Raw genomic sequence first — 57671 nt, 5'->3', positions numbered from 1 at the left:
GTGGTGCGGGATCGCGGGATCGCCATATTAGCAATCGATAGATGGAAATGCATTCTTGTGGAAAGGGCGTGCGTTGCCGGTGTCGGATTGGCGCGAATTGACGGCGCATCGCTCAATAACGTCGGGCTTTATTTGCGCTGCGCGAACAATGAGCGCCGTCTTCGGCGACCCGGGCCGCGATCGCCTTTCCGCCCGGCGGCGGCGCGGCCGGCCGGCCGACTGTGCCGCCCGAAGGCCTTCGCGCCGTACCGGGACGGCATGCGCCGCGCTCGCGATAATGCGTTCCTTTCATCGTTCACGGAGCGGAGCGCATGTCTTTGATCGATTTCAAATCCGTGGCGGCGGCACAGGCCGTCGCGTGGAAATCCACGATCGTCGGCGAGGTCGGGCCGGCCAGGATCAAGGTGCTGCGCATGGACGCGCAGGCTTACGAAGCGGAAGTGCACGACTACAACGAGGGGCTGCTGGTGCTCGACGGCCGGATGATGCTCGAGGTCGGGGGCGAGACGATCGTCGTCGAGGCCGGGCAGATGTACCTGGCGCTTGCCGGCACGCTTCACGCGGTGCTGCCGGGCAGCCACGGCACGCTCGCGATCATCGACGTGTAAGGTTGCGCCGCAGCATGCAGGCGGATCGTCGAGGGCCGGCAGGCAAGGCAGAGCGCGGATTGGCCGTGGTTATTCAAACGCGTGTTATACGGGCCATGTATTTGTCTGAGCAAATAAATTGAAGGCTGTTTGAAAATCTGTCAAATCCCCTGCACACACTAGGATTGCGCGGTTTCTGCCGTTTGGAACTCTGCATCCATTTACTTGTAGGTATCGTCCGATCATAGTCTCGACAAACGACGCATCACGATAACGAATCAAGCGTACGGATGGAGACCAATTGATGAGACGCCTATCCGCGGGGCCAGTCGGACTGCCGTTTCCCGTTTTTTCGCTGAATGCAGGCGCGATGCAGGTCGCGTGCCTGCGTTGTCATATCGCCGTGTAGCGGCGAACCACTTCCCGTTTCGATTGTTCTCACGGCGCTGTGCCGCATGACGGCGCCGCGGGAGAGCGCTTGTCTGCCGCCGCGGCGCGTGCCGCATTTGCCTGACCGGCATCGCGGCGGCCATGCGCGCACCGTCATGCGCCGCGCGTTCGTGCGGCGGCGCGATACCAACCGGCGGGCCATGCAGCCTGTCCGGACGAGACTTGTCGTACCTGAATAGGAGGGGTTGATGATTTGCATTCCTGAATGGCGGAAAGCGATCCTGTCGTGCGCGGTAATCGCTTTGCCGTTCGTCGCCGGTTGCGGCGGCGGCGACGATCCGGGGCCGATCAACGTGCCGCAGTGCTCGGGGAGCGCGTGCGGGCCGAGCGGCTCCATCACGACGCCGCCCGTCGTCACGAAGCTGTGCCCGGACGCGCTCGATTACACGACGACCTATACGGGCGGCGCAGGCAGCGGCGAGTATGTGAAGGTGAAGTTCGACTCGACGAAGATGACCTACCAGATGCAGTTCATCGAATCGTCGGTGCCGACATCGGCCGGGCAGGTCAACAACACGCGCGCAGGCATGACGATCAGCGGCGCGTTCCATCATCCGACCAATCTCCCGACCGCCGAGCAGAACCGCTGCGCGGCCGTGCTCGACAGCGGCGTGACGAGCGACGGTGCGTATGCGGTGACGATCAACCGTGCGGATCCGCCGATGCTGTTCATCGGCAATGGGGTGGTGGGGGGCGGGATTCCGGGGGCGACGATCGGGTTCGCGGGCCTCAACCTCGGGGGCATGGCGATCGGCTATGTGCCGTCGCGCACGTTTGATTTCTATCCGTTCATCGGCTTCATCGCAACGGAAACCGACTTTTCGAAGGTGGCGGGCAATTACAACGAGGTCGGCATCCATCTGTCACCGCTTGGCGGAGCGGGGCAGAGCCCGGCCGGACCGGTCGGCTGGGAACCGGATGTCGTCAACTGGAACCAGACGTTCAACGCGGACGGCACGTGTACGATCACGCAAGGCAGCGACTACTCGTGCCAGACGACTGGAGCCCCCTGGACGCTGCGCAAGAATGCGGACGGGTCGGCCGACAACGTGTTCGTGAGCAACGGGTTGCCGAACGCGTTTGGCGTCCTCTCGTATCCGATGGCGGGGCAGGCGACGTCGCTCATCCTCCTCGCGTCGAGTCAGGCCAAAGGCATCATGATCGTTGGCAAGCTGAACGGCGTACGGATACCGGTCGTGATTCGTGTCGGCTATACGAATGTCGATGCGGCCAATCCGCTCATGTCGGTCGCCGACGCTGAAGTCGGGATCTCGATGCTGTCGTCGGCCACCGCGATTGGCGCGAATTCCCTGAAGGGCGGTTACATCGGCGCGACCAGCGCATCCGCATGCGGCATCGTGACGTCTCCCGGCGTGACGCCCTTCAGCGCGACGCCGGCGGGCCCGAGCTTCAATCCACACGTACCGCACCCGGACCTGCCTGGTGAGTTCATCAATAACACCTTCAATTCGATAGCGGGCAGTTGCAACGACGGTACTGCTGTCTCGACGATGGCCGCCAACTACACGTCGACGCTGTTCCAGGGCAGTACCGCGGCGTTCATCGATCCGCAGACCTCGGGGGTGACCTCGCAGTTCGGGCTCGACTATACGCAGGCGACGCCCGGCAAGATCAAGGTCACGGCCACGCAGGACTTCAACGCGAAGGGCCCGAGCGGCAACGTGGCGATCTTCAAGAAGGGCGATACGGGCTGGCTCGTGACGGCCGGCAACGTCTACGCGATGGTCGTCAACAACAGCCAGGTCAACCCGTTCTTCACGGTCGGCGCGTTTGTCCAGTAACCCTGCATTGAACACGTAACACCGGCGGCGCATGCGTCGCCGCCGGCGAATCGAATTTCAAGAGGATTCCTATGAATTTGAAGCAATGGATGGCCGCGGCGTCGCTCGCGCCCGTGCTGGCCGCGTGTGGCGGAGACGGCGACCCGCCGCCCGCGCCGGTGGTCCGGCTGTGCCCGCAGACGATCGACTACAACACGGTGTTCATCGGCGGCTCGGGGTCGGGCGAACTCGTGAAGGTGCAGCTCGACACGACCAAGATGACGTACCGGATGACCTATCTCGCTTCGCCGGTACCGAGCACCACCGGCACCGTGCAGCCGACCCGCGACACGGCACCCGCGAATGTGGTCGACGGCACGCTGGCCGACGAAACGGGCCTGCCGACCGTGAAGCTGAACCAGTGCACGTTCCGGATGCAGAACGCGAGCCTCGACCCAAGCCGGCCCGCGCGGCTGTTCCTCGGCGAAGGCGTGCTGGGCGGCGCGATTCCCGGCGCGACGATCCAGTTCAACGGCGTGATCGGCGTGGGCAAGATTCCGCAGACGACGTTCCCGTACTACCCGTTCATCAGCTTCTCGTCGGTGGAAACCGACCTGAAGAGGATCGCCGGCAAGTACAGCCAGCTCGGTTATCACCAGGTGCCGTCACAAAGCTTCCAGCCGGTGGCGCTCGACCAGCAGGTGACGATCAACGCGGACGGCAGCTACGTCGAGACCGACAACTTCGGCAAGAAGAACGGCGGGCAGCCGCTTGCGTCGAGCGCAACCGTGAACCAGCCGTTCACGCTGCGTCCGGACGCACCGGCGTTCCAGTCGCTCAACTACCTGCCGCAGATTCCGGCGACGCTCGCGGCGGTCGATCCGGCGAAGGCCGGCAAGGGGATCCTGATCGTCGGCAAGCTGCGCAACCAGCTCGTGCCGATCTTCATCCGCACCGGTGCGGCGAATGCGGACCTGACGCAGGGCTCGCCGAGTGCGGACGACGAATCGGGCATCTCGATCCTGAGCCCGCAAACGGCGATCGCGCAAGGCTCGCAGAACGGCGAGTACACGGGCGTCGACAGCGCGTTCAACTACCGCGCGACCGCACTCATCGGTGCGCAGGCCACGCTGCTCGATCCGTTCAATGCGTCGCAGGCCGCGCTCACCCGCGCGCTGAACCTCGATTTCACGCAGAAGGTGCCGGGCGTCGTCACGACCGTGCATGCGGATGCGGCGTCGGGGCCCGCGACCGGCAAGTTCGTGTTCACCGGCGGCGTGTTCGGGTTCCTCGACATGAACGATACGAGCAATCCGTACTTCACGGTCGGCGCATTCGTGCAGTAACGCACGCCTGGATGGAGACACGGCGGCGCCGCGCGAAGGTGCGCGGCGCCCGGACAGAATGAGAAGGAGACTTCATGAAGAAGCTGATTGTCGCGGGTGTCGTCGCAGGCGTATCGACGCTCGCATCGGCCCAGCAGGCGGGCGACAACGTCGCGACGCTGGGCTGGCTGCACATCATGCCGCAGGATTCGACCAACGGGCTCACGACGAATCTCGCCAGCATGCCGATCAACGGGCCGCTGCGCCTGCCCGGGTCGTTCACGTCACCGGGCACGAGCCTGACCGTCAACAACGCCGATACGGTCGGCCTGACGCTCACGCACTTCTTCACCGACCACATCGCGGTGACGTCGGTGCTTGGTGTGCCGCCCGAGTTCACGCTGACCGGGCACGGCACGATCAAGCCGCCCGGCCCGGCCGGTGCGCTCGGCAGCGTCAACATGGATGATCCGGCGAACCAGCCGGCCGTAAAGAACGCACGGCAGTGGAGCCCCACGATCATTCTGCAGTACTACTTCAACTCGTCGACGGCGCGGTTCCGGCCGTTCGTCGGGATCGGCGTGGCCTACAGCTGGTTCAGCAACATCGAATTGAACGGCAACTTCGCGAGAGACATCAACCAGAACCTCGGCAGTGTGCTCGCGGCCGGCGCCGGCAAGCCGGGGCCGACTTCGGTCGAGGGCAAGGCGTCGTCGTCGTTCACGCCGGTCTACAACGTCGGCGCGAGCTATGCAATCGACAAGCACTGGGGGGTGACGGCGACGCTGACCTACATGCCGCTGAAGACCTACTCGTCGCTCGTGATCAAGGCGGCCGACGGTTCGACGCTCGCCACCACGCGCACACGGCTGAAGGCCGATCCGCTGATCACGTTCGTCGGGATTTCCTACAAGTTCTGAGCCGTCCGGCGCGCATGACGCGCGCCGGCGGCTTCCTGCGACCGGCTGGCCGGACCATTCCGGCCGGGCGGTCGCGTTCCTGGCGGCATGCCGCCATTTGTGAAGAGAGGGGGCAGTTCAAATGAGCATTCGCAAAATCGTATCGCTTGTTGCTGCAGTGGCTTTCACCGCGGTTTCGGCCGCGCCTGCTTTCGCAGTGACCGTTTCGCGGGCCGATGGTCAGCCGATGAACCCGAACGGCGAGCCGTTCTCGGCGACGGGGCTGACGGCCCTTTCCAAGGGGGCGATCAGCGCGAATTGCAACGCGACGTTCAACGGCACGATCACGTCGACGGGCATCGTCAACATCACGTCGACGACGTTCTCGGGCGGCGCGACGTGCGGCCTGATCAGCGGCAGCGCGAGCAGCGCGTCGCCGTGGACGGGGCAGGCCGACAGCACGACGCAACTGTCGATCAACAACGTGAAGGTGAACGTCACGCTGCTCGGCACCTGTGGGCCGAGCAAGGTCGTCACGACGTGGAGCGATCCGAACTCGTCGCTGACGTTCAACAACTCCACGCTGACGCCGGACTGCACGGTGGGCGGCACGGTCGCGACGTCGCCGAAGTTCCACGTGCAGTAAGCGCCGCGGATCGAAGCGGGTACCCGCCGTGCACGAGGGCCGTGCGGTAGGTGCGGCGGGTATTTGCAGTTTCGATGGGTTCGTGCCGTCGTGCGTATCGGCGCGGCGGCCGGATTCGTTCGGCAGAGCGGTCGCGTTTCTCGTGGAAGGCCGCCAAATATCAAGAGAGAGGGTCGTACAGATGAACATTCGTCAGATCGCATCGCTTGTTGCTGCGGTGGTATTGACCGCGGTTTCGGCCGCGCCTGCATTGGCAGTGACCGTTTCGCGCGTGGACGGCCAGCCGATGAATCCGAACGGCGAGCCGTTTTCCGCGACGGGGATCACGGCGCTCGGTAAAAAGTCGATCAACGCAAATTGCACCGTGATATTCAATGGGACGATTACGCCGGCGGGTATCGTCAATATCACGTCGGCCCAGCTCAACGGAGGCGGCTGGTGCCAACTGATCAGCAGTTCAGCGAGCGGCGTTTCGCCGTGGACAGGGCAGATGGATAGCGCGACACAGCTCTCGATCAACAATGCACAGGCGACCTTCGCGGTGCTTGGCCCCTGCGGGCCGAGCAAGCTCGTGGCGACATGGAACGATTCGAATTCGTCATTGACGTTCAACGATAACGACTGGGCGCCGGATTGCAGGCTGCTTGGCACGTTCACGGCGTCGCCGAAGCTCCACGTGCAGTAAGTGTCGCGGAGCGACGCGGGATGCTCGCCGCGCGCGAGGGCCGTGCGGTAGGTGCGGCGGGTATTTGCAGATTCGACGGTTTCGTGCCGTCGTGCGTATCGGCGCGGCGGCCTGATTCATTCGGCAGAGCGGTCACGTTTCTCGTGGAAGGCCGCCATACATCAAGAGAGAGGGCCGTACAGATGAAAATTCGACAGATCGCATCGCTTGTTGGTGCAGTGGTATTCATGGCAATTTCCGCCGCGCCCGCGTTTGCGGCGACCGTTTCGCGCGCGGATGGGCAATCGATGAATCCGAACGGCGAACCGTTCTCCGCGTCGGGTGTGATGCGCGTTGGCAAAGGGTCGATCTGGGCAGCCTGCACCGCGACGTTTAACGGCACGATGTCGTCGACTGGCATCGTCAACATTACGTCAACGCAGTTCACCGGGGCCCCGTTATGCTCGTATTTCGTCAGCACCGCGAGTAGCGCGTCACCATGGGCGGGGCAGGTGGATAGCACGACGCAACTGTCGATCAATAACGCGCAAATGACCGTCTCGGTGCTCGGATCTTGTGGGCCGGGCCGTATAGCGGCGACATGGAGGGATTCTGACTCGTCGCTGATATTCAATGAGGCTCTGCTGCCGCGAGACTGCGTGTTTGCCGGGATGCTCACGACGTCACCGAAATTCCACGTTCAGTAGGCGTCGCGAAGCGGAGTGATCTCCACGCGCGGGGCCGTGCGCGTCAAGTGAGGCACGCGCCCCGCTCTTCGTTGCACTCGTGTCGTCGCGCGTATCGGTGCGACGGCCGGCTGACCGCCCGTGTCGCGATCCGATCCGGGCGGACAGGCAGGACTGGCGCGGCGCGCCGCGCTGTCCGATTCGATTGAAACAACACAATTCCAATTGGCCAGAACTATCCCGGAAGACCCATGCTTACCGATCCAGCAAAGTATGGTGATGCCCGCGGCGCGACGCCTGACCGGCTGCGCACGGCCGCGTGGTTGCAGTACCTGATCGATCATCTCGACGCTGCCGCTTGCGCAACGATGGCGGCCGATGCCGGCGACACGACCGTCGCCGTGTCGCATGCGATACGGATGCGGACAGGCGTGAATCTGTCTCATGACGCAGCGGCCGTTCTTCACGGGCTCGCACCGTGGATCGCATCGGACGGCGGCGCCTGTGCATGCGACCTGACCGACCCGCGCGGTGCATGCTCGCATGTGCCTTCGATGCAGCAACTCGCCGAAGCCGAACGCAGTTGCCCCGGTTCGCGCGTGGTGTTCGACACCGCGCACGGTGTGATCGATGCATGTGCATTCGACGACCCCGATGTCGGCTGGGCCGCGCTCGAGCGGATTGCCCGTGGTGTCGAATGCAGCGAGGGCGATGCCGGCGCATGCACCGCACATGAAAGGGGCGCGCCGGACGACCCGCCGCCTGCGAACAACCTGAGAGAGAGGCTCGCCGTCGTCGCGGCGGCGAGTGGAGAAACGTCGGCCATGCCTGGCGCCGTCATCGACGCGATTGTGCTGCGCGTGTGCGGGCCGCGCGACGATGCATCGCGCATCGACGAGATGGCCGCGCTCGTGATGTTCTCGGCCGTGCTCGCCGCCGGCAATGGGGCCTCCATCGCCGCGTATGGAGGTCAGCACAATCTCGTTGCGCAGGCGATCCGCACGCATCGTGCCGATCTCGCGTCGGTGGACGGGCTGCTCGCGGCGTTATCTGTGTGCAGGCTGGATCAACTCGTCGGCGCGGGCAGCTTTTGGGCTTACTACCTGCTGGCGGGCATCGTGATCGCAGCACCGGACGACGCCGTGCGAGAAATCGGTCGCCGTTTTCATGGTGACGAGTGGCAGGCGTGGCTCGATCATGTGCTCGCGTGGCCGGCGGTCAGCCGCTTCGGGCCGAAGGAGGACGTCGCATTCGATCACCTGCGTGGCGCAATGAGCCTGACGTCGCGATGGAACCCGATCGTCCGCGGGAAGCGGATGCGGAAGCGGGACGTCGTAGTACCCTGATTCGGCGAACACTGGGACAAGGCCGGTTGACGCCCGGCTTTGCCGAATCCTCTCCCGAATCGATCAGAGAGGATTCCAAATGACTCGCGCACGCGCATCCTGCGTATCCTGTTCGCGTTCACATGCCGGACCCCGTTCGCACGCGCGAACGGGCATCAGGAGGCGGCGCGCCGAGCCGTCATGCCGTCAGCGTCTACACTGGCCGCACGCCAAACGCCAAACGCCAAACGCCAAACGCCAAACGCCAAACGCCAAACGCCAAACGCCAAACGCCAAACGCCAAACCACCCAGCCTGCCCGTGCCCCACGATTCCGGTGCCATCGCCCGAACGCAGTATGATGCCGCAGACGATGCCGGCGATCGCTTCGATGTCACCGCCCGCCCGCATCACCATAGATCTGCCAAGCTTGTTGTAAGCCGGATACAAACAGCCGCCGTGTGAGAGCGCGGCCGCGAACCTGCATCCGGACCCTCTTCATCGAAACGGTCAGTCAGATGTCAAAGCAAAGCAAGAAGATCCTCCTCCTGAGCGTCAGCGCCGGCGCCGGCCATACCCGAGCGGCCGAAGCGATCCGCGCGTTCGCCGATCACCATCCCGCCGGCATCGAAGCCACCCACCTGGACGTGATGGATTTCGTGTCCACCGGCTTCCGCAAGCTGTACACCGATCTCTACATCAAACTCGTCAGCAGCCAGCCGGCGCTGTGGGGCTACCTGTACCAGAAGACGGACGAAGTCGATCCCGCCGCGCCGTCGCAGAAGATCCGGCGCGCGATCGAGCGGCTCAATTGCCGGAAGCTGCTCGCCGAGATCGAACGGCAGCGCCCGGATGCGATCATCTGCACGCACTTCCTGCCGGCCGAACTGCTGTCGCGCGAGATCCGCAAGGCACGCGTCGACACGCCGGTGTGGGTGCAGGTCACCGATTTCGACCTGCACAGCATGTGGGTCGTGCCGAACATGCGCGGCTACTTCGCGGCCAACGACGAGATCGCGTGGCGCATGCATGCCCGCGGCATGGCGCCTGAAACGGTGCACGTCAGCGGCATCCCGATCATGCCGGCGTTCGGCCAGCCGCTCGATCGCGCGGCCTGCGCGGCCGAGTTCGGCCTCGATCCCGCGCGGCCAACGTTCCTGATGATGTCCGGCGGCGCGGGCCTCGGCGGGCTCGACGTGCTGGCGACGCGGCTGCTCGAGATGGATGCCGACTTCCAGCTGATTGCGCTGGCCGGCAAGAACAAGGCGATGCTCGCGTCGTTGCAGAAATTGGCCGTGCAGCATCCGGGCCGGTTGTTTCCGCAGGGCTTCACGCAGCAGGTCGAGCGCCTGATGGCCTGCGCCGACCTCGTCATCACGAAGCCGGGCGGCCTGACGACGTCCGAATGCCTCGCGATGCAGTTGCCGATGATCGTCAACTCACCGATTCCGGGCCAGGAAGAGCGCAATGCGGATTTCCTGCTCGAACAGGGTGTCGCGCTGAAGGCGATCGACGACGACGCGCTCGTCTACCGGATCCGCGCGTTGCTGCAGACGCCGGAGCGTCTCGCCGACATGCGCCGCCGTCTCGCGCCGCTCGGCCGGCCGCTCGCCGGCCGCTTCGTGCTCGATCGCGTGCTGGGCCTGGAGCCCGCCGCATGAGCGTCGCGCGTTTTGTGCCGACGCGCCATACGTTGTTCGTCGTCGCGTGGGTCGTGCTGCTCGCGTATTTCTTCGCGAACGTGGAGATCCAGATCGAAGGCAGCGCTGGCTGGGCGGCCAACCTGCCGACGTGGCGCATCGAGCATCACTGGCTGCTCGACATCTTCTGGGGCGGGCGGCCGATGACCGGCTACCACGCGTGGGTGTTTCCGTTCGTCGCGCTATTCTTCCACCTGCCGCCCATCTTCAACGCGCGGTGGTCGTGGCGCATCGAAGCGCGGATCATCGCGTGCATCATGGTGTTCTGGCTGACCGAGGATTTCCTGTGGTTCGTGCTGAATCCGGCGTACGGGTTGGCCCGCTTCAATCCGGCCAACGTGCCGTGGCATATCCACTGGCTCGGCGTGGCGCCGACCGACTACTGGACCATGAGCGCGGCCGCGATCGTGCTGTTCATCCTGTCCCGTGAGCGCAAGCGCGCATTCTATTGAACCGACATGAAAATCGCCTTCATTGCCGCGATCGCCGTCACGCTTGCCGGGCTCGTGCAGCCGGCCCAGGCGGACCCGGCCTCCGAGGTGTCCGCCCGGCCGATCAAATGGGCGCAGGGCGTGACCGATGCGCATGTGAACAACCTGCACCGCATCACGCCGACGCTGTACCGCAGCGCCCAGCTGTCGCGCGCGGATGTGCCGGAGTTGCAGAAGCTCGGCATTCGCAAGGTCATCAGCTTCCGTTCGTTTCACGCGGACGACACGATTCTGGCCGGCACGCAGATCAAGATGCAGCGCATCCGGATCAACACATGGGACATCCGCGACGAAGACATGGTCGCGGCGCTGAAGGCGCTGCGTACGGCCGACCAGGACGGCCCGGTGCTGATCCACTGCCAGCACGGCGCCGATCGTACCGGCCTCGTGTCGGCGTTGTACCGGATGGTGTACCAGGGCTGGACGCGCGAGCAGGCGCTCGACGAGCTGCAGCACGGCGGCTACGGGTTCCATCCGATCTGGCAGAACATCACGAACTACCTGAAGCGCGTGGACGTCGAGCGGTTGCGGCAAGAGGTCAACAACGGCTGAGCCGGAAAGGAAAAACGCCGCCGACGGGAACCGTCGGCGGCGTTTCTTTTTGGGCGACCGGGCAGCACGCCCGCCGTCGTCAGACCGTCTCCGGATTGCCCCGGAATGTCAGCGCAACCCGGGGCGGTCTGATCCGCGCCCCTCTGGTACGGAGCTGATTAACTCCAATATGTTGTGGCTGCTCAGTGAATTTTTCCGATAAGACGCAAAATAAAGGAATTAAGTTCCTTGAGCGGAAGTGCCGTTAATTCTATAATTTTGGGTGTTAACCGGCACAGAATGGAAACGGGACACACTATGCTGGATTTAAGCTTCAGCAAGCCGAGTGAGGTCGTCAAGCGACTCTGCGAGCGCTTGCGCACCGAGCGTTTGGCTCTGGGCATGACGCAAGCCGATCTGGCCGGGCGTGCCGGCATTGCAACCAACACCGTGTCCAACCTGGAAGCCGGGCGCAATGTGGGCTTCGAGGCCGTGGTCCGGGTGGCGATGGCGCTTGGCCGAATCAAGGAGCTCGAAGGCCTGTTCCAGCCAAAGCTGGACAGCATCGAGGACATTCTGCGCTACGAGAAAACAGCCAAGCGCCTCCGCACAAGGAGGAAGTCCGGCAATGCCTGAACAAGTGAACGTCTTCTACGAGGGCTGGGGGGAGCGATGGCATTGGGGCACGCTGGTCTCTACGACCGCCCTGAGCAGTCGCCCGATGATCGCATTCGAGTACAGCAATGAAGCCAGGCAAAGGGGCTTGGAACTGTCCTCGTACACGCTGCCGCTGGATGGTCCCAACTTGCGGCGAGATTTCCCGGACTTCCAATTGCAACTGCCGGGGCCCGTCTATGACGCCTTGCCGGACGGGTGGGGCATGCTGCTGATGGACCGCATGTTCAGGAGCCGTGGACTCACCACGGCGCGCATCGGTCCCCTGGCGCGGTTGGCCTACATCGGTGGCAATGCGATGGGGGCCATGACGTTCGAGCCCGTGGCGCCTGAAGGAGCGGCACCGGATGTCCACATCCCGCTGGAACAGCTCGCCGTTGACGTGCAGAAGGTGTTCCATGGAGAAGGTGGTGCGTTCCTGCAGACATTGCTGCTGGTGGGCGGCTCGCCCCAAGGTGCAAGGCCCAAGGCCCTGGTCTATCGCGATCCCCAAACCGGCGGGTTGACCACGGCCATCACGCCGGGCTTCGACGCCTGGCTGGTCAAGTTCCCGGCCAATGAAGAACATTCCGAGGTGTGCGCCATCGAGATGGTCTACGCCGAATGTCTGCGCAGGTGCGGAATCGACACCCCGGACACGCAGCACTTCAGCTTGCCGAATGGGCTGGCGGCATTTGCCAGCAAGCGCTTTGATCGCCACGAAGGATTGCGGGTCCCCATGCAGAGCCTCGCCGCTTTTACGGGTGCGGATTACCGGACGCCGGGGGCGTTGGACTACGTCAACTTCTTGCGGGCGACGCAGATGTGCACGAACGATGTACGGCAAATGGCGGTGGCCTTCGAGCGTGCAGTCTTCAACGTCGCGTTCAACAACCGCGACGACCATCCGAAGAACTTCGCCTACCTCATGGCGCCGGATGGTCAGTGGAGTCTGGCGCCGGCTTACGACGTGACCTTCTGCGAGGGGCCTGGTGGATATCACCAGATGGACGTGATGGGTGAGGCACTGGAGATTTCCCGCACGCACATGCTTCGGCTTGCCGAGGAGGCTGAGGTGCCCCAGGCCGTTGCCGGCATGACGATTGACGGCATTTGCGAGGTGGCCAGCCAGTTTGCAGACATTGCCGACAGCATGTACGCGTCGGTCATTACTCGAGACACCTTGCGCATGATCCAGGGTCGCATCGACCAGAACGTAGCGCTGCTACGCCAAGGACACACCGGCCGCTCTCGCCGGTGAGGATGGATCGGCATGCGAACGGTTCAGAAGTCCTCCGGCCGTTCGCCCGGTAGCGCGTATCCCGGTAGCCTCATTTCAAAACGCGTGCGCCCGCGAACGCATCCGGCCGATACGATCACATGGCGGCAAGTCGGGAGCGCGCTTCCGCGCAAGTCACCGTAAAAAACGCCGCTGACAATCACTGTCGGCGGCGTTTTGTCAGTACACCGAAGAGCGGGCAGCGCGCCCGCCGTCGTCAGACCGTCTCCGGCTGCCGCACCGCCTTCGCGACATTGCGCGCCAGCGCTCCATTCGCGACGAAATAAGGCACGTCGACGCGCGCGAGCGGCTGCTTGCCACGAATCTTGTCGGCGATCTTCTCGGCGATCATGATAGTCGGCGCATTGAGGTTGCCGGTCGTGATGATCGGCATGATCGACGCATCGACCACACGCAGCCCCTCCAGCCCGTGCACGCGGCCTTCTTCATCGACCACCGCCATGTCGTCGTAACCCATCTTGCACGAGCACGACGGATGGAACGCCGTCTCCGCGCGGGCCCGCACGAACGCGTCGAGTTCCTTGTCGCTCTTGCAGTCGGCGCCCGGGTTCAGCTCGCGGCCGCGATAGCGGTCGAGCGCGGGCTGTCGCATGATTTCGCGTGTCGCGCGGATCGCATCGCGGAACTCGCGCCAGTCGAGCGCTTCGGCCATGTAGTTGAACAGGATGCTCGGATGGTCGTTCGGATCGCGCGAGCGCAGCTTCACGCGGCCGCGGCTCGGCGAGCGCATCGAGCCCACGTGCGCCTGGAAGCCGTGCATCTCGATCGCGTTCGAGCCGTTGTAGTTGATCGCCACCGGCAGGAAGTGATACTGGATGTTCGGCCACAGATCGTCGTCGCGCGTGCGGATGAAACCGCCCGCCTCGAAGTGGTTGCTCGCGCCGAGGCCCGTGCCGTTCAACATCCATTCGAGGCCGATCTTCGGCTGGTTCCACCACTTGAGCGCCGGATACAGCGATACCGGCTCCTTGCACTCATACTGGATGTACATCTCCAGGTGATCCTGCAGGTTCTGTCCGACGCCGGGCAGGTCGAGCACGACGGGGATGTCGAGTTCCTTCAGCCACGCGCCGGGGCCGACGCCTGAGCGCTGCAGCAGTTGCGGCGACGCGATCGCACCGCTGCACACGAGCACTTCGCGGCGCGCATGCGCGCTCGCGCGCTCGCTGCCGCGCAGGTACGTGACGCCCGATGCGCGCTTGCCGTCGAACAGGATGCGATCGGCGAGCGCGTGCGTGACGATCTCGAGGTTTGGCCGTGCACGTGCCTGGTCGAGATAACCGCGTGCGGTGCTCGCGCGGCGGCCCTTCGGCGTGACGGTGCGGTCCATCGGGCCGAAGCCTTCCTGCTGATAGCCGTTCAGGTCGTCGGTGCGCGGATAACCGGCCTGCACGCCCGCGTCGACCATCGCCTCGAACAGCGGGTTCACGCCCGGCTTGCTGGTCGTGACCGACACGGGGCCGTTGCCGCCGTGATAGTCGTTCGGGCCGACGTCGCGCGTCTCGGCTTTCTTGAAGTACGGCAGGCAGTCGAGATACGTCCAGTTCTCGAGGCCCTTGTGCGTCGACCAGTTGTCGTAGTCGAGCGCGTTGCCGCGGATGTAGCACATCCCGTTGATCAGCGACGAGCCGCCGAGCCCCTTGCCGCGCCCGCATTCCATCCGGCGGTTGTCCATGTGCGGCTCGGGGTCGGTTTCGTATGCCCAGTTGTAGCGGCGGCCCTGCAGCGGATAGGCCAGCGCCGCCGGCATCTGCGTGCGGAAGTCGAAGCGGTAGTCGGGGCCGCCCGCTTCGAGCAGCAGCACCGTGACGTCCGGATCTTCCGTCAGGCGCGTTGCGAGCACGTTGCCCGCGGAACCTGCGCCGCAGATGATGTAGTCGTATTCGCGTGTCGTCATGACGGTCAGTCTCCTTTCGTGATTCTCAAAACACCGGGTTGTAGCGGCCGAGTTCGACCTGCACCGACTTGATTCGAGTGTAGTGCTCGAGCGTCGTGATGCCGTTCTCGCGTCCGACACCGGATTGCTTGTATCCGCCAACCGGCATCTCGGCCGGCGATTCGCCCCACGTGTTGATCCAGCAGATGCCGGCTTCGAGGCGATGGATCGTGCGGTGCGCGCGCGACAGGTTCTCGGTCACGACACCGGCTGCCAGGCCGTAGTGCGTGTCGTTCGCGCGGGCGATCACTTCGTCCTCCGATTCGAAATCGACGATGCTCATCACCGGCCCGAAGATTTCCTCGCGGACGATCTTCATGTCGTCGCGGCAATCGCCGAACACGGTCGGCGCGACGTACTGGCCGCTGGCGAAGTGGCCGTCGGTCAGGCGCGTGCCGCCCGCGAGCAGCTTCGCGCCCTCGGCCTTGCCGCTTTCGATGAAGCCGAGCACCTTGTCGAGTTGCGCTGCCGACACAAGCGGGCCGAAGTTGGTATCGGCATCGGTCGGCTTGCCGACGCGGATGCGCTTCACGCGTTCGAGCACCTTTTGCGTGAACGCGTCCTTGATCGAGCGGTGCACGAACACGCGCGTGCCGTTCGTGCAGACCTGGCCCGAGCTGAAGAAGTTGGCGGTCACTGCGATGTCGGCCGCACGGTCGAGATCCGCATCGTCGAACACGATCAGCGGCGACTTGCCGCCGAGCTCCATCGTCACTTCCTTCAGCGACGACGCGCCGGCCAGCGACATCACCTTCTTGCCTGTCTCGACGCCGCCCGTGAACGACACCTTCGCGATGTCCGGATGGCCCGTGAGCAGCGCGCCGACGGAGCCGTCGCCCTGCACGACGTTGAACACGCCGGCCGGCACGCCGGCCTCCGTATAGATTTCCGCGAGCTTCAGCGCGGTCAGCGGCGTGACTTCGCTCGGCTTGAACACCATCGCGTTGCCGGCCGCGAGCGCGGGCGCCGTCTTCCAGCAGGCGATCTGGATCGGGTAGTTCCACGCGCCGATGCCCGCGCACACGCCGAGCGGCTCGCGGCGCGTGTAGACGAACGATTCCGCGCGCAGCGGCACCTGCAGCCCTTCGATCGCGGTCGCGAGGCCCGCGTAGTACTCGATCACGTCCGCGCCGGTGACGATGTCGACCGCGAGCGTCTCGCCGATCGGCTTGCCCGTGTCGCGCGTTTCGAGTGCTGCGAGCTCGTCGTTGCGCTCGCGCAGCAGGTCGACCGCGCGGCGCAGGATGCGCGAGCGCTGCATCGCGGTCATCGCGGCCCATTCGCGCTGACCTTCCTGCGCGGACGCAACGGCACGGTCGACGTCGGCCGCGCTGGCCTGCTGCACCTGTGCGAGCAGTTCGCCGGTGGCGGGATCGAAGGTGTCGAAAGTCTTGCCGCTCGTGGCGTCGACGTAACCGCCGCCGATGTAGAGGCGCTGCAAACCGAATACGGACATGAGGATCTCCTTGAGGGCGACTGCGTTGCGCGTCAGTCGGACGCGAGCAGCAGGTCGATGTAATCGTGGGCGAGCTTCAATGCAGCCCGGGTGTCGATCGGGCCGCCGGCGAGTGCGCCGCGCAGCCACAGGCCGTCGATCAGCGCGGCGAGGCCGCTGGCGGCTTCGCGCGCCTTCGCGAGCGGCAACGCCTTCGCGAATTCGGCGCACAGGTTCGAATGGAGGCGCCGCGTGTTGACGTGCTGCAGGCGCTTGAGCATCGGGTCGTGCATGCTCTGCGACCAGAACGCGAGCCACGTCTTCATCACGGGCGCGCTGACCTGCGTGTCGTCGAAGTTCGCGGCGACGATCGCGCGCAGCCGGGCACGCGGATCCTTGCGCGCCGCCACGCGGCGGCGCGTGGTGGCCGACCACAGGTCGCGCAGCACGTGCCGCATCGTCGCTTCGAGCAGGCCGTCCTTGTCGCCGAAGTAGTGGCTGACGATGCCCGTCGAGATGTTCGCGCGCTGTGCGACCGATGCAAGCGTCGTGCCGGGCAGGCCCGCTTCGTCGATCGAACGCAGCGTGGCGTCGATCAACTGTGCGCGGCGAATCTCCCGCATTCCGACTTTCGGCATCGCGACTCCCTTCGCCCGGACGGGCCGTCCCTGGAAGTCGAGAGCTTAGCGGTTTTTTATTGATCGTTCAATCAACAAAAAATCGGGGTCTGACGGTGGCGGTGTGTGCCGGGCAGGCGAGAGGGGGGGGGCGACTGCGCGTTGTGCAGGTGCGGAAAAATAATCGAAAGATGATTAAAAAATCTGGATTTTGTTTAAAACACTTTCTGAGGTGGGCGATCAATCCGGTTAATCGTTGCGGGTATCGAAGCGATTACGAAATGAAAGAGTATTGAGCAGTGTGATACTCGGTGAAGTATGGAAGTCGGCCGGAGAAACGACGTCACGATTCATTCATGAAAATCCGTTTGAAATAAGCGAATGAAACGAATCAACGCATTGATTTTAAATGAATATATGAAGATTAAACGGGGATCGATCGTCGCTTGGCAAACGATTGCGGCCGCGCTCTGAAGAGTTCGGCTTACCATAAAAAATGCGGGAATAATTTGAATCGACCGTATTTCCGGGAAGAGTAGAGGCTATCGTTGGAATGACTTGAGTCAGTAATATTGTCCGTATTAGTATGGCGCCGCACTACGAGGAATGAATCGATGCCGCCGGTATTGCCGCGGTGCATTGGCCAACAGCGCGATTCGGATTGCGCGCGATAACCGGCGCAGTCATTGCGCACCTGCAGCATGCCGCGACGTCGAGACGCCGCATCCACCGGAGAACGACGATGCTGACCGAAAAACACGTGGTCCCGTTGCCGAATGGTCTGAAGGTCTACGTCGAACGGAACGTGTTCGACCCGGCGTTCGACACGGCAATGCTCGTCAACGGCGCGCTCGCGACGACCGCGTCGTTCGGGCAGACCGTCCAGTATCTCGGCGAGCGGATGAACACGATCTGCTTCGACCTGCCGTACGCGGGGCAGTCGCGCCAACACAACCCGGGTTGCTTCATCCTGACGAAGGACGACGAAGCCGCGATCCTGCAGCACCTGGTCGAGCGCTTCGCGCCGGCTTACCTCGTGTCGGTGTCGTGGGGCGGCGTCGCGTCGCTGTTCGCACTCGCACGCGGCTGCCCGAGCGTGCGGCGCGCGGCGATCTGCTCGTTCTCGCCGTTCCTGAACGATGCGATGGTCGACTACGTGACGCGCGCCCGCGACCATATCGCGGCCGGCGAGAACCTGAAGGCCGCGCAGCTGCTGAACGACACCGTCGGCCGCTACCTGCCGCGCATCATGAAGCTGTACAACTACCGGTATCTCACGCGCCTGCCGCGCGACGAGCAGGACCAGGTCGCGTTCCACGTCGACCAGATCCTGTCGCTGCAGCCGGAGCGCTATTTCAGCGAGTTCTCGAACATCGGCTGCGAGCTGCTGTTCCTGAACGGCGAGCGTGACGACTACACGACGCCCGCCGACGTGCGCCAGCTCGGCGCGCACGTGCCGCGCGCGCGGTTCGCGACGGTGCCGGATGCCGGCCACTTCCTCGATATCGAAGGCCGCGCGCAGCGTGAATACACGCGGTCGGCGCTGCTCGACTTTTTCTGCGGCGAGTCGTCGCTCGCCGCCGGCATCGCGCACGCCGCCTCGCAGGCGTGCATGCCCGCGCCGATGCACGCGTTGTCGTCGTGACGTCGCACGCCGTGCGTCCGGCGCATCGGGCACATCCGGCGCATCCGAATTCCCATCCCAACGAGGCAGGCCAGCCGTGAATATCGTACAGACCATCGCCATCGTCGTTCCGTGGGCCGCGTGGCTCGCCTACTGGATCGCCACTTCGCAAGGCGTGAAGACGACCGTGCGCAAGGAGGCTTCGCGCTCGCGCACGCTGCAGTCGATTCCGCTGATCGTCGGCGGCGCGCTGATCATCCTGCCCGATCCGTCGTGGCAAGCGCTCGTGCCCGACTGGCAGCGCTTCGGCCTGCAGGCGCAGTGCGGGCTCGCGGTGCTGGCCGCCGGCCTGCTGTTCTCGGTATGGGCGCGGCTGCATCTGGGCACGAACTGGAGCGTGTCGGTCACGCTGAAGGAAGACCACGAACTCGTGCGCACGGGGCCGTACGCGCTCGTGCGCCACCCGATCTATACGGGCTGCCTGATCGCGCTCGTCGGCGCCGCGCTGATTGGCGGCGAATGGCGCGGCGCGATCGGCGTGCTGCTTGTGTTCGCGTCGCTCGCGTACAAGGTGCGCGTCGAGGAAAGCTGGCTGACCGGGTATTTCGGGCCGGCGTACGCGCAGTACCGCCGCGAGGTCGCGGCGCTGATTCCCGGCTTCTACTGAACCCCGCGAGGCGCGCAATGGCGAAGATGATCGTGACCGCGATCGGCTCGGCGGGCGACGTGCATCCGCTGCTCGGCGTCGCGCGCACGCTCGCGGCGCGCGGTCACGACGTCGTGTTCTGCACGCATGCGCCGTTCGAGGCGGCCGTGCGCCATTGCGGGTTCGAATTCGTGCCGATCGGCACCGCGGCCGACTACGAGGCCGCGATGGCGAACCCCGCGCTGTGGGATTCGCGCACGTCGTTCCGCACGCTGTGGCAGGTGATCGCGCCGACGCTGCGCCCGCATTACGACGCGCTGCGCGCGCGGGCCGACGGCGATACGGTGCTGGTCGGCACGCTGTGGGCGTTCTCCGCGCGCTTCATGCAGGAGTTGCACGGCACGCCGTACGTGTCGGTGCAGGTGTCGCCGTCGACGCTGCTGTCCGCGCATGCGCCGCCGACCCACCCGCGCCTGACGATTCCCGCGCGTTGGCCGCTGCCCGTGAAGGCGGCGCTGATGACGCTGATCGAGCGTCAGGTGCTCGATCGCACATGCGGCCCCGCGCTCAACGCGGTGCGCCGCGATCTCGGGCTCGCGCCGGCGCGGCGCGTGCTGGGCCGCTGGCTGCATTCGACTGACGGCGTGCTGTGCCTGTTTCCCGGCTGGTTCGCGCCGCCGCAGCCTGACTGGCCGTCGAATCATCTGCAAAGCGGTTTTCCGCTGTTCAACGATATTGCGACACCTGACGATGATGTGGCACTCGATGCGTTTCTCGCGGCCGGTGAGCCCCCGGTCGTGTTCACGGCCGGTTCGACACGCGTCGATCACGCGGCATACGCGCGCGCGGTGGCGGACGCGCTGCGCGCGACCGGCGCGCGCGGGATCCTGCTGACGCCGCACGATGCGGCGCCGGACGGCGACCGCTTGCTCGTGCGCCGCTTCGTGCCGATGCGCACGCTGCTGCCGCGCTGCCGCGCGCTCGTGCATCACGGCGGGATCGGCACGGCGGCGCTCGCGTTCGAAGCCGGGATCGCGCAGGTGGTTACACCGTTCGCGCACGACCAGTTCGACAACGCGCAACGGGTCGCCGTGAGCGGCTGCGGCGTGCGGGTCGACGGCCCGATCGACGGTGCGCGCCTCGGCGCGGCGCTTGCGCGCGTGCTCGGCGAACCCGCGTTTGCGGCGCACGCGGCGCGTACACGCGCACGGCTGGCGGCCGAACGCGACGGCTGCGACGCCGCCGCCGATTTCATCGAACGGTTCGCGCCTCCGCGCGGGCGGGCAGCTGCGCGGCCCGAAGTCGCGGTGGCCGGCGCATGAGCACCGCGTCGCCGCTTCACGACGGGCCCGTCACGCCGTCCGCGTTCGACGTGCCGGCCCCCGCGCCGGCCGCGCAGCCGGTGCGCGGCATCCGGCTCGCGCTGCTGACGTTCGCGCTGTCGCTCGCGACCTTCATCGAGGTGCTCGACTCCACCGTGACGAACGTCGCGGTACCGGCGATCTCCGGCAGTCTCGGCGTATCGAACAGCCAGGGCACGTGGGTGATCAGCTCGTATTCGGTCGCGGCCGCGATCGCGGTGCCGCTGACGGGCTGGCTCGCGCGCCGCGTCGGCGAATTGCGGCTGTTCGTCGGCGCAGTGCTGCTGTTCACGCTGACGTCGCTGCTGTGCGGCCTCGCGCGCGACCTGCACGTGCTCGTGATCTGCCGCGCGCTGCAGGGGCTGTGTTCGGGGCCGATGGTGCCGCTGTCGCAGACCATCCTGCTGCGCACGTTCCCGCCGAACAAACGCACGATCGCGCTCGCGTTGTGGGCGATGACGGTGCTGCTCGCGCCGATCTTCGGGCCGGTGGTGGGCGGCTGGATCGTCGACAACTTCTCGTGGCCGTGGATTTTCCTGATCAACCTGCCGATCGGGCTGTTCTCGTTCGCGGTCTGCACCGCGATGCTGCGCCCCGACGCGCAACGCGGCACGGCCGGCCCGATCGACGTGCCGGGCATCGTGCTGCTCGTGATCGGCGTCGGCTCGCTGCAGGCGATGCTCGATCTCGGCCACGATCGCGGCTGGTTCGGTTCGCCGCTGATCGTCACGCTGGCGGTGGTCGCGGGGCTCGCGATCGTGTCGCTGCTGATCTGGGAGGCGGGCGAAGCGCATCCCGTCGTCGACCTGAGCCTGTTTCGTGATCGCACGTTCTCGTTCTGCGTGCTGATCATCTCGCTCGGGATGATGAGCTTCTCGGTGGTCGGCGTCGTGTTCCCGCTGTGGATGCAGGCGGTGATGGGCTACAACGCGTTTCACGCGGGGCTCGCGACGGCGTCGCTCGGCGTGCTCGCGCTGGTGTTCTCGATCCTCGTCGGGCTGCATGCGCACCGCTTCGACGCGCGCGTGCTCGCGACCTTCGGTTTCCTCGTGTTCGCGGCCGTGCTCGCGTGGGATGCGCATTTCACGCTGAAGATGACGTTTGCGCAGATCGCCGCGCCGGGGTTGATCCAGGGGATCGGGCTGCCGTGCTTCTTCATTCCGCTGACGGCCGCGACGCTGTCGCGCATTCCGGACGACCGGCTCGCCGCCGCGTCGAGCCTGTCGAACTTCCTGCGCACGCTGTCGGCCGCGTTTGGCACCGCGATGAGCGTGACGCTGTGGGACAACCGCGCGACCTATCACTACGACGTCGTGTCGCAATCCGTCACGCACGCGTCGGCGAACACGCAGCGCTTCGTGCACACGCTGAACGCGATGGGCGTGGACGGCGTGCGCGAGCTGACGACGCTGCACCAGGTCGTGATGCAGCAGGCGTACATGATGGCGACCAACGACATGTTCTGGATGGCGAGCATGACGTGTCTCGCACTCGCGGCAATGATGTGGCTGACGCGGCCGAAGCGTGGCGCGGCGGCGTCGTTCGGGCATTGAGGAGAGGAACATGACGACACTCGGCGCACTCGTGATCCTGTATCACCCGAGCGATGCACAGCTCGACGCGCTTGGCGCCTGGCGGCACGCGTGCGACGCGCTGCTCGTCGTCGACAACACGCCGCAGCCCGATGCGCGAGCCCGCGAGCTGTGCGCGCGCGAGGGCATCGCGCTGCTGCATCACGGCAATCGCGGCGGCATTGCGGGCGCGTACAACGCAGGCCTCGCGGCGCTGTTTCGCGACCGCATCGATGCCGTCGCGCTGTTCGACCAGGATTCGTCCGTGCCCGCCGCGTTTTTTTCCGCGATGCGCGATGTCTGCGCAGGGCTCGCGGGGCGCGCGTTCCTGGCCGGCCCGCGCATTTTCGACGAGAACGCGCGCAGTTTCCTGCCGGAACTCTCGACCAACGGGATCGGGCTGCGTCGCCTGCGCATCGAGCCGGGTGCGCCGCTGCAGCGCTGCGCGTTCCTGATCTCGTCGGGCTGCGTCGTGTCGCGCGACGCCTTCGACGTGCTTGGCCGCTTCGACGAGACGCTGTTCATCGATCACGTCGACACCGAGTACAGCTTCCGCGCGCTCGCGCGCAACGTGCCGCTCTATGTCGTGCCGTCGCTGGTGTTGCCGCACCGGATCGGCGCGAAGCAGCGTCATGCGCTCGGCCCTTTCGAAATGACGTCGATGAATCACTCGTGGCAACGGCGCTACTACAGCGCGCGCAATGCGGTGCAGCTCGGGATGCAGTACGGGCTGCGCTTTCCGGTGGCGATCGTGCCGAACCTGCTGACCGTGTGGCAGGTCGTGCAGATCGCGCTCGTCGAACGCGACAAGCGCGCGAAGCTCGCCGGCATCCTGTACGGCATCGCGGACGGCCTGTTCGGCCGGCTCGGCCCGCTCGAACACACGCGGCCGCGTCTGGCCGCGCGTGCACAGCGCGTTCAGCAGCGCATTCAGCAGGGATGAGGGGCGCGATGGGGCGTGTGAAACAAGCAGCGGGTCTGGCGCGTAGCGTGAAGGGCGGTGCGTTGATCGGTGCTGCGGCGATGTCGCTGGCGTTGGGCGGATGCGTGCCGACGGGCTTCCTGCCGTCACTGTCGTTGCGCGCGCCGGCCGACGATGCGCTCGTGCATACGGCCGGCCCCGGCGTGAACGGTGCGTGGCCCGCGCCCGACTGGGTGAAGCAGTTGCAGGATCCGCAGCTCGATGCGCTGGTCGCCGAGGCATCGCAGAACAACCCCGACCTGCAGGTCGCGCAGGCGCGGCTGCGGATCGCGCAGGCCCAGCTTCAGCAGTTCGATTCGTTGACGGGGCTGACGGGCACGGCCGGCGCAACGGTCAGCCGTTCGCGGATGCCGAAGCCGGGCGACGACGTCGCGAACGTGTCGGTCGGCGGCTATCGCGTGCCGGTCGAGATTTTTGGTGATCCGAACGTATCGCCGTCGTCGGTGTTCGTCGGGCTCAACTACCAGCTCGACCTGTGGGGCAAGAACCGCGCCGCGACGAAGAGCCTGATGTCGCTGCGTGAAGCGGCGCGGGTCGAGGCCGAGCAGGTGCGGCTCACGCTGGCGGTCGCGATCGTCACCGTGTACTGCCAGCTCGACCAGGCGTATGCGACGCAGGACCTGCTGCAGCAGAAACTGCAGGTCAGCCAGCGCGTGACGACCGTGCTGCGCGAGCGTACCGCGCGCGGGCTCGACAACGCGTACGACGCGAGCGATGCATCGATCAAGCGCAGCAAGCTGCTCGCGCAGATCGCGCTGAACGAAGAGCAGATCAAGCTCGCGCAACTGCAGCTCGGCGTGCTGTCGGGTCGCGGCCCGGAGCGCGGGCTCGCGCTGCAGCGGCCGCGCGTCGGCGCATTTGCCGGCGGCGCGCTGCCCGCGCGGTTGCCGGCCGGTCTCCTGGGCCGCCGGCCCGACGTCGTCGCCGCACGGTTGCGCGTCGAAGCCGCGTTCGCGAATGCCGATTCGACGCGCGCGCAGTTCTATCCGGACGTGAACCTCGTCGCGCTCGGCGGCGTGTTCGCGCTGACGCCCGCGTCGCTGTTCTCGCGCGACGCGCTCGCCGGCTCCGTCGGCCCGGCGATCTCGCTGCCGATTTTCGATCGCGGCCGGCTGAAGGCGAAGCTCGGCGCGGATGTCGCACAGGCCGATGTCGCGATCGGGCTGTACAACAAGACCGTCGACGACGCGCTCGGTCAGGTCGCGCAGTTCGTCACGTCGCTGCAGACGTCGCAGACGCTCGTCGCGCAGCAACAGGACGCGGTCGCGGCCGCGCAAAAGATCGTGCAGATCGCGACCGACCGTCACCGGCGCGGCGTGCTGATGCAGAAGGACGTGGATGTCGCGGATCTCACGCTGATCGACGAGCGCGCGCAGATGATCGCGCTGCTCGGCCGGCAGCGCACGCTGCGGGTCGGGCTGATCGGCGCGTTGGGCGGCGGGTTCGATGCGGGCGCGACGGTCGCACAGGCGCAGGGCGTGCATCGGCCGCGTAGCGGGGCGGCGAAGCGAGGCGCTTCGAGCGCTGCACCCGCAGCGCCCGCCGTGGCGGCTGCGACCGTCACGACCACATCGACCACACCGCCCGCCGCCGCGACCGCGAGCCGATCGGCGGCGGGAGCCTCTACCGATGCGCGTGCGCAAAGCGCAGCCGTCCCGCAGGCCGTCGCCGCATCGAATGCGGGGGCCGCACGACGCGACGACATGGCACGCACGCCGGCCGTTGGCGCGACGCTTCGCGGCACCCCCGTTGCCGCGCGCACGGCGGCGGCGAACCCGGCGCCGGGCGCGTCGGTCATGCCGCCGATCCCCCTGTTCCAGCACGATCGTCTGATCGTTACGCAAAGCGACTGATGCACCACGACAACCTTCATACCGCCGCGCCGCCGGCCGCACTGAACGACCCGGCACTCGACGCGCGCCGCGCGACGCGCCGCAAGCGCTTCATCGTGTTCTTCGCGGTCGTGCTGGTGGCCGCGCTGGCATGGATCGCATACTGGCTGCTGAGCGATCGCTATTACGAAGACACCGACGACGCGTACGTTGCCGGCAGCATCGTCCAGGTTGCCGCGCAGATCCCGGGGTCGGTGACCGACGTCGTGGTCGCCGATACGCAGGCCGTGCGCGCCGGCCAGACGCTCGTGAAGCTCGACGACACCGAGGCGTCCGTCGCGTTCGCGCAGGCGAAGGCGCAGCTCGCGCAGGCCGTGCGGCAGTTCGCGAACGCAAAGATCTCGAACACGATGTACGTCGAGGCCGTGAACGCGCGGCGCGCCGACCTGTCGCTCGCACAGCGCGCGTTTGCCGCGCGCTCGGGCGCATCGGTGGAGATCGTCGCACCCGAGGAACTCGCACGTGCACGGGCGGCGGTCGCCGGTGCGCAGGCGAATCTCGCGGCCGCGCAGGCGCAGCTCGACGCGGCGCGCGCGCTCGGCAGCAAGCTGCCCGTCGACGAAAGCCCGGCCGTCGTGCAGGCAGCCGCGCAGTTCAAGCTCGCGTACCGCAACCTGAAGCGCACGACGATCGTCGCCCCCGTCGACGGCACGATCGGGCAGCGTTCGGTACAGGTCGGCCAGCAGGTCGGGCCCGGCGTGCCGTTGATGTCGATCGTGCAGCTCAACCAGCTGTGGATCGAGGCGAATTTCAAGGAAGGGCAGATCCGCCACATGCGCATCGGGCAGCCGGTCGAGGTCGTGTCGGATCTCTACGGTTCGCGCGTGACCTATCGCGGCCGCGTGCAGGGCTTCTCGGCGGGCACGGGCAGCGCGTTCTCGATGCTGCCGTCGCAGAACGCGGCCGGCAACTGGATCAAGGTCGTGCAGCGTGTGCCGGTCGTGATCGCGCTCGAGCCGCGCGAGCTCGCCGCGCATCCGCTGCGCGTCGGGCTGTCTATGCGTGCAACGGTCGACACGCGCGACCGCAACGGCCACGCGCTCGACAGCGAGCCGCCGACGCCGGCCGTCAGCACGCGCGTGCACGACGGGGTAGCGAGTGAGGCGGAAGCGGCGGCTGCTGCGATCATCCGCGAGAACGCCGGCGGCTGACCGCCCGCCGGTGCGCGATGTGCCGAATGCGTCGGCCGGGCCAAGGCCGAAAGATTCGAAAAAGGCATGCGCCGCGCCCGAAAATATCGTGCCCGATACCGGCGCAACGTCGCGTTGCACCGGGCTATGCTGTTGCGCAATCGGAACAGCAACGCGAATCGGAGGGACGTGTGTTCGACCTGTCAGGCAAGGTGGCCGTCATCACCGGAGGGGCGAGCGGGATCGGGCTCGGCATTGCGCACGGGATGGCCGAGGCCGGCGCGCGCGTCGTGCTCGTCGGCCGCGATGCCGGCAAGGGCGACGCGGCGCTCGCGTCGCTGCCGGGCGGCAGCGAACGCGGCACGTTCATCCAGGCGGACATCACGCAACGGGACGAATGCGTGCACGCCGTCGAGCAGGGCGAGCGGCATTTCGGCCGGCTGGACATTCTCGTGAACAACGCCGGGATGAACATCCGCAAGCAAGGGCATGAACTGACCGCCGACGAGTGGTATCGGATCATCGATACGAACCTGAGCGGCGCGCATTTCTGCGCGCAGGCCATTCACCCTGCATTCCGGCGCGCGGGCGGCGGCAAGATCGTCAATATCGGCTCGATGCTGTCGCTGTTCGGCACGACCTACGGCGCGGCCTACGCGGCGAGCAAGGGCGGGATCGTTCAGCTGGGCAAGGCGTGGGCCGTCGAATGGGCGCCGGACAACATCCAGGTCAATACGCTGCTGCCCGGCTGGATTGAAACCGAACTGATCGACGAAGCCAAGCGGCTGTTTCCGGATCTCGAACGCAGCGTGCTGGAACGCACGCCGTTGCGTCGCTGGGGCAAGCCGCGGGATCTGGCCGGTATTGCCGTCGCGCTGTGCGCGCCCGAGTGCGATTTCGTGACGGGCGCCGTCATTCCGGTAGACGGCGGCTATTCGGTGCAGGGATGACGGCCGCCTGAAGCCTTCCTGCGGCTCACCCGCCCGACTTTCGCATTTCCGCCATCGATGTCGGCCCCGTTCAAACGCGTGTCGCGTTTGAGACATCGGCGCCCCTGCCTCCCGGACTACTCTCGAACAGCACGTTGCGCGTGCGCCGCATTAGCCGGCGCGCCGCCGCGCCATCCAACGAGACATGGAGACAATACGATGAGCAGCAATCGAGGTGTCGTCTATCTTGGGCCGGGCCAGGTCGAAGTCCAGAAAATCGATTATCCGAAGATGGTCGATCCAAGCGGCCGCGCGATCGGCCACGGTGTGATCCTGAAAGTGGTCAGCACGAACATCTGCGGTTCCGACCAGCACATGGTGCGTGGCCGCACGACCGCGCCGGTCGGCCTCGTGCTCGGTCACGAGATCACGGGCGAGGTGGTCGAGATCGGCCGCGACGTCGAGACGCTGAAACTCGGCGATCTCGTGTCGGTGCCGTTCAACGTCGCTTGCGGCCGCTGTGCGATGTGCAAGGACACGCACACGGGCGTGTGCCTGAACGTGAACCCGTCGCGTGCCGGCGGCGCGTACGGCTACGTCGACATGGGCGGCTGGATCGGCGGCCAGGCCGAGTATGTGCTCGTGCCGTATGCCGATTTCAACCTGCTGAAATTCCCCGACCGCGATCAGGCGATGGCGAAGATCCGCGATCTGACCTGCCTGTCCGACATCCTGCCGACCGGCTATCACGGCGCGGTGAGCGCCGGCGTGAAGCCGGGCTCGACGGTCTATATCGCGGGCGCGGGCCCGGTCGGGATGGCGGCGGCCGCATCGGCGCGTTTGCTCGGCGCAGCCGTGACGATCGTCGGCGACATGAACGCGGAACGCCTCGCGCACGCGAAGGCGATGGGCTTCGAGACGGTCGACCTGTCGAAGGACGCATCGCTCGGCGAGCAGATCGAGCAGATTCTCGGCGTGCCCGAGATCGACTGTGCGGTCGACTGCGTCGGCTTCGAAGCGCACGGCCACGGTTCGTCGGGCCACTCGGAAGAGGCGCCCGCGACGGTGCTGAACTCGCTGATGGAAATCACGCGGCCGGCCGGTGCGATCGGCATCCCGGGCCTGTACGTGACGGACGATCCGGGCGCGAAGGACAAGGCCGCGCAGCACGGCAGCCTGAGCATCCGCTTCGGCCTCGGCTGGGCGAAGTCGCACTCGTTCTTCACGGGGCAGACCCCGGTGCTGAAGTACAACCGCAACCTGATGCAGGCGATCCTGTTCGACCGGCTGCCGATCGCGAAGATCGTCAACGTCGAAGTGATTTCGCTCGACCAGGCACCGGAAGGCTACAAGAAGTTCGACGGCGGCGCGCCGCGCAAATTCGTCATCGATCCGCACGGGTTGCTGGCGGCGTAATGCGCTAGCGTTCGACGCGCGCAGCGCGTCGTGCGAAACGGGCGGTGCCGGAAACGGGCCGCCCGTTTTTTGCTGTGGGGGCACGGGGAAGAGCCGGTCACGCGCACGTACCGCACGGGCCGGGACGCCGGCGTTCCCCGATCCCGGCCGCACGGAATTGCTGCGATATTCATCGTCCGTTCCCGTTCCCGACCCCACCGCCCGGCGGCGAATCCACGGATGGCCAAGTCACTTCCCTTCGCCGCGTTGCACACGTTCGTCGAAGTGGCGCGCTGCGGCAGCATGAGGTTTAGAAAAATGAAGCGACGGACGCGCATGCACGGACTGCGCATGCGCGCTCAATGGCCGCGATAGAGCTGCGCGATTTCCGTATTGCCGGCGGTGGTGGTACGTCGCGCATGTGCGGTGTGTGCGGTGTGCGCGCTCACACGGTGGAAGGCGCTGGCGCGATGCGCGGCGGCACTGCGACTGCCTTTCCACGCCGCCACACGAACCGTGGCGGCGGCATGCGACCGGTCGGATGCACGCATGGCCGGCGCGGCTCGCGCGACCGCCGTCCGTCCGGCGGATTCGCCGACATCCGGGCTGCCCGGTCGCGCGGCCGCCACTTGTGTTCCGTCAGTCGAATGAAACGGATAGGCGGGCGCCGGCAAGACCGGCAGCACGGGATCGTTCGACGCGTACGGGCCGGCATCACTCGCCGTCGCGCCCGATACATCCGAACCGCGACAAACCGGATCGGCCTTGCACGTCCGGTCGACCGTCACGTAGCCGCCGACCAGCAGCACGAGCGTCAGGATGCTCAGGATCGGCGCGCTCGATGCGCGCGGCCGCCGGAACGCCGCGTTGCGAAGCGTCCGCGCGATGCGTGACGACCACGTGTGAAAGGATGGCGCCGCGTGCGTGGCATGCGTGTCGTCCGATGCAACGCGAACCGGATCGAACGGCCAGTTCCGCTGGCCGCAAACGGGGCAGTGCTCGAGCGCGCGGAAGGCCACGAAGCCGCATTCCCTGCAGCGGCAACCGGCAGTGCGCCGCGCGTCGGCTCGTGCGCTCAGGAGCGCGCGCCAGTCATCGCGCGCGCGGATCGTCCGGTTGGGCAGGACTCGCATCGCTGGAAACGGGGCGGGGGGCCGTCAACGACGCGAACGTTCGCCGGTCGACATGGCGCTTTCCTGCAAGGCAACCGGTCGGCCCATGCCGGAATCCGCCGGAGCGTGCGTCGTCGACGGTCGTGCGCATGCGGTGCTCATCGGGTTCTCCGTGACGTCGGGTGGGCGGAACACGTTCGTCCGCGCTGACCTTCCGCTTCATTCTTGGTCGTCGGCGTGTGAAACGCAAGGCGCAAACAGACCATCGCGATTCGCACGTTCCGCGCTAGCCGTCCTGCCGCTGCCGGGCCGCGAGCGTCCCGATAGTCTGCATCGCGTGCTCGACGGCCGGCGTCCATGGCCGGCCGTAATTGAGCCGAAGATAGCGGCGGAATCCGCCGGTCGCGGAAAAGATCGGCCCCGGCGCGATGCTGACGCCGCTTTCCATCGCATCGCCGAACAGGTGCATCGCATCGACGCGCGGCGGCAGCTCGATCCACAGGAAATACCCGCCGCGCGGCGCGAACACTTCGGTGCCGTCCGGAAAATACGCGCGCACGGCCGCCAGCATCTGCGCCTGGTGCGCGGCGAGGTTGCGGCGCAGCTTGCGCAGGAAGCGGTCGTACGTGCCGTCGCGCAGGTAGTTCGAAATCGCCATCTGCGCGGGCACGTCGGCCGCCGGCGCGCTCGCGCCTTTTGCCTGACTGACCTGCCGGACGTAGCGCCCGGCCGCGACCCAGCCGATCCGGAATCCGGGCGCGAGGCATTTCGAGAACGAACCGCAATGCAGGACGAGCCCGCTGTCGTCATACAGTTTGGCCGGCCGCGTGGGTACCGTCCCGAAATGCAGTTCGCCATAGACGTCATCTTCGATCAGCGGCACGCCGCGTGCCGCGAGCAGGTCGATCAGCGCGCGCTTGCGCTCGTCGGTCAGCGTCGCGCCGGTCGGGTTGTGGAACGACGTCATGAACCAGCACGCCCGCACCGGATGCGTGTCGAGCGCTGTCTCGAGCGCGTCGAGATCGAGGCCGGTGCGCGGGTCGACCGGAATCTCGACGGCCTTCAGGTGCAGGCGCTGCACGGCCTCCAGCACCGCGTGGAACGCCGGTCGTTCGATCGCGACGATATCGCCCGGGCGGGTCAGTGCCTGCAGGCTGAGCGTCAGCGCTTCGAGCGCGCCGGTCGTGATGACGATCTCGTCCATCGGCAACGCCGCGCCTGCCTTCAGGTAGCGCAGCGCGATCTGGCGGCGTAGCGCCTCGTGGCCCGGCGGCAAGCCGGACAGCAGCGCCGTGCGATCCATGTTGCGGGCCGCCGATGCCATCGCGCGCCACAGGCTGCTCATCGGGAACAGCGAATAACTGGCGAAGGCCGAGCCGAGCGGAACGATGTCCTCGCATTTGAGGGAGTCGAGCAGGCGAAACAGCGCACCGTCGTTGCCGGTCGGCGCGGTGGCCGGCTTGCGTGGCGGTTCGTGGCCGAAGCGCACGTGCTTGTCTTCGAGGTTCGCAACGAAATAACCGGAGCGCGCCCGCGCGACGATCAGACCCTCGCCTTCGAGCGCGTAGTACGCGCGAAATACGGTGGACGGGCTCACGCCATACGCGCGACATGCCGCGCGCACGGTGGGGATGCGCGTACCGGCCGCGAGGTCGCCGCGCCGGATCGCGTCGGCGATCGTTCGTGCGAGCACCGCGTATCGCTTCATGCCAGCCTCCGGTGGATCGGGGCCTTGCCGAAAAAGAGTAGCACGGCACCCGTCGCGTGCAAGCGCGCCCCCAATTGCTGATCCGCATGTTTTTGCCGGGCTCTGATTCTTTTCTTTCGTCTGACGAGCGGGCATTCTCTCGGGCAATCCTCGTTCCCGATGTCCGACCGATACGGAATCGACGCTGCCCGACGGCGGATCCGTGGCCTGCGCGCCCTGCGCGGGACCTTTTCTGCGGCGTCCCAACCTTACCCGGAAGCATTCAGCGTGAATTCGAAGACTCTCGTCGCCGGCCTTGTGGCCGGCATCGCCCTCAACCTGTCGAGCGGCATTGCAACGGCCGCCTGCATCAGCAATCCCGCCGCCCAGCCCAACGCGACGTTTCCCGCCGCACTCACCGGCAAGCTCGTCTATCACAGCTACGTGAAGTACGGCGACGGCACGAGCCAGCTGTTCCTCTACGACTTCTCGGCCCATACGCTGACGCAACTGAGCAAGAGCACGTGGGGCATCACCGATCCGATGAACGGCGTGTTCAGCCCCGACGGCAAGTGGCTCGCGTTCATGGGCATCAGCAACGGCGCATGGAACGTGTTCATGCTGCAGCTCGGCGCCGGCACGCCGCCCGTCAACCTGACCAACAGCACGGGCGCCACGCGCAACGAGGATCCGAAATTCAGCGCGGACGGCAAGACCCTCGTGTTCAAGCAGAACGGCGACGTCAAGCAGGCGACGCTGTCGTACACGAGCGCGGGCCCGGTGTTCACGTCGGTCGTGAGCCTGACGAACGCGCCGGCCGGTGCCGAGTACTCAATGCCGTTCCTCGCGCCCGATTCGAGCGCCGTGTACTACGCGACGGGCACCGGCGCGAACATGGGGCTGATGAAGCGCACGCTCGCAACCGGCGCGACCGCGGTGTTCGACGATCCGGCCGGCCTGCAGACGTATTACCCGATCGTGCGCGCGGACGGCACGGTGTTCTACGCGCGCTGGAAGGACACGAGCCAGCTCGACCAGATCTATACGAAGACGGCGGACCCGGCATCGACGCCGAATCAGCTGGCGATCAACGACTGCATCAGCAACAACTCGGACCCGGCGCCGGTGAGCGGCACGAACTACGCGTTCTTCTCGTCGACGACGGCGGGCGGCTATCAGCTCTACGTCGGTGACGTGACGACCGGCCAGCGCTGGAGCCTGTCGCAGTTCGGCGTGAATGCCGACACGACGAAGGCCAAGCTCGGGTCGAGCTATTACGGCGGCCCGGCCGCCGCGCAGCCGGTGCTGCTGTCGCAAGGGCGTCCGGCTGCCGCGTCGGCGAGCTACAACGCATCGTTCACGCCCGACAAGGCGTTCGACGGCAACACCACGGGCACGCGCTGGGATTCGCCGGAAGGCGCCGGTGTCGGTTCGCAATGGATCTCCGTCGATCTCGGCGCGGTGAAGCACATCGATCACGTCGATCTGTACTGGGATGCGGGCGCGCTCGTTTATCAGATCCAGACGTCGAACGACAACGTCAACTGGACGACGATCTATTCGACGAGCAACGGCGTTTCATATACCCACGTCACGCTGCCGAATCTCAACGGCAGCGGTCGTTACGTGCGGATGTTCGGCACGCAGCGCGCGACGCAGTGGGGTTACTCGCTCTACGAAATGCAGGTGTGGGGATCGTAAGCGCAAAGAAAAAACGGCCTTCAAGGCCGTTTTTTTTCATGCGTCAATCGCGATGACGCCTACGCGTGCAGCACATGGGCCGGGAAGGCGGGGCTGGCGCTCGCTGCTCCCTGCGCAAGCGGCGCGACCTGCTTGCGGCGCTCGCGGGTCGGCGCGACGCCGAACGCGTCGCGATAGCTCTTGCTGAAATGGCAAGCCGACTGGAATCCGCACGCCATCGTGATGTGCATGATCGACATGTCGGTCTGCAGCAGCAGTTCGCGCGCACGGCGCAGCCGCAGCGTCAGGTAGTAGTGCGTCGGCGTCATGCCGAGGTGTTCGCGGAACAGGCGCTGCAGTTGCCGCTGCGACATGTTCGCGAGCCGTGCGAGCTCTTCGCGCGACAGCGGCTCCTCGATGTTGTTCTCCATCAGCGAAATCACTTCGAACAGCGACTTGTTCGCCGAGCCGAGGCGCGCGACGAGCGGCATGCGTTGCTGCGCGCTCGTGTCGCGCACGTGTTCGACGATGAACTGCTCGGCGATCTGCGTGACGCGCGCGGTGCCCACGCGCGCGGCGATCAGGTTCAGCATCATGTCGAGCGGCGCGACGCCGCCCGTGCACGTGATGCGGTCGCGATCGATCACGAACAGTTCCTTCAGGAAGCGCGTGTCCGGAAACTCTTCCTTCAGCGCCGACATGTTCTCCCAGTGGATCGCGCACGCGTAGCCCGCGAGCAGGCCCGACTTCGCGAGCGCATAGGTGCCCGTGCACAGGCTGCCGAGCGGGATGCCCGCGCGCGCGAAGCGGCGCAGTGTCGACAGATGGGCCGGCGTGGTCGCGCGCTGCACGTCGACGCCGCCGCACACGAACACGATGTCGGGCTGCCCCACGCATTCGGCCGGGCCCGTGTCGACCGTCAGGCCGTTGCTCGCGGTGACCGGGCCGCCGTCCGGGCTGATGACCGACCAGCGGTAGAGCGGCTGGCCGCTCAGGTAGTTCGCCATCCGAAGCACCTCGATCGCATTGGTGAACGCGATCATCGTGAAATTCGGTAACGGCATGAACGCGAAGTGGGACAGCGACGCTGTGCGGTCGGGCGACATGGGGAGCTTCCTGGAATCTCTAATAGCTATAGGCCCGGGGCACGGATCGGGCTGCGGTATTGTGTGAGCCAGCGCAACAAGCGTGCCATACGGCTAAACCCTAGCTCCATACGTTGTCTGGGTGTAAGGCCGATGTTGCACTGCACCGTATCCGGGAGGCGCCGCACTCCGAACGGGCGGCAAACGCACTGCCCGTGTGCGTATCCATAGGTGAACAGTCCGCACGGTTTTGCTTGGTCATCCGAAAAAGCACGACCGGTCACTTGTATAAAACGGACGCCGATGTCGGAAAAGGCAAAGAACGCGTCTAAATTCATCAATCCGCCGAAAATCCGAACGACAAGAATAGAGCCGTCGGCAGCCTTGTACGGGACGAGCGGGAAACCCAGGCAGGGCGGGCCTTGAGCTTCGGTTTCAGCCCCTTATTCCTCGTCACGGACGCACTATGTCGAACACCCAGCCTTTCTTCTCGCAGCCCCTTGCCGAGCGCGACGCCCCGGTGCGCAGCGCCATCCTGAAGGAACTCGAGCGTCAGCAGTCGCAGGTCGAGCTGATCGCGTCGGAAAACATCGTGTCGCGTGCCGTGCTCGAGGCGCAGGGCTCGGTGCTGACCAACAAGTACGCGGAAGGCTATCCCGGCAAGCGCTACTACGGCGGCTGCGAGTTCGCGGACGAAGTCGAGGCGCTGGCGATCGAGCGTGTGAAGCAGATCTTCAACGCCGGCTATGCAAACGTGCAGCCGCACTCGGGCGCGCAGGCGAACGGCTCGGTCATGCTCGCGCTGGCCAAGCCGGGCGACACGGTGCTCGGCATGTCGCTGGACGCCGGTGGCCACCTGACGCACGGCGCGAAGCCGGCGCTGTCGGGCAAGTGGTTCAACGCGGTGCAGTACGGCGTGAACCGCGACACGATGCGGATCGACTACGACCAGGTCGAAGCACTCGCGCACGAGCACAAGCCGAACCTGATCATCGCCGGCTTCTCGGCGTACCCGCGCGCGCTCGACTTCGCGCGCTTCCGCGCGATCGCCGACAGCGTCGGCGCAAAGCTGATGGTCGACATGGCGCACATCGCCGGCGTGATCGCCGCGGGCCGCCATGCGAACCCGGTCGAGCATGCGCACGTCGTCACGTCGACCACCCACAAGACGCTGCGCGGCCCACGCGGCGGCTTCGTGCTGACCAACGACGAAGACATCGCGAAGAAGATCAACTCGGCCGTGTTCCCCGGCCTGCAGGGTGGCCCGCTGATGCACGTGATCGCCGGCAAGGCCGTCGCGTTCGGCGAAGTGCTGCATGCGGACTTCAAGACCTACATCGACAACGTGCTCGCGAACGCGCAGGCGCTCGGCGAAGTGCTGAAGGCGGGCGGCGTCGATCTCGTCACGGGCGGCACCGACAACCACCTGCTGCTGGTCGACCTGCGCCCGAAGGGCCTGAAGGGCGCGCCGGTCGAGCAGGCGCTGGAACGCGCCGGCATCACCTGCAACAAGAACGGCATCCCATTCGACACCGAGAAGCCGACCGTCACGTCGGGCATCCGCCTCGGCACGCCGGCCGGCACGACGCGCGGCTTCGGCGTCGCGGAGTTCCGCGAAGTGGGTCGCCTGATCCTGGAAGTGTTCGACGCGCTGCGCGCAAACCCGGAAGGCGACCACGCGACCGAACAGCGCGTGCGCCGCGAGATCTTCGCGTTGTGCGAACGCTTCCCGATCTACTGATCCGACCGACCCGACAATACTGGAGCAACACATGAGCACGCTGCATCAAGACAGCATCATCATCGACGGGCTGAACATCTCGAAGTTCGAGAAGCCGGTGTTCGAAGACATGCGCCGTGGCGGCATCACGGCCGCGAACTGCACGGTGTCGGTCTGGGAGAACTTCACGAAGACCGTCGACAACATCGGCGTGATGAAGAAGAAGATCCGCGACAACAGCGAGCTGCTGACGCTGGTGCGCACGACGGAAGACATCTTCCGCGCGAAGAAAGAAGACAAGACCGGCGTGATCCTCGGCTTCCAGAACGCGCATGCGTTCGAGGACAACATCGGCTACATCGAAGCGTTCGCCGACATGGGCGTGCGCGTCGTGCAGCTCTGCTACAACACGCAGAACCTGGTCGGCACCGGTTGCTACGAGCGTGACGGCGGCCTGTCGGACTTCGGCCGCGAAGTGATCACCGAAATGAACCGTGTCGGCATCATGGTCGACCTGTCGCACGTGGGCGGCAACACGTCGTCGGAAGCGATCGCGTTCTCGAAGAAGCCGGTGTGCTACTCGCACTGCCTGCCGTCGGGCCTGAAGGAGCATCCGCGCAACAAGAGCGACGAACAGCTGAAGGAGATCGCCGATGCAGGCGGCTTCGTCGGCGTGACGATGTTCGCGCCGTTCCTGAAGCGCGGGATCGAAGCGAACATCGACGACTACATCGAGGCGATCGACTACGTCGTGAACCTGATCGGCGAGGACGCGGTCGGCATCGGCACGGATTTCACGCAGGATTACGCGAAGGAATTCTTCGACATGCTGACGCATGACAAGGGCCGCTATCGCCAGCTGACGAACTTCGGCAAGGTGATCAACCCGGACGGCATCCGCACGATCGGCGAATTCCCGAACCTGACCGCGGCGATGGAACGCCACGGCTGGAAGGAGTCGCGTATCCGCAAGATCATGGGCGAGAACTGGGTGCGCGTGTTCAAGGACGTGTGGGGCGCGTAAGCGCCGCGAACGCCGAACCACCGCCAGCGATTCAACATTAAAAGAAATCGGGACGTGCCCGCGCAAGCCGCGTGGGCGCGCGGACGATGTCGCGCCTGCGCACTGAGCCGCGCGGCCAATTTCCTCACGGAGTCACCACGATGCAACCGCAACTGCCGATCAACGTCGATCCCGATACCGGCGTCTGGACCACCGACGCGCTGCCGATGCTGTACGTGCCGCGTCATTTCTTCACGAACAACCACGTTGCGGTCGAGGAAGCGCTCGGCGTCGACGCGTATGCCGAGATCCTCTACAAGGCCGGCTACAAGTCCGCTTACCACTGGTGCGACAAGGAAGCCAAGCTGCACGGCCTGACCGGCATGGCCGTGTTCGAGCACTACCTGAAGCGCCTGTCGCAACGCGGCTGGGGCCTGTTCTCGATCATCGAGGCCGATCCGGCCAGCGCGCGCGCCAGGATCGAGCTGCGCCACTCGTCGTTCGTGCTCCAGCAGCCGGGCAAGGAAGGCAAGCTCTGCTACATGTTCGCGGGCTGGTTTGCCGGCGCGATGGACTGGGTCAACGACACGACGCCGGAAGGCAAGGGCGCACCGCGTTCGCAATCGAAGGAAGTGCAGTGCGCGGCCGAACATCACGACCACTGCGTCTTCGAAGTGTCGCCGATCGCGCACTGACGCACTGATTCACCGCAACAGAACAACACCCGCAACACGAGACATTCGAACGCCAGAGGTCGCCAGCGATGCGTTATCCCCACCTGTTCAAACCCATGCAGCTGAACCAGCTGACGCTGCGCAACCGGATCGTCAGCACCGCGCATGCGGAGGTGTATGCCGAGCCGGGCGGCCTGCCGGGCGACCGCTATATCCGCTACTACGAAGAAAAGGCGAAGGGCGGCGTGGGCCTCGCGATCTGCGGCGGGTCGAGCCCGGTGTCGATCGACAGCCCGCAGGGCTGGTGGAAATCGGTGAACCTGTCGACCGACAAGATCATCGATCCGCTCACGCGCCTCGCCGACACGATGCACAAGCACGGCGCGAAGATCATGATCCAGGCGACGCACATGGGCCGTCGCTCGTCGTTCCACGGCGAGCACTGGCCGCACCTGATGTCGCCGTCGGGCGTGCGCGAACCCGTGCACCGCGGCAACGCGAAGATCATCGAGATCGAGGAAATCCGCCGCATCATCGGCGATTTCGCGGCAGCCGCGAAGCGCGTGAAGGCAGCGGGCATGGACGGCATCGAGATCTCGGCCGCTCACCAGCACCTGATCGACCAGTTCTGGAGCAAGCGTTCGAACCACCGCACCGACGAGTGGGGCGGCAGCCTGGAGAACCGCCTGCGCTTCGGCATCGAGGTGCTGACGGCCGTGCGCGAGGCGGTGGGCAAGGATTTCTGCGTCGGCCTGCGCATGTGCGGCGACGAATTCCACGAGGACGGCCTCGATCACGAAGCGCTGAAGGAAATCGCACAGGCGATGTCGGAGACGGGCCTGATCGACTACCTGAGCGTGGTCGGCTCGGGCGGCGACACACACAACACGATCGCCAACTGCATGCCGCCGATGGCATTGCCGCCGGAGCCGTTCGTGCACCTCGCGGCCGGCATCAAGTCGGTGGTGAAGATTCCGGTGATGCACGCGCAGAGCATCCGCGATGCGGGCCAGGCCGAGCGCCTGCTCGCCACCGGCATGATCGACCTGGTCGGCATGACGCGCGCGCAGATCGCCGATCCGCACATGGTGATCAAGATCCGCGACGGCCGCGAAGACGAAATCAAGCAGTGCGTCGGCGCGAACTACTGCATCGACCGCCAGTACAACGGCCTCGACGTGCTGTGCATCCAGAACGCGGCCACCTCACGCGAAGCGACGATGCCGCACATCATCGAGAAGTCGCGCGGCCCGAAGCGCAAGGTCGTCGTGGTGGGCGCGGGCCCGGCGGGCCTCGAGGCGGCGCGCGTCGCGAAGCTGCGCGGCCACGACGTCGTGCTGTTCGAGAAGAACGCGGAAGTGGGCGGGCAGGTGATGATCGCCGCGAAGGCGCCGCAGCGCGAACAGATGTCGGGGATCATCCGCTGGTTCGACATGGAAACGAAGCGCCTGGGCGTCGACCGCCGTCTCGGCGTGGCCGCCGACGAGAAGATGATCATGGCCGAGAAGCCGGACATCGTCGTGCTCGCCACAGGCGGGTCGAGCTTCACGTGGCAGGTGCCGGGCTGGGGCGTGGCCGACGGGCTCGCCGTCAGCTCGTGGGACATCCTGACCGGCAAGGTCGAGCCGAAGCAGAACGTGCTGCTGTTCGACGGCGTGAGCACGCACGCGGGCGCGGGCGTGGCCGACTTCATGGCGAGCCGCGGCTCGAAGGTCGAGGTCGTCACGCCGGACGTGAAGGTCGCCGACGATTGCGGCGGCACGACGTTCCCGATCTTCTATCGCCGCCTGTATGCGTTCGGCGTGATCCCGACGCCGAACACGATGCTCGATCGCGTCTATCAGGAGGACGGCAAGATGATTGCCGTGCTGCGCAACGAGTACACGGAAGAACTGGAAGAGCGCGCGGTCGACCAGGTGGTGATCGAAAACGGTTCGTCGCCGAACGACGAGCTGTACTGGAAGCTCAAGCCGGAATCGGTGAACCGCGGCCAGATCGATCCGCACACGCTGTTCGCGGCGGAGCCGCAGCCGTGCCTGTCGGAAGAACTCGGCAACGGCCGTTTCCTGCTGTTCCGTGTCGGCGACTGCATCTCGATGCACAACGTCCACGGTGCGATCTACGACTCGCTGCGTCTCGTGAAGGATTTCTAAAAGATGAACCCGTCCTTCCTCATTACCGCCCTGTTGTGGCTGTCGGTGGCGGGGCTCGCATTCGCGGTCGCGAAGCGCTCGTCCTACTGGCGGCTCGGCCGCGCCACGGCGCCCGGCTCGTTCGGCGTCGCGAACCTGTTCGCGATCCCGAAGCGTTATTTCGTCGACCTGCACCACGTGGTCGCCCGCGATCCGTACATCGCGAAGACCCACGTCGCGACGGCCGGCGGCGCGATCGGCGCGCTTGCGCTGGTGTTCATCAACTACGGCCTCGCGATCTACTCGCCGTGGCTCGACAAGCTGATCTTCCTCGCGGCGCTCGCGATGCTGGTCGGCGCGGTGTTCGTGTGGCGGCGGCGCGCGGCGAAGGACGTGCCCGCACGGTTGTCGAAAGGCCCGTGGAATACACTGCCCTGGCTGCTCGGCTCGTTCGCGCTCGGCCTCGTGCTGTTCATGCTGGTGCCGACCGGTGCGATGTCGGGTGCGTTCGCGGTGCTCTGCGCAGTGCTGATCGGCGTCGGTGCATTCACGATGACGGTCGGCGCCGCGAAGGGCGGTCCGATGAAGCATGCGATCGCGGGGCTGCTGCACCTGGCATTCCACCCGCGCCAGGAGCGTTTCGCGGCCACCCGTGAATCGTTCACGGGCAACGGCACGGCCACGCCGCCGACCGCGCTGAAGCTGCCGGACATCGAGCACCGGGAGTACGGCGTCGAGAAGCCGGTCGAATTCCGCTGGAACCAGCTGCTGAGCTTCGACGCCTGCGTGCAGTGCGGCAAGTGCGAAGCCGCGTGCCCCGCGTTCGCGTCGGGCCAGCCGCTGAACCCGAAGAAGCTGATCCAGGATCTCGTCGTCGGCATGGCGGGCGGCACCGATGCGGCATACGCGGGCAGCCCGTCGCCGGGCCTCGCGGTCGGCCAGCATCGCGGCGAGCCGAACGGCCCGATCGTGTCGGGCCTGATCGAAGAGCAGACGCTGTGGTCGTGCACGACCTGCCGCGCCTGCGTGCAGGAATGCCCGATGCTGATCGAGCACGTCGACGCGATCGTCGACATGCGCCGCAACCGCACGCTCGTGCACGGCACGGTGCCGGGAAAGGGTCAGGAAGTGCTCGCGAACCTGCGCGAGACGGGCACGATGGGCGGCTACGACACGGCCGCGCGCTACGACTGGTCGGTCGACCTGAGCGCGCCCGTTGCACAGCCGGGCAAGCCGGTCGACGTGCTGTTCGTCGCGGGTGAGGGTGCGTTCGACATGCGCTATCAGCGCACGCTGCGCGCGTTCGTGAAGGTACTGAACAAGGCAGGCGTCGATTATGCGGTGCTCGGCTCGACCGAAACCGATACGGGCGACGTCGCACGCCGGCTCGGCGACGAAGCGACGTTCCAGCAGATGGCGAAGCGCCTGATCGGCACGCTCGGCACGCTGTCGTACAAGCAGATCGTGACGGCCGACCCGCACGTGATGCACAGCCTGCGCAACGAATATCGTGCGCTCGGACTGCGTGTGACGGTCAAGCATCACACGACCTACCTCGCCGAATTGGCCGACAGCGGCAAGATCGCACCGAAGGCCATCGAAGCGTTGCAGGAGAAGCGCACGACGTACCACGATCCGTGCTACCTCGGCCGCTACAACGGCGAGACGGAAGCGCCGCGCAAGCTGCTGAAGACGATCGGCATCCAGGTCGTCGAGATGGAGCGCAACGGCATGCGCGGCCGCTGCTGCGGCGGTGGCGGCGGGGCGCCGCTGACCGACATCCCCGGCAAGCAGCGCATTCCCGACATCCGCATCGCCGACGCACGCACGATCGGCGCGGACGTGGTCGCGGTTGCCTGCCCGAACTGCACGGCGATGCTCGAAGGCGTCGTGGGCCCGCGCCCCGACGTGCTCGACGTGGCCGAACTCGTTGCCGCCTCGCTGGAGTGAATCGATGAACACGATCAAACGAATCGATCCGCGCCGGCCGTTCATCATCACGGCTGCGGGCCTGAAGCGCATCACGCTCGGCGAGGAAGGCAGCGCCGATGCGAATGCCGCGCACGGGCCGGCGCACGGTCATGGTGCCGCGGCCGCGAAGCCGCGCCGTGCGGTGCAGGACCCGAAGCACGTGATGCTGGTGGTTGCGCACAGTGAGCGTGGCGCGCTCGACGATCATTCGCGGCAGGCGATCGCCGCCGCCGCGTTGCTCGCCGACGCGCAGACCGAAGTCGCGCTGCTCGCGTTCGGCGAACTGAAGGACGACGTGGCCGAACTCGGCGTCGACAAGCTGCTCGAGTTGACCGGCTTCGATCGCCGCACGTTCGATCCCGAAAGCGAACTGCAAGCATTGCAGGCCTGTGTGGCCGCGCTCGCGCCGAAGCACGTGTTCGTGCCCGACAACGCGACGGGCGACGGCGATCTCGGCCGGCGGTACGCGGCCGCCGCCGGTGCAAGCGTCGCGGCCCACGTCGTCGAGATCGACGCGAAGCACGTCGGTGCGTATGCGCAGGCCGGTCGCGCGTTTGCCACCCGTGCGCTGCCCGACGTGATCCTGCTCGCGCAGAACGCGGTTGACGCGAAGCTGCCGTTCGTCGGTGCGGGCGAACGCCTGGCCGCCGACTTCATCCGCCCGGCCCATTACGCCGCGCAGCCGTACCGCGATCTCGGTCTCGACGAAATCGATGCGGCCCAGGTCGCGCTCGAGGAAGCCGACTTCATCGTATCGGCCGGCAACGGCGTGTCCGACATCGGCGCGTTCGAGCGGCTGGCCGGCACGTTCGGCGCCGCGATCGGCGCGAGCCGCGTTGCGGTCGACAACGGTCACTTCACGCGCGACAAGCAGGTGGGCGCGACCGGCAAGACGGTCGAGGCGAGCGTGTACATCGCGTTCGGCATCTCGGGCGCGGTGCAGCACCTGCAGGGGATCAAGGACTGCCGCCACGTGATCGCGGTGAACCTCGACGGCAGCGCGCCGATCGCGAAGCGCGCGAACCTGACGGTGGTGGGCGATGCGCAGGCGACGATCGCCGCGCTGATCGAACAGGTGCAGGCCGCGCGCGCCGCGCGTGGCGAATCGCCGGCCGCGGTCGGCACCCGTGAACCGGAAGGAGTCGCCGCATGAACGCCCCCCGCCCCTTGCAACGCATCGCGGTGCTCGTGTCCGTCGGCCGTCATCCGGTCAGCGGCGTCGCACGCTATAGCCGCAACGACGCGGCCGCGCTCGAAACCGGCCGCCAGCTCGCGGAGCGGCATCGCGCGAAGCTCGACGTGATCCATGCGGGCGATCCCGCGAATGCGGCGCTTGCCGAATATCTCGCGCTCGGCGCACGGGAAGTCGAGGTGCTGGCCTGCCGCGACGACGACGATGCCGTGCATGCGCTCGCCGCGCGCGTCGAAGACTACGACCTCGTGCTGACCGGCACACGCGCCGAGGGCGCGTACGACACCGGGATGCTGCCGTACCGCATTGCCGCGACGCTCGGCTATCCGCTGGTCGGCTCGGCGGTCGACGTGACGGTCGAAGGCGGCCGTGCGGCGGTCCGGCAATTTTTGCCGAAAGGGCTGCGGCGCCGCGTCGACGCGGCACTGCCGGCCGTCATCGCCGTCCATCCGCTCGCGAATGCCGAGCCGCGCTATGCGTATGCGCGGCTGCGTGCCGGCGCGATCCGGCCGGCGCTCGCGGCGCCCGGCACGGACGCCGATGCGGCCGCGTGGACGGTCGGCCCGGTCGAGCGTAAACCCGTAAAGCTGGTCGCCGCCGAGAAGCGCTCCGGGCATGCCCGGATGCTGTCCGCGACGACGACCGAGAGCCGTGGCGGCAACGTCGTAAATGAAGGGAGTTCGGTCGAAAAAGCACAAGTGATCCTCGCGTATTTGCGCGAGCATCAGCTCATCGACTACTGATTTTGATGCCTGTCGGCAAGAACCCAGGGATGCAAGGAATCCGGAGCAAACGATGAAAGTATCGGCAGACATTCGTGCATTGATCGAGCGGCGCAAGGAAGGGCACAGCCTCGAAGCGCCGTTCTACACGAGCGAGGACATCTTCGCGCTCGACATGGAGGCGATTTTCCGCCAGCACTGGATCCAGGTGGCGGTCGAGCCGGACATTCCCGAGCCGGGCGACTACGTGACCGTGGAACTGGGGAGCGATTCGATCCTGATCGTGCGCGACGACGACATGGCGATCCGCGCGTTCCACAACGTGTGCCGTCACCGCGGCGCGCGCCTGTGCAACGAAGACAAGGGCTCGGTCGGCAACATCGTGTGCCCGTACCACAGCTGGACCTACAACCTGACGGGCCAGCTGATGTTCGCCGAGCACATGGGCGAGAAGTTCGACCGCTGCAAGCACAGCCTGAAGTCGGTCCACGTCGAGAACCTCGCGGGCCTGATTTTCATCTGCCTCGCCGACGAGCCGCCGGTCGATTTCGCGCAACTGCGCGCCGAGATGGAGCCGTACCTGCTGCCGCACGACCTGCCGAACACGAAGATCGCCGCGCAGATCGACATCATCGAGGAAGGCAACTGGAAGCTCACGATGGAGAACAACCGCGAGTGCTATCACTGCGTTGCGAACCATCCGGAGCTGACGATTTCGCTGTACGAGTACGGCTTCGGCTACCAGCGTTCCGACGCGAATGCCGAAGGCATGGATGCGTTCGCTGAAACGTGTGTGCGCCGCGGGAAGGAGTGGGCCGAAATGGGCCTGCCGTCCGAAGAGATCGAGAAGCTGCTCGACGTGACGGGTTTCCGCACGCAGCGCCTGCCGCTCGATCGTCACGGCGAATCGCAGACGCTCGACGCGAAGGTCGCGTCGAAGAAGCTGCTCGGCGGCTTCGACAAGGCGGACCTCGGCGGGCTGTCGTTCTGGACGCAGCCGAACTCGTGGCACCACTTCATGAGCGATCACATCGTGACGTTCTCGGTGATCCCGCTGTCGGCCGGCAAGACGCTCGTGCGCACGAAGTGGCTCGTGCACAAGGACGCGAAGGAAGGCATCGACTACGACGTGAAGAACCTCACGGCCGTGTGGAACGCGACCAACGACCAGGATCGCGCGCTCGTCGAATTCTCGCAGCGCGGCGCGACCAGCAGCGCGTACGAGCCGGGCCCGTATTCGCCGTTCACGGAAGGTCTCGTCGAAAAATTCTCGGCCTGGTACATCGGCCGGCTCGCTGAAAAAACCGGCGAGTAGCACTTAGCAGCGGACAAGCGGAGCAACTGATGAAACGACCCCCACGCTCACTGCGTTCCCTGCCCCCCAAGGGGGCGGTCAGCCTCCTTGGGGCGGCCCGGCGGAGGCTGACATGATGCGAGATGCGGCCAACTTCGAGCCGACGGACAGCCGGGTCACACGCCCGGCGTTCTGGAACGCCCTTCCCGAGCGCTGGACGAGCGACGTCGAGGAAACGCTGGTGTGCTGCCACGTGCGGCAGGAAACGCACGACGTGAAGAGTTTCTTCTTCCGTTCGCCGCACGGCCGCTCGTTCTCGTTCGAACCCGGGCAGTTCCTCACGCTCGAGCTCGACATCGACGGCGAAACGATCAATCGCTGCTACACGATCTCGTCGTCGCCCGCGCGGCCCCACACGGTGTCGATCACGGTGAAGCGCGTGCCGGGCGGCAAGGTGTCGAACTGGCTGCACGACAACCTGCAGCCGGGCGCACCGGTGCGCGTGCTCGGCCCGGCCGGCGAGTTCACGTGCGCACGCCATCCGGCGCGCAAGTACCTGTTCCTGTCGGCGGGCTCGGGCGTCACGCCGCTGATGTCGATGAGCCGCGCGCATCATGATCTCGCGGAGGATCGCGACATCCTGTTCGTGCACAGCGCGCGCACGCCGGACGACATCATCTTCGCGCGCGAACTCGACCTGATCGCGTCGAATCACACGAATTTCCGCACGTCGTTCGTCGTCGAACGCCTGGGCGCACGCACCAACTGGCCGGGCGTCACGGGCTTCCTGACGCTGCCGCTGCTGAAGCTGATCGCACCGGATTTCATGGAGCGCGAGATCTTTACGTGCGGCCCCGCGCCGTACATGAAGGCCGTGCGCGACCTGCTCGACGAAGCCGGTTTCGATCGCAAGCAGTATCACGAGGAGAGCTTCTCGTTCGAAACGCTCGCGCAAACCGCGAGCGACGAGCTGCTCGCCGATCTCGCACCGCCGGCTGAAGGCGGCGACGCGGCGACGAAACAGTTCACGGTCAGCTTCGCAAAGAGCAATCGCGAGATTTCGTGCGGTTCGGAGCAGCACGTGCTGGATGCTGCGCGCCAGTCCGGCGTGCGGCTGCCGGCCTCGTGCACGCAGGGCATGTGCGGCACCTGCAAGGTGAAGCTCGTGTCGGGGCAAGTTGAAATGAAGCACAACGGCGGTATCCGCCAGCGCGAGATCGACCAGGGGATGGTGCTGCTGTGCTGCAGCAAGCCGCTGTCGGATCTCGTGATCGACAAGTAGTCGACACTCGCCATCGGCTGTCCGGGCGCGTCGCGCCCGGACAAGCATCCGTCGGAAAACAACGATACCGCGGATTTGTGGTTGAAGAACCTAGAGAGACAACGCGCGCAGGCGCACATCAAGGAGATCGACCATGAAGCTGTTCGGAAAACTGTTGTGGACCGGCGCGCTGTCGGCAATGGTGGCGCTCAGCGCATCGGCGCTCGCCGATACGAAGCCCACGCTGAAGATCGGTTACGTCGAAGGCTGGGACGACAGCGTTGCGACGTCGAACGTCGCGGCGCGCGTGATCGAGAAGAAGCTCGGTTACCAGGTCCAGCTCGTGCCGGTGGCTGCCGGGATCATGTGGCAAGGCGTGGCGCGCGGCGATCTCGACGCGACGCTGTCCGCATGGCTGCCGGTCACGCACGGCTCTTACTGGGATGAATACAAGGCCAAGGTTGTCGACCTCGGCGCGAACTTCCCCGATGCAAAGATCGGCCTGATCGTACCCGCGTACGTGAAGGCGAAGAGCATCGACGATCTGAATGCCGAGAAAGGTAGCTTCGGTGGCCGGATCGTCGGTATCGACGCAGGCGCAGGCGTGATGCGCAAGACTGACGACGCGATCAAGAGCTATGGCCTGAGCTATACGCTGATGCCGAGTTCGGGTAGCGCGATGACGGCCGAGTTGTCGCGTTCGGTCAATGCGAACAAGCCGGTGATCGTGACCGGCTGGGCGCCGCACTGGATGTTCGCGAAGTGGAAGCTGCGCTTCCTCGAGGATCCGAAGAAGGTGTTCGGCGGCGCGGAGCACGTCGACAGTGTCGTGAATCCGGGGCTCGAAACGAAGGCCAAGCCGGTCGTCGCGTTCCTGAAAAAATTCCAGTGGAAGCCGGGTGAAATCGACAGCGTGATGCTGGCGATCCAGAACGGCTCGAAGCCGGAAGCGGCTGCCGATGCATGGATTGCGGCGCATGCGGACCGCGTGAATTCGTGGACGGAAGGCACGCAGTAAGCCGCGACGATTCGCCGCAATAAAAAGACGAAGAGACAGTCCGGGATTGATCAGCAGGATAACGAAATAATCGTACTGCGATGTGGTCGTATCCCGGAATTATTTTTTTGATTCTGCAAAAAGCCCCGTAAATTGTTACACTACGGCCCTTGTGCGGAGTCATCTGCTTTGCATCGGACCAGAGTAAGCGCTGAAGCGCTAACTCTGCTCGAGAGGAGGAATTGGATGAGTCAGGCAGGACTGCGTGCGAACAGCACCAGTGATGTTGAGGCAACCATCTCACATGATTCGACGGGCCACACGCTGCATCGTGGCCTGACTTGGAAAGACGCTTTTTGGGTAACGAGCGGCGTGCCGGCAGGCGTGCTGTTCACGATCGGCGGCGTATGCGCGACGATCGGCCAGCCCGCGTGGGCGATCTGGATCGCCGCGATCACGATGGGGCTGATTCAAAGCGCGACTTATGCGGAAATATCGGGACTATTTCCCCATAAATCGGGCGGCGCGTCCGTGTATGGCGCGATCGGCTGGGTCCGTTACAGCAAGCTGATCGCCCCGGTTTCCGTGTGGTGCAACTGGCTCGCGTGGTCGCCGATGCTCGCGCTCGGCTGCGGCCTCGCGGCGAGCTATGCGCTCACGAGTCTCTTTCCCGCCAATGCGGCGGTGCTGCAATGGCAGCTCAAGATTGCGGATCTCGGGTTCATCAAGCCGGGTCTGTCCCTGCGGATCAATGCGACGTTCATCATCGCGACGATCCTGCTTCTCATCACGTTCAAGCTTCAACACAGCGGTGCATCGAAGGCTGCGCGCACGCAGCGCATTCTCGGCATCGCGTCGCTCACGCCGCTGCTGATCGTCGGCATCGTGCCGTTCGTCACGGGCGACGTACCGATGTCGAACCTGCTCCCGCTGCTGCCGCTCGGTCACGACGCGCACGGCAATCTCACGGCCGCGACGTTCGGCACGTGGAACGGGCAGGGCGTCACGATGGCGCTCGGCGCGATGTTCATGGCCGGCTGGGCGTCGTACGGCTTCGAGACGGCCGTCTGCTACACGCGTGAATTCCGCGATCCGCGTCGCGATACCGCCAAGGCGATCTTCTGGTCGGGCGCACTGTGTCTCGTCGTGATGACGCTCGTGCCGTTGGCGTTCCAGGGCGCGCTCGGCACGCAGGCGATGCTCGATCCGTCGATCGGCGACGGCACCGGCGTCGCGGCCGCGATGGCGAAGATCGTCGGCGGCGGTGCATGGGTCGCGAATGCGGTCGTCGTGATGCTGATGCTGTCGATCCTGCTGATCGTGATGACGTCGATGATGGGCTCGTCGCGCACGCTGTACCAGGCGTCGGTCGACGGCTGGCTGCCGAAGTACCTGTCGCACGTGAACGAGCACGGCTCACCCACGCGCGCGATGTGGACCGATCTCGGTTTCAACCTCGTGTTGCTGATGATGTCGGACTACATGACGGTGCTGTCGATCTCGAACGTCTGCTACATGCTGTTCGTATTCCTGAATCTTCAGTCGGGCTGGATCCACCGGATGGATCGCGGCAACTGGGATCGGCCGTTCCGCTGCCCGACGTGGCTGCTCGTCGCAGGTTCGATCTGCGGCTACGCGAATCTCGTCTATGTCGGTGCGGGCGCGAACCTGCAGGGCGAAGGCACGCTGCGCAACGGGCTGATCGCGATGCTCCTGATCGTGCCGGTGTTCCTGTTCCGTCATTACTGGCAGGATCGCGGCCGGTTCCCCGCGCAGATGCAGCGCGACATGGAGCTCGAAGTGCCGAAGCGCGCGATGTGGCTGAACCTGATGCCTTATGCGGCGCTGGTTGGCGCGGGGCTGACGATCTGGCTGTCGTATTACTTTGCGTGGGTGAAGTGACGAAGTAATGCTTGCGGACGCAGCACGCGATGGCTCCGGAAACCGCACACGGGGTCGTCGCGCGACTGCGGCACGTCATACGCGATCATGCCGACATGACAGGGTGCCTGCCGCCGGGAAATCGTGATGCCGTGTTCCACTTGCCTGAAATTCCCGTCACCCACCTCGAACTACGATGAGGTGGCGGTGAATGAGCCCATGCAGTCCGAGCTTTATCGCTGCCGAGCGTGCGGTCAGCTGATTCGCACGGGTGCGCTGGAGCGCGGCGCGTCCTACCTCTCGTCCGCGAACGCCAGGCAGCAGTTTCCCGGCTTCGATCCATCGACATCCTGATCGGGCCGGCATTTGCCGCCGGGAGTCTGGCCATGCAACCGGGCATGGCAGCTTGATTTTGAGAACGATCGGTTCTAATATCCGTCTCCATGAACCCGACCTCGACATCTTCCGGCGCCCGCGACAGGGGCCGCCCACGCGAATTCGACACCGACGAGGTGATCGATGCGGCAGCACGCGTGTTCTGGGAGCAGGGGTATCACGCGACGTCGATCGACGCATTGTGCGAAGCCACGGGCGTTTTTCGCGGCAGCCTGTACCGCACCTTCGGCGACAAGCACGGGTTGCTGGTCGCCGCGTTCGACCGTTATGCGGAAGGTGCGATCGCACGGCTCAAGGAGCGTCTCGCAGCGGATCTGCCACCGCGGCAGGCACTCCGGGAGGCGCTCCTGTACTACACGGAAATCGGAGTGCGGCTGTCGGAGCGACGCGGCTGCTTCATCACGAATTCGGCCGTCGAACTCCTGCCCGGCGACGACGTGCTGCGCCCGTACATCGAATCGACCCTGCTGCGCATCGGTACGCAATTCAGCCTGGCCGTCGCGCGCGGCCAGCAGTCGGGCGATTTCGACCGGAATCTCGATCCGGAGGAAGTGGGCCGGTTCCTGCTTTGCCTGATCCAGGGCATGCGGGTGTTGGGCAAGTCGCGTGCATCGGAGTCGGAGCTGGCCTCGATCGTCGATATCGCGATGCGGGCGCTGACCTGATTTTTTTTGACTATTTTGAGAATGATCGGTTTCAAATGTGAGATATGCCGGGTGCCCGCATTGAGACCGTGAAGGGCAGGCAAGAACGATAAGGTATGTTGATACGGCACTGCCGCTGCGCGCAGCCGCACCGGCATCATTTTTCAATTAATTTGGGAATGATCAGTCATGAATGACGCAACACTCGCAACGCCCGCCGCGAACGCGTACGGGAAAGGCGTCGTCGCATGTGTGACCGCGACGATCCTGATGGGCGCGATGTTTCCGGTGATGACCGATGCGTTGCGGTACATCGATCCCTTCACGTTCACGTCGCTGCGCTATCTGATCGCCGGCATGGGCTTCCTCGCGTTGCTGCGGATCGTCGAAGGGCCCGGTGCGTTCCGTTCGGCCGGTGAGCCCGTGGCGCTCGCCTGGCTGCTCGGATCGATAGGCTTCTGCGGATTCGGTTCGTTCGTGTTCCTGGGGCAGCAGCTGGCCGGCGACGAGGGCGCGCTGACCGCGTCGATCATGATGGCGACGCAGCCGATGATGGGGCTGCTGCTCAACGCGCTGGTGCGGCGCGTCGCGCCGGCGCCGGTGTCGGTGCTGTTCGTCGTGCTGTCCTTTACCGGCGTCGCGCTCGTCATCATGCGCGGCGACGTGATCGCGGCACTGCACGAACCGCAGCACTACGCGGCCAACGCGCTGATCGTCGTCGGCGCGCTGTGCTGGGTCGTCTATACGTTCGGCGCCGCGCGGTTTACGAAATGGTCCGCACTGAAATACACGACCTTCACGACGTGGCTCGGATTGACCACGATCGTCGCGGTCAACCTGGTGCTGATCGTCACGCACCGGATCGCGGCGCCGTCGCTGGCCGCCGTGCACGCGGTGCTGCCGCATCTCGCGTACATGGGGCCGGTGGCCGGCTTCGGCGCGATCCTGCTGTGGATGACGGGCAACCGGAACTTGGGACCGATGAACGGCGTGCTGTTCATGGACATCGTGCCCATCACGGCATTCATCGTATCCGCGGTCACGGGCGTGGTGCCCAACCGCGCGCAGATCCTGGGCGCCGCGCTGACGGGCGTGGCGCTGATCCTCAACAACCTCTATCTGCGACGCCGGGCACGACGAATCGGCATGCCGCATGCGCGCGTGCCGTCGGCTTCCGCGTGACGGGCGGCAAGGCCCGCCCGCTTACGAAAACACCACCGTCCGGTCGCCGTTCAGGAACACCCTGCGCTCGATGAACGCCTTCACGGCACGCGCGAGCGTGATGCTTTCGACGTCACGCCCCACCGCGAGCAACTGCTCGGGGCGCAGCGCATGATCGACGCGCTCGACGACCTGCTCGATGATCGGGCCTTCGTCGAGATCGTCGGTGACGAAGTGTGCGGTCGCGCCGATCAGCTTCACGCCGCGCGCATGCGCCTGGTGATACGGCTTCGCGCCCTTGAAGCCGGGCAGGAACGAATGATGGATGTTGATCGCGCGGTTCGCGAGCTTCGCGCTCGTTTCCTGCGACAGCACCTGCATGTAGCGCGCGAGGATCACGAGCTCGGCGCCGCTCGACTCGAAGAAGTCGAGCCACTGCGCTTCCTGCTGCGCCTTCGTATCGGCCGTGATCGGGAAGTGGCGGAACGGCAGCCCGTGCTGCGCGGCGAGCGGCTCGAAGTCGGGATGGTTCGACACGATGCCGACGATGTCCATCTTCAGCTCGCCCATCCGCCAGCGGAACAACAGGTCCGCGAGGCAGTGCTCGAGCTTCGACACCATGATCAGCACCTTCGGCCGTGCGTTCACGTCGTGAATCGCCCATTGCGTGTCGCCTTCGCCGCCGCCGAGCGCGGCCGCGATCGGCGCGAATTCCTGGCGCAGCGCGTCGATCTGCAGCGTTTCATCCGTCGGATGAAACACGCAGCGCACGAAGAAGTGGTTGCTGAGATCGTCGTCGAACACGTTCAGCGCATCGACATAGCAGCGATGGCGCTCGAGAAAGCCGACGACGGCGGCGACCTGGCCGGCCGCGCTCGGGCACGACAGCGTCAGGACGAATTGATCGGGGCGTGAGTCGGCGGTCATGAGGTTCCTCGGATGTCATGGAACGCAACCCGCGCGGCGGCGCGACGGGGCGCCACGCTACGCGGGTAGCGGGAGGCTCAAGTAAATCAGGACGATTTTGGGGCGGATAGAACCAACGCGCCGTGTGGCTGGTATCGGCGCGCCAACGCGGCCGGGCGGCAGCGGGGCGTCAGGCGGCCCTGCGGAGGCGTCAGGCGGGGCAGGCGCGGCCGGCCCAGCGGGCGTCAGACGGGTAGCCGCCCGCCGGACGGCCGGCCGTTCAGGCCGGCGCGCACGCGTCGAGCAGCCAGCGCCGGAACACGTGGGTCGCGTCCGGCTCGGGCCGCTGCGGCGGCCGTACCAGGAAGTAGCCGCGCGACGTGACGACCGGCGCGTCGACGAGCTTCACGAGCTGCCCGGACGCGACGAGTTCGTCGACGAGCGGCGCCCAGCCGAGCGCGACACCTTCGCCGAGCAGCGCCGCATGGATCACGAGCGCGTAGCTGTTGAAGGTCACGCCGCGCGCGGCGGCTGCCGTATCGAGGCCGTGCGCGTCGAACCAGCCGGACCACGACAGCCAGCGTTCGGGGCGCGTCGGCTGCACGTGCAGCAACGGCAACGCGAGCAGGTGGTCGGCGCGTGCGACGTGCGGGTGCGCGTCGCGGAACGCGGGCGAGCACACGGGCGTGACCGATTCCGGAAAGAGCCGCGCGGCCGTGCACGACGGCCAGTGGCCGTCGCCGAACAGGATCGCGATGTCGCCGTGGTCGCGCTGCGCGTCGTAATCCTGTGACGTGACGACGCGCACGTCGACATCCGGCATCACGCGCTTCAGCCCGGCCAGCCGCGGCATCAGCCAGTAGGTCGCAAAGCCGAAGTCGGTGACGATCGTGAGCGCCCCGTGCTCGCGGCGCGCCCGCAGTGTCGCGGTGGCGCCGCGCAGCGTGTCGAGGCTCACCCGCACGGCTTCGTACAGGCACTGGCCGTCGGCCGTCAGCGTGACGCCGCGCGGGCTGCGCTCGAACAGCGGCACACCCAGTTCGGCCTCGAGCTGGAATACCTGCTGGCTCACGGCCGGCTGGGTGGAGCCGAGCTCGCGCGCAGCGGCCGTGAAGCTCGCGAGCCGGGCGGCCGATTCGAACGCGCGCAGCGCCTGCATCGACGGTAACGGTTCGGATTTCGACATAAGTCCCTCTAATGGCCCCATAAGGGCCGGACGCCTACCCGCGCGAATTCGGGCGGGCGATAGTGCATCGGACGGTGCGGCGTGCGTGCTTCACAGGCCGTTTCACAGCCCGCTTCACAGCCCGCTCCACGGGTGGCACGCAACGCATCCCGCGATTCTAGCCAGCGCGGCCTGCCCGCGCGGCACTTTCGTCGGGCCGCTTCCGTCATGCCGGACGTATCGCTGCACGAGCGGCGCGCCGTTCCATTCGAACACCGTTTTTCCCACGACTGCCGATGACGAACCCGACACCCAACATCCTGATCCTGATGGCCGACCAGCTCACGCCGTTCGCGCTGCCGGCCTACGGCAATCGCGTGGCGCGCACGCCGACGCTGGACCGTCTCGCCGCGCAAGGCGTGGTGTTCGACGCCGCTTACTGTGCGAGCCCGCTGTGCGCGCCGTCGCGTTTCTCGCTGCTGACCGGCAAGCTGCCGTCGGGGATCGGCGCCTACGATAACGCCGCCGAATTGCCGGCGCAAACGCTGACGTTCGCGCACTACCTGCGCGCGGGCGGCTACCGGACGATGCTGTCCGGCAAGATGCATTTCTGCGGGCCCGACCAGTTGCACGGCTTCGAGGAGCGGCTCACGACCGACATCTATCCGGCCGATTTCGGCTGGGTGCCCGACTGGGACAGCCCGGCCGAGCGGCCGAGCTGGTATCACAACATGAGTTCGGTGCTCGACGCGGGCCCGTGCGTGCGCACGAACCAGCTCGATTTCGACGACGAGGTCACGTTTGCCGCGAAGCAGAAGCTGTACGACGTCGCGCGCGAGCGTGCGGCCGGGCACGATGCGCGGCCGTTCTGCATGGTCGTGTCGCTGACCCATCCGCACGACCCGTATGCGATCACGCGCGAATACTGGGATCTGTACCGCGACGAAGAGATCGACATGCCCGCCGTGCGGCTCGATGCGGCGGAGAGCGACCCGCATTCGCAGCGGCTGCGCTTCGTCTGCGAGAACGACCGCACGCCGCCTACCGACGCGCAGATCCGCGCCGCGCGCCATGCGTACTACGGCGCGACGTCCTACGTCGACACGCAGTTCGGCAGCGTGCTCGCCGCGCTCGAACAATGCGGATTCGCCGACGACACGATCGTGATCGTCACGTCCGACCACGGCGACATGCTCGGTGAACGCGGGCTCTGGTACAAGATGACGTTCTTCGAAGGCGGCTGCCGCGTGCCGCTGATCGTGCATGCGCCGGGCCGCTTCGGCGCCGCGCGTGTGCGCGGGCCGGTGTCGCACCTCGACCTGCTGCCGACGCTCGTCGATCTGGCCGGCGCCGCGCCCGCCGGCGGCTGGCCCGACCCTGTCGATGGCGCAAGCCTCGTGCCGCACCTGCACGGCACGCCAGCGCACGACGTCGCGCTCGGCGAATACCTCGCGGAAGGCGCGGTCGCGCCGGTCGTGATGATCCGCCGCGGCGACTGGAAGTACGTGCATTGCCCGCTTGACCCCGACCAGCTCTACCACCTCGCCGACGATCCGCACGAACTCACGAACCTCGCCGGCACGCCGGAAGCCGCCGACGTGCTCGCCGCGTTCCGCGCGCAAGCCGCGCAGCGCTGGAACCTGCCCGAACTGGACCGGCAGGTGCGCGCGAGCCAGCGGCGTCGGCGCTTCCATTACGCGGCGACGACGCAGGGTCGCATCCACGCGTGGGACTGGCAGCCGTTCACCGATGCGAGCCAGCGCTACATGCGCAATCACATCGAACTCGACACGCTCGAGGCGATGGCGCGCTTTCCGCGCGTCGGACGCTGAGCGTCCCGTATCGCGATCACTGACGAACGACGGAGGAAGCGGAAGATGGAACGGCAATGCAATGCAGCAATCCGGATCGGCGCGGCACTCGCCGCGGCCGCCTGCGTGATGACGACGCAGGCCGCGCACGCAGCCGACCCGCAGACGTGCGGCGACGTGAAGATGGCGGCGCCCGGCTGGACCGACATCGATGCGACGAACGCGATGGCGGGCGTCGTGCTGAAGGCGCTCGGCTACCGGCAGGACGTGGCGAACCTGTCGGTGCCGATCACGTACCAGGGGCTCAAGAAGGGGCAGGTCGACGTGTTCCTCGGCAACTGGATGCCCGCGCAGGCGCCGCTCGTGAAGCCGTTCGTCGACGAGAAGTCGATCGACGTGTTGCACGCGAACCTGAGCGGCGCGAAGTTCACGCTCGCGGTGCCCGACTACGTGGCGGCCGCCGGCGTGCATACGTTCGCCGATCTCGCGCGCTACGCGGACCGCTTCGGCGGCAAGATCTACGGGATCGAGCCCGGCGCGCCCGCGAACCAGAACATCAAGCGGATGCTGTCCGACCATGCGCTTGGGGCCGCGAACTGGTCGCTCGTCGAATCGAGCGAGACGGGCATGCTCACGCAGGTCGAGCGTGCGGTGCGCGACAAACGCTGGATCGTGTTCCTCGGCTGGGAGCCGCACCTGATGAACACGAAGTTCCACCTGACCTACCTGTCGGGCGGCGATGCGTATTTCGGGCCGAACTACGGCGGCGCGACGGTCAATACGGTCACGCGCGCCGGGTTCGCCGGCCAGTGCGCGAACCTGGCGCGGCTGTTCCGGCAGATGACGTTTTCCGTCGACGTCGAGAACCGGATGATCGCCGACATGCTCGACCACAAGACATCGCCCGCGCTCGCGGCTCAGCATGCGCTGAAATCCGACCCGGCGCTGGTTGCCGGCTGGCTGGACGGCGTGACGACGACAGCCGGCGCACCGGGCCTGCCGGCCGTGCGCGCGGCCCTCGACGGTCGCTGATTCCCTCCCTCCGGGCGGCCGGTTTTGCCGCGCCGCCCGTCTACGTGTTTTCCCGACCGGTCGCATCGTGACCATTTGGTGTCGCCTTCAGACGGGTGACCCGAAATATGGGTTTGTATTTTTCGCCAATGGCTGCGTTATTGCGGAAAACGAAATGCCGAAGCCAGCGGGCGTACCGAATTCGAATCCACCGGCGTATCGCGGCACGCGCCGGGACGAGATTCTTTCCATCGAACGGTTCAGGGAGGGTGGTCGACAATGAAGCACACGAAAGTTGCCGTAGCCGCCGCGCTTGCATGCGCGGCCTGCATTCCCGCCATCGGGCATGCGCAGAGCAGCGTGACGCTGTACGGGATTCTCGACGCGGGCATCACGTACGTGAACAACACGGGCGGCTCGCACGTCGTCAAGTTCGACGACGGCGTCGCGTACGGAAACCGCTTCGGCCTCAAGGGCACGGAAGACCTCGGCGGCGGCCTGAAGGCCGTGTTCACGCTCGAGAGTGGCTTCCGCCTCGGCACCGGGCAACTCGGCTTCGGCGGTTCCGAGTTCGGCCGCCAGGCGTACGTCGGCCTGCAGAACGACTGGGGCACGCTGTCGTTCGGCAACCAGCTCGACATCACGAACGAACTCGTGTCGATCTACAACATCTCCGCGTGGGGCAGCGGTTATGCGATCCACCAGGGCGACTTCGACCGCTTCAACGGCGACCGCCTGCCGAACTCGGTGAAGTTCCTGTCGAACGATCTCAGCGGCTTCAAGTTCGGCGCGATGTACTCGTTCGGCAACGTCGCCGGCAACTTCCATCGCAACAGCGCATGGAGCGCGGGCGCAAGCTTCACGAAGGGCGACTTCTCGATCGGCGCCGCGTACACGCGCCTGAACAACCCGAACGGCATCTATGCGTTCGACCCGTACGCGATGATCGGCACGCACACGTTCCTCGGCCAGCAGACGGTGACCGTCGATCCGGCGACCGGCGCACGCACCGACCTGTTCGCGAACACGCCGATGGATGTCGACAGCCAGGGCACGTTCGGCATCGGCACGAGCTACACGATCGGCAAGCTGACGCTCGACGGCAACTTCTCGTACACGACGATCAAGGGCTTCGGCCAGTCGTCGCACATGCAGGTCTACGAAGGCGGCGGCTCGTACCAGTTCACGCCGGCGTTGAGCCTGATTGCCGGCTACCAGCACACGCGCTTCGAAGGCCATCACTGGAACCAGGGCACGGCGGGCCTGCATTACATGCTGTCGAAGCGCACCGACGTGTACCTCTCCGGCGATTACCTGCGCGCGTCGCAAGGCGTAGATGCGGTGATCGGCTACAGCTTCACGCCGTCGACGACGCAGACGCAGGCCGACGTGCGGATCGGGATGCGCCATTCGTTCTGAGCGGGGTGGTGTGGGGTTGTGACGTCTTCAGCGAGGTCTCTCTTTGGCGCGAACCGAGGTTCGCGCTTTTTTTTGGTTCATCGAGGATTACCGGGGAACGCGGCGCGGATCTTGAGGAAGAAGTATTCCTCGTCGCGGTACCCGTAAGCTCGACGCTTGATGACCTTGATGGTGTTGTTGATACCTTCGAC

The 57671-nt window shown here is 66.0% G+C and carries 48 protein-coding genes; 39 read left to right on the top strand and 9 right to left on the bottom strand.

Annotated elements, in window-relative coordinates; translation table 11 throughout:
* Positions 1-311 precede the first annotated feature (311 nt).
* The 13 genes from HAV18_RS35990 to HAV18_RS35930 all read left to right on the top strand — a co-directional run bounded on the left by HAV18_RS35990 (position 312) and on the right by HAV18_RS35930 (position 12999).
* A complete protein-coding gene (locus HAV18_RS35990) occupies positions 312-608 on the top strand; it encodes a cupin domain-containing protein (protein ID WP_166965315.1) in 297 nt (98 codons plus the stop codon).
* A gap of 617 nt (positions 609-1225) precedes the next feature.
* Entirely contained in the window at positions 1226-2839 is a 1614-nt protein-coding gene (locus HAV18_RS35985; RefSeq protein ID WP_166965313.1) for a DUF2957 domain-containing protein, read from the top strand.
* 71 nt (positions 2840-2910) lie between these two features.
* Positions 2911-4164, top strand: a complete 1254-nt coding sequence (locus HAV18_RS35980; RefSeq protein ID WP_166965311.1) for a DUF2957 domain-containing protein — start codon at positions 2911-2913, stop codon at positions 4162-4164.
* 74 nt (positions 4165-4238) lie between these two features.
* A complete protein-coding gene (locus HAV18_RS35975; protein ID WP_166965309.1) occupies positions 4239-5063 on the top strand; it encodes an OmpW family protein in 825 nt (274 codons plus the stop codon).
* 121 nt (positions 5064-5184) lie between these two features.
* On the top strand, positions 5185-5688 hold the full coding sequence (locus HAV18_RS35970) for an activator protein (RefSeq protein WP_166965307.1): 504 nt from the start codon (positions 5185-5187) through the stop codon (positions 5686-5688).
* A 181-nt stretch (positions 5689-5869) separates the two neighbouring features.
* Positions 5870-6373, top strand: a complete 504-nt coding sequence (locus HAV18_RS35965) for an activator protein (protein WP_166965305.1) — start codon at positions 5870-5872, stop codon at positions 6371-6373.
* Positions 6374-6555: 182 nt separating this feature from the next.
* A complete protein-coding gene (locus HAV18_RS40095) occupies positions 6556-7059 on the top strand; it encodes an activator protein (protein ID WP_166965467.1) in 504 nt (167 codons plus the stop codon).
* Between the two features lie 230 nt (positions 7060-7289).
* Positions 7290-8384: a hypothetical protein gene (locus HAV18_RS35955; RefSeq protein WP_166965303.1), complete on the top strand. Its 1095-nt coding sequence runs from the start codon at positions 7290-7292 to the stop codon at positions 8382-8384.
* Between the two features lie 496 nt (positions 8385-8880).
* Positions 8881-10023: an MGDG synthase family glycosyltransferase gene (locus HAV18_RS35950; RefSeq protein ID WP_166965301.1), complete on the top strand. Its 1143-nt coding sequence runs from the start codon at positions 8881-8883 to the stop codon at positions 10021-10023.
* Positions 10020-10514: a hypothetical protein gene (locus HAV18_RS35945; RefSeq protein WP_166965299.1), complete on the top strand. Its 495-nt coding sequence runs from the start codon at positions 10020-10022 to the stop codon at positions 10512-10514. Before HAV18_RS35950 ends, HAV18_RS35945 begins: the two co-directional genes overlap by 4 nt.
* Positions 10515-10520: 6 nt before the next feature.
* Positions 10521-11105, top strand: a complete 585-nt coding sequence (locus tag HAV18_RS35940; protein ID WP_166965297.1) for a dual specificity protein phosphatase family protein — start codon at positions 10521-10523, stop codon at positions 11103-11105.
* Between the two features lie 300 nt (positions 11106-11405).
* Positions 11406-11720: a helix-turn-helix transcriptional regulator gene (locus HAV18_RS35935; protein ID WP_347814798.1), complete on the top strand. Its 315-nt coding sequence runs from the start codon at positions 11406-11408 to the stop codon at positions 11718-11720.
* On the top strand, positions 11713-12999 hold the full coding sequence (locus HAV18_RS35930; protein WP_166965293.1) for a type II toxin-antitoxin system HipA family toxin: 1287 nt from the start codon (positions 11713-11715) through the stop codon (positions 12997-12999). Before HAV18_RS35935 ends, HAV18_RS35930 begins: the two co-directional genes overlap by 8 nt.
* Positions 13000-13234: 235 nt before the next feature.
* Here HAV18_RS35930 and betA read toward each other — a convergent pair whose 3' ends face one another.
* Genes betA through betI form a run of 3 tightly spaced genes read right to left on the bottom strand, consistent with a single transcriptional unit; the run spans position 13235 to position 17047 of the window.
* A complete protein-coding gene (gene betA / locus HAV18_RS35925) occupies positions 13235-14935 on the bottom strand; it encodes a choline dehydrogenase (protein ID WP_166965291.1) in 1701 nt (566 codons plus the stop codon).
* 25 nt (positions 14936-14960) lie between these two features.
* Positions 14961-16430, bottom strand: a complete 1470-nt coding sequence (betB, locus tag HAV18_RS35920; protein WP_166965289.1) for a betaine-aldehyde dehydrogenase — start codon at positions 16428-16430, stop codon at positions 14961-14963.
* A 32-nt stretch (positions 16431-16462) separates the two neighbouring features.
* On the bottom strand, positions 16463-17047 hold the full coding sequence (betI, locus tag HAV18_RS35915) for a transcriptional regulator BetI (protein WP_166965287.1): 585 nt from the start codon (positions 17045-17047) through the stop codon (positions 16463-16465).
* 721 nt (positions 17048-17768) lie between these two features.
* Between betI and HAV18_RS35910 the strand changes: the two genes are divergently transcribed.
* From HAV18_RS35910 to fdhA, 9 genes are all read left to right on the top strand, one after another.
* The gene (locus tag HAV18_RS35910; protein WP_166965285.1) at positions 17769-18671 is read left to right on the top strand and encodes an alpha/beta fold hydrolase; all 903 of its coding nucleotides are present in this window, start codon (positions 17769-17771) and stop codon (positions 18669-18671) included.
* 76 nt (positions 18672-18747) lie between these two features.
* Complete coding sequence (locus HAV18_RS35905) at positions 18748-19317, top strand: isoprenylcysteine carboxylmethyltransferase family protein (RefSeq protein WP_166965283.1); 570 nt, start codon at positions 18748-18750, stop codon at positions 19315-19317.
* 17 nt (positions 19318-19334) lie between these two features.
* Complete coding sequence (locus tag HAV18_RS35900) at positions 19335-20618, top strand: glycosyltransferase (protein ID WP_166965281.1); 1284 nt, start codon at positions 19335-19337, stop codon at positions 20616-20618.
* Positions 20615-22210, top strand: a complete 1596-nt coding sequence (locus tag HAV18_RS35895; protein ID WP_166965279.1) for a DHA2 family efflux MFS transporter permease subunit — start codon at positions 20615-20617, stop codon at positions 22208-22210. The genes HAV18_RS35900 and HAV18_RS35895 overlap by 4 nt, the downstream gene beginning before the upstream one ends.
* A gap of 10 nt (positions 22211-22220) precedes the next feature.
* Positions 22221-23171 carry a glycosyltransferase family 2 protein gene (locus HAV18_RS35890; RefSeq protein ID WP_166965277.1) on the top strand — a complete coding sequence of 317 codons (951 nt, stop codon included), beginning with the start codon at positions 22221-22223 and terminating at the stop codon, positions 23169-23171.
* Positions 23172-23179: 8 nt separating this feature from the next.
* Complete coding sequence (locus tag HAV18_RS35885; RefSeq protein WP_166965275.1) at positions 23180-25063, top strand: efflux transporter outer membrane subunit; 1884 nt, start codon at positions 23180-23182, stop codon at positions 25061-25063.
* On the top strand, positions 25063-26253 hold the full coding sequence (locus HAV18_RS35880; RefSeq protein WP_166965273.1) for an efflux RND transporter periplasmic adaptor subunit: 1191 nt from the start codon (positions 25063-25065) through the stop codon (positions 26251-26253). The genes HAV18_RS35885 and HAV18_RS35880 overlap by 1 nt, the downstream gene beginning before the upstream one ends.
* 170 nt (positions 26254-26423) lie before the next feature.
* Positions 26424-27182 (top strand): glucose 1-dehydrogenase, encoded by a 759-nt coding sequence (locus HAV18_RS35875; protein ID WP_166965271.1) that lies wholly within the window; start codon positions 26424-26426, stop codon positions 27180-27182.
* Positions 27183-27380: 198 nt separating this feature from the next.
* Positions 27381-28577 carry a formaldehyde dehydrogenase, glutathione-independent gene (gene fdhA / locus HAV18_RS35870; RefSeq protein ID WP_060323241.1) on the top strand — a complete coding sequence of 399 codons (1197 nt, stop codon included), beginning with the start codon at positions 27381-27383 and terminating at the stop codon, positions 28575-28577.
* A 338-nt stretch (positions 28578-28915) separates the two neighbouring features.
* On the opposite strand, the gene HAV18_RS35865 is transcribed toward fdhA, so the two are convergent.
* The gene (locus tag HAV18_RS35865; RefSeq protein ID WP_166965269.1) at positions 28916-29689 is read right to left on the bottom strand and encodes a hypothetical protein; all 774 of its coding nucleotides are present in this window, start codon (positions 29687-29689) and stop codon (positions 28916-28918) included.
* A gap of 265 nt (positions 29690-29954) precedes the next feature.
* Positions 29955-31376 (bottom strand): PLP-dependent aminotransferase family protein, encoded by a 1422-nt coding sequence (locus HAV18_RS35860; RefSeq protein ID WP_166965267.1) that lies wholly within the window; start codon positions 31374-31376, stop codon positions 29955-29957.
* 267 nt (positions 31377-31643) lie between these two features.
* Between HAV18_RS35860 and HAV18_RS35855 the strand changes: the two genes are divergently transcribed.
* The gene (locus tag HAV18_RS35855) at positions 31644-33056 is read left to right on the top strand and encodes a discoidin domain-containing protein (protein ID WP_166965265.1); all 1413 of its coding nucleotides are present in this window, start codon (positions 31644-31646) and stop codon (positions 33054-33056) included.
* 59 nt (positions 33057-33115) lie between these two features.
* On the opposite strand, the gene HAV18_RS35850 is transcribed toward HAV18_RS35855, so the two are convergent.
* The gene (locus HAV18_RS35850) at positions 33116-34141 is read right to left on the bottom strand and encodes a GlxA family transcriptional regulator (RefSeq protein WP_089462147.1); all 1026 of its coding nucleotides are present in this window, start codon (positions 34139-34141) and stop codon (positions 33116-33118) included.
* 445 nt (positions 34142-34586) lie between these two features.
* Here HAV18_RS35850 and HAV18_RS35845 point away from each other — a divergent pair, with 445 nt between their 5' ends.
* From HAV18_RS35845 to HAV18_RS35785, 13 genes are all read left to right on the top strand, one after another.
* Complete coding sequence (locus tag HAV18_RS35845; protein ID WP_059239231.1) at positions 34587-35861, top strand: serine hydroxymethyltransferase; 1275 nt, start codon at positions 34587-34589, stop codon at positions 35859-35861.
* A gap of 31 nt (positions 35862-35892) precedes the next feature.
* A complete protein-coding gene (locus HAV18_RS35840) occupies positions 35893-36864 on the top strand; it encodes a dipeptidase (protein ID WP_021160631.1) in 972 nt (323 codons plus the stop codon).
* Positions 36865-37004: 140 nt separating this feature from the next.
* Entirely contained in the window at positions 37005-37538 is a 534-nt protein-coding gene (locus HAV18_RS35835; protein ID WP_166965263.1) for a DUF5943 domain-containing protein, read from the top strand.
* Between the two features lie 68 nt (positions 37539-37606).
* Entirely contained in the window at positions 37607-39670 is a 2064-nt protein-coding gene (locus tag HAV18_RS35830; protein ID WP_166965261.1) for an NADH:flavin oxidoreductase, read from the top strand.
* Between the two features lie 3 nt (positions 39671-39673).
* Positions 39674-41599, top strand: a complete 1926-nt coding sequence (locus HAV18_RS35825) for a (Fe-S)-binding protein (RefSeq protein ID WP_166965259.1) — start codon at positions 39674-39676, stop codon at positions 41597-41599.
* Between the two features lie 4 nt (positions 41600-41603).
* Positions 41604-42773: an electron transfer flavoprotein subunit alpha/FixB family protein gene (locus HAV18_RS35820; RefSeq protein WP_166965257.1), complete on the top strand. Its 1170-nt coding sequence runs from the start codon at positions 41604-41606 to the stop codon at positions 42771-42773.
* Positions 42770-43555, top strand: a complete 786-nt coding sequence (locus tag HAV18_RS35815; protein ID WP_166965255.1) for an electron transfer flavoprotein subunit beta/FixA family protein — start codon at positions 42770-42772, stop codon at positions 43553-43555. Before HAV18_RS35820 ends, HAV18_RS35815 begins: the two co-directional genes overlap by 4 nt.
* A gap of 52 nt (positions 43556-43607) precedes the next feature.
* Positions 43608-44849, top strand: a complete 1242-nt coding sequence (locus tag HAV18_RS35810) for an aromatic ring-hydroxylating dioxygenase subunit alpha (protein ID WP_166965253.1) — start codon at positions 43608-43610, stop codon at positions 44847-44849.
* A 112-nt stretch (positions 44850-44961) separates the two neighbouring features.
* On the top strand, positions 44962-46110 hold the full coding sequence (locus tag HAV18_RS35805; protein WP_166965251.1) for a hybrid-cluster NAD(P)-dependent oxidoreductase: 1149 nt from the start codon (positions 44962-44964) through the stop codon (positions 46108-46110).
* Positions 46111-46243: 133 nt separating this feature from the next.
* The gene (locus HAV18_RS35800) at positions 46244-47107 is read left to right on the top strand and encodes a glycine betaine ABC transporter substrate-binding protein (RefSeq protein ID WP_166965249.1); all 864 of its coding nucleotides are present in this window, start codon (positions 46244-46246) and stop codon (positions 47105-47107) included.
* A 225-nt stretch (positions 47108-47332) separates the two neighbouring features.
* Positions 47333-48988: an APC family permease gene (locus tag HAV18_RS35795; RefSeq protein ID WP_166965247.1), complete on the top strand. Its 1656-nt coding sequence runs from the start codon at positions 47333-47335 to the stop codon at positions 48986-48988.
* 422 nt (positions 48989-49410) lie between these two features.
* Positions 49411-50028 (top strand): TetR/AcrR family transcriptional regulator, encoded by a 618-nt coding sequence (locus tag HAV18_RS35790; protein WP_166965245.1) that lies wholly within the window; start codon positions 49411-49413, stop codon positions 50026-50028.
* Between the two features lie 168 nt (positions 50029-50196).
* Positions 50197-51189, top strand: coding sequence for a DMT family transporter (locus HAV18_RS35785; RefSeq protein WP_166965243.1), 993 nt, complete (start codon positions 50197-50199; stop codon positions 51187-51189).
* A 21-nt stretch (positions 51190-51210) separates the two neighbouring features.
* Here the strand turns inward: HAV18_RS35785 and purU are convergent, their stop codons facing one another.
* Positions 51211-52095 carry a formyltetrahydrofolate deformylase gene (gene purU / locus HAV18_RS35780; protein WP_166965241.1) on the bottom strand — a complete coding sequence of 295 codons (885 nt, stop codon included), beginning with the start codon at positions 52093-52095 and terminating at the stop codon, positions 51211-51213.
* A gap of 259 nt (positions 52096-52354) precedes the next feature.
* Entirely contained in the window at positions 52355-53260 is a 906-nt protein-coding gene (locus tag HAV18_RS35775) for a choline sulfate utilization transcriptional regulator (protein ID WP_166965239.1), read from the bottom strand.
* A gap of 275 nt (positions 53261-53535) precedes the next feature.
* Between HAV18_RS35775 and betC the strand changes: the two genes are divergently transcribed.
* The 3 genes from betC to HAV18_RS35760 all read left to right on the top strand — a co-directional run bounded on the left by betC (position 53536) and on the right by HAV18_RS35760 (position 57480).
* The gene (gene betC, locus HAV18_RS35770; protein WP_166965237.1) at positions 53536-55071 is read left to right on the top strand and encodes a choline-sulfatase; all 1536 of its coding nucleotides are present in this window, start codon (positions 53536-53538) and stop codon (positions 55069-55071) included.
* Between the two features lie 45 nt (positions 55072-55116).
* Entirely contained in the window at positions 55117-56082 is a 966-nt protein-coding gene (gene choX / locus HAV18_RS35765; RefSeq protein WP_166965235.1) for a choline ABC transporter substrate-binding protein, read from the top strand.
* 258 nt (positions 56083-56340) lie between these two features.
* Entirely contained in the window at positions 56341-57480 is a 1140-nt protein-coding gene (locus HAV18_RS35760) for a porin (RefSeq protein ID WP_166965233.1), read from the top strand.
* Between the two features lie 77 nt (positions 57481-57557).
* On the opposite strand, the gene HAV18_RS35755 is transcribed toward HAV18_RS35760, so the two are convergent.
* A partial coding sequence (locus tag HAV18_RS35755) for a transposase (protein WP_166965231.1) occupies positions 57558-57671 on the bottom strand: 114 nt, incomplete at its 5' end.

Source organism: Burkholderia sp. D-99 (assembly GCF_011605345.1).
Classification (GTDB): domain Bacteria; phylum Pseudomonadota; class Gammaproteobacteria; order Burkholderiales; family Burkholderiaceae; genus Burkholderia.
Note: the sequence above shows the minus strand (reverse complement) of the source record. Positions and strands in the feature narration are given on the sequence as shown.

Coding starts and splice junctions, on each gene's coding strand:
- HAV18_RS35990 (WP_166965315.1), top strand. CDS start 312: ATGTCTTTGATCGATTTCAAATCCGTGGCGGCGGCACAGGCCGTCGCG.
- HAV18_RS35985 (WP_166965313.1), top strand. CDS start 1,226: ATGATTTGCATTCCTGAATGGCGGAAAGCGATCCTGTCGTGCGCGGTA.
- HAV18_RS35980 (WP_166965311.1), top strand. CDS start 2,911: ATGAATTTGAAGCAATGGATGGCCGCGGCGTCGCTCGCGCCCGTGCTG.
- HAV18_RS35975 (WP_166965309.1), top strand. CDS start 4,239: ATGAAGAAGCTGATTGTCGCGGGTGTCGTCGCAGGCGTATCGACGCTC.
- HAV18_RS35970 (WP_166965307.1), top strand. CDS start 5,185: ATGAGCATTCGCAAAATCGTATCGCTTGTTGCTGCAGTGGCTTTCACC.
- HAV18_RS35965 (WP_166965305.1), top strand. CDS start 5,870: ATGAACATTCGTCAGATCGCATCGCTTGTTGCTGCGGTGGTATTGACC.
- HAV18_RS40095 (WP_166965467.1), top strand. CDS start 6,556: ATGAAAATTCGACAGATCGCATCGCTTGTTGGTGCAGTGGTATTCATG.
- HAV18_RS35955 (WP_166965303.1), top strand. CDS start 7,290: ATGCTTACCGATCCAGCAAAGTATGGTGATGCCCGCGGCGCGACGCCT.
- HAV18_RS35950 (WP_166965301.1), top strand. CDS start 8,881: ATGTCAAAGCAAAGCAAGAAGATCCTCCTCCTGAGCGTCAGCGCCGGC.
- HAV18_RS35945 (WP_166965299.1), top strand. CDS start 10,020: ATGAGCGTCGCGCGTTTTGTGCCGACGCGCCATACGTTGTTCGTCGTC.
- HAV18_RS35940 (WP_166965297.1), top strand. CDS start 10,521: ATGAAAATCGCCTTCATTGCCGCGATCGCCGTCACGCTTGCCGGGCTC.
- HAV18_RS35930 (WP_166965293.1), top strand. CDS start 11,713: ATGCCTGAACAAGTGAACGTCTTCTACGAGGGCTGGGGGGAGCGATGG.
- betA (WP_166965291.1), bottom strand. CDS start 14,935: ATGACGACACGCGAATACGACTACATCATCTGCGGCGCAGGTTCCGCG.
- betB (WP_166965289.1), bottom strand. CDS start 16,430: ATGTCCGTATTCGGTTTGCAGCGCCTCTACATCGGCGGCGGTTACGTC.
- betI (WP_166965287.1), bottom strand. CDS start 17,047: ATGCCGAAAGTCGGAATGCGGGAGATTCGCCGCGCACAGTTGATCGAC.
- HAV18_RS35910 (WP_166965285.1), top strand. CDS start 17,769: ATGCTGACCGAAAAACACGTGGTCCCGTTGCCGAATGGTCTGAAGGTC.
- HAV18_RS35900 (WP_166965281.1), top strand. CDS start 19,335: ATGGCGAAGATGATCGTGACCGCGATCGGCTCGGCGGGCGACGTGCAT.
- HAV18_RS35895 (WP_166965279.1), top strand. CDS start 20,615: ATGAGCACCGCGTCGCCGCTTCACGACGGGCCCGTCACGCCGTCCGCG.
- HAV18_RS35890 (WP_166965277.1), top strand. CDS start 22,221: ATGACGACACTCGGCGCACTCGTGATCCTGTATCACCCGAGCGATGCA.
- HAV18_RS35885 (WP_166965275.1), top strand. CDS start 23,180: ATGGGGCGTGTGAAACAAGCAGCGGGTCTGGCGCGTAGCGTGAAGGGC.
- HAV18_RS35880 (WP_166965273.1), top strand. CDS start 25,063: ATGCACCACGACAACCTTCATACCGCCGCGCCGCCGGCCGCACTGAAC.
- fdhA (WP_060323241.1), top strand. CDS start 27,381: ATGAGCAGCAATCGAGGTGTCGTCTATCTTGGGCCGGGCCAGGTCGAA.
- HAV18_RS35865 (WP_166965269.1), bottom strand. CDS start 29,689: ATGCGAGTCCTGCCCAACCGGACGATCCGCGCGCGCGATGACTGGCGC.
- HAV18_RS35860 (WP_166965267.1), bottom strand. CDS start 31,376: ATGAAGCGATACGCGGTGCTCGCACGAACGATCGCCGACGCGATCCGG.
- HAV18_RS35850 (WP_089462147.1), bottom strand. CDS start 34,141: ATGTCGCCCGACCGCACAGCGTCGCTGTCCCACTTCGCGTTCATGCCG.
- HAV18_RS35845 (WP_059239231.1), top strand. CDS start 34,587: ATGTCGAACACCCAGCCTTTCTTCTCGCAGCCCCTTGCCGAGCGCGAC.
- HAV18_RS35840 (WP_021160631.1), top strand. CDS start 35,893: ATGAGCACGCTGCATCAAGACAGCATCATCATCGACGGGCTGAACATC.
- HAV18_RS35835 (WP_166965263.1), top strand. CDS start 37,005: ATGCAACCGCAACTGCCGATCAACGTCGATCCCGATACCGGCGTCTGG.
- HAV18_RS35830 (WP_166965261.1), top strand. CDS start 37,607: ATGCGTTATCCCCACCTGTTCAAACCCATGCAGCTGAACCAGCTGACG.
- HAV18_RS35825 (WP_166965259.1), top strand. CDS start 39,674: ATGAACCCGTCCTTCCTCATTACCGCCCTGTTGTGGCTGTCGGTGGCG.
- HAV18_RS35820 (WP_166965257.1), top strand. CDS start 41,604: ATGAACACGATCAAACGAATCGATCCGCGCCGGCCGTTCATCATCACG.
- HAV18_RS35815 (WP_166965255.1), top strand. CDS start 42,770: ATGAACGCCCCCCGCCCCTTGCAACGCATCGCGGTGCTCGTGTCCGTC.
- HAV18_RS35810 (WP_166965253.1), top strand. CDS start 43,608: ATGAAAGTATCGGCAGACATTCGTGCATTGATCGAGCGGCGCAAGGAA.
- HAV18_RS35805 (WP_166965251.1), top strand. CDS start 44,962: ATGATGCGAGATGCGGCCAACTTCGAGCCGACGGACAGCCGGGTCACA.
- HAV18_RS35800 (WP_166965249.1), top strand. CDS start 46,244: ATGAAGCTGTTCGGAAAACTGTTGTGGACCGGCGCGCTGTCGGCAATG.
- HAV18_RS35795 (WP_166965247.1), top strand. CDS start 47,333: ATGAGTCAGGCAGGACTGCGTGCGAACAGCACCAGTGATGTTGAGGCA.
- HAV18_RS35790 (WP_166965245.1), top strand. CDS start 49,411: ATGAACCCGACCTCGACATCTTCCGGCGCCCGCGACAGGGGCCGCCCA.
- HAV18_RS35785 (WP_166965243.1), top strand. CDS start 50,197: ATGAATGACGCAACACTCGCAACGCCCGCCGCGAACGCGTACGGGAAA.
- purU (WP_166965241.1), bottom strand. CDS start 52,095: ATGACCGCCGACTCACGCCCCGATCAATTCGTCCTGACGCTGTCGTGC.
- HAV18_RS35775 (WP_166965239.1), bottom strand. CDS start 53,260: ATGTCGAAATCCGAACCGTTACCGTCGATGCAGGCGCTGCGCGCGTTC.
- betC (WP_166965237.1), top strand. CDS start 53,536: ATGACGAACCCGACACCCAACATCCTGATCCTGATGGCCGACCAGCTC.
- choX (WP_166965235.1), top strand. CDS start 55,117: ATGGAACGGCAATGCAATGCAGCAATCCGGATCGGCGCGGCACTCGCC.
- HAV18_RS35760 (WP_166965233.1), top strand. CDS start 56,341: ATGAAGCACACGAAAGTTGCCGTAGCCGCCGCGCTTGCATGCGCGGCC.